The following is a 57,671-nucleotide window of genomic DNA, read 5'->3' as shown; positions in this document are numbered from 1 at the left end:
GATCTCGCTGTGGGCACTGCTGCACTCGGGCTACGGCAAGCGGATGCTGTTCGTGTCGGTGTTCTGGAGCTGCTCCGTGATTCCCGTGTTCGCCGTCTACTCGTTCGCGCCGCGCGTGCTCGAAGCGCTGCACCTGACCGGCAAGTGGGAATCGCTCGGCTCCGTGGCCATCACGTTGCTGTTCGTGGTCGGCTGCATCATCGCGACGTGGATCATCAACGAACTCGGTCGCCGCGCGATGGTGATCCACAGCTTCCTCTGGTCGGGCCTCGCGCTGCTGGGCCTCGGCGCGTGCTCCGGCGGCTCGGCGGTGCTGATCCTCGTGCTGTTCGGTGCGTATGCGGTGCTGATCGGCGGCGCGCAGGTGCTGCAGCTCGTGTACCCGAATGAAATCTTCCCGACCGACATCCGCGCATTCGCGGTCGGCATGGGTGCATCGCTGTCACGCATCGGCGCGGCTGTCGGCACCTGGCTCGTGCCGATCGCGCTGCAGACCGTCGGGATCGGCAACACCATGTACGCGGCGGCGGCCGTCTCGTTCGTCGGGCTGATCGCATCGCTCGCGCTGGCGCCCGAGACGCGCTCGCTCAGCCTGCAAGAAGCCGCATCACTCAACCACTGATACCCGTTACCGGTGCGCCGTTACGACGGTGCACCTTTCGTCAACCCGACCGTTTCCCTTTCCGCGGAAGAACATCATGAATTTCGAAGGCATCTACACCCCGGCCATCACGCCCCTGAACGCCGCCGGCCAGATCGACAAGACCGCATTCGCCGACGTGATCGAATCGCTGGTCGCGGCCGGCGTGCACGGCATCATCATCGGCGGCTCGACCGGCGAATACTATGCGCACACCGCGCAGGAGCGCTTCGACCTCGGCGCCTGGGCGCGTGAAGTGATCGGTTCGCGCGTGCCGCTCGTGATCGGCACCGGCGCGGTGCGCACCGAGGATTCCGTCGAATACGCGAAGGCGGCCAAGGCCGTGCGCGCCGACGCGATCCTGGTCGGCTCGCCGCCCTACGCGCTGCCCACGCAGCAGGAGAATGCCGCGCACGCGCTGGAGATCGATCGCGCGGCCGGCCTGCCGATCATGCTTTACAACTACCCGGGCCGGATGAGCGTGTCGATGGACCGTGAATTCTTCCGCACCGTCTGCGACGCGTCGAAGAACATCGTCGCGATCAAGGAAAGCTCGGGCCAGACGGGCCAGCTGCACATGCTGGTACGCGAGTTCCCGAACATCAGCGTGTCGTGCGGCTGGGACGACCAGGCGCTGGAATTCTTCGCGTGGGGCGCGCGCAGCTGGGTCTGCGCGGGCTCGAACTTCCTGCCGGCCGAGCATATCGCGCTGTACCAGGCGTGCGCGATCGAGAAGGACTTCGACAAGGGCCGCCGGATCATGTCCGCGATGATGCCGCTGATGGATTTCCTCGAAGGCGGCAAGTTCGTGCAGTCGATCAAGTACGGTTGCGAACTCGTGGGGCTGCGCGCGGGCGGCGTGCGCGCACCGCTGCGCGGGCTCGACGAACCGGAAAAGCAGGCGCTGGCCGCGATCGTGGCCGGCATCAAGCGCGAAGTCGCCGCCGTCACCGGAGGCCAAGCCTGATGACCGACCTGCTCAGCGCGTCCGAATACGCGGCGCTGGCCGCCGCGTTGCGCTTCCCGACCGGGCCGTTCATCGACGGCGCGTTCCGCGCGGCCCGCTCCGGCGATACGTTCGCGACCGTCAATCCGGCCACCGACGCCGTCCTCGCGCAGATTGGCGCATGCAATGCGGCCGACGTCGACATCGCGGTCGCCAATGCGCGGCAGGCGTTCGAGGACGGTCGCTGGCGCAAGCTGGCGCCGTCGCACCGCAAGGCCGTCCTGCTGAAGTTTGCCGACCTGCTCGAGCAGCACGCGCACGAACTCGCGACGATGGAAAGCCTCGACAGCGGCAAGCCGATCCGCGAATGCCAGAACACCGACGTGCCGGAGACGATTCATACGATCCGCTGGCACGCCGAGCTGATCGACAAGATCTACGACAACACGGCCCCCGTCGGCGGCAACGCGCTGGCGCTCGTCGTGCGCGAGCCGATCGGCGTCGTCGGCCTCGTGCTGCCGTGGAATTTTCCGCTGCTGATGCTCGCGTGGAAGATCGGCCCGTCGCTCGCGGCCGGCTGCTCGATCGTGGTCAAGCCGGCCAAGGAAACCACGCTCACGGCGCTGCGCGTCGCGGAACTTGCTCACGAAGCCGGCGTGCCGGCCGGCGTCTTCAACGTGTTGCCGGGCGGCGGCAAGGAAGTCGGCGAGCCGCTGGGCCGTCATGCGGACGTCGACATGGTGAGCTTCACCGGGTCGACGGATACCGGGCGGAAGTTCCTCACGTACGCAGCCGAATCCAACCTGAAGCGCATCGTGCTAGAGTGCGGCGGCAAGAATCCGGCGGTCGTGCTGCCCGATGCGCCCGATCTCGACGCGGTCGCGCAGCACATCGTCAACGGCGCGTTCTGGAACATGGGCGAAAACTGCTCGGCGTCGTCGCGGCTGATCGTCCATGCCGACATCAAGGACGAACTGCTGCTCCGTATCGGTACGCACATGCGCGAATGGTCGATGGGCAACCCGCTCGACCCGGCGCACCGGATCGGCGCGATGGTCAGCAAGGCCCACTTCGAGAAAGTGCGCTCGTACCTCGAGCAGGCCGGTGCGGAACGCTTGAAGGTTGCGTTCGGCGGCCAGACCGATGGCGGCATTTTCGTCGAGCCGACCGTCGTGGACGGCGTGAGCCCGCACAGCCGGCTGTTCCGCGAGGAGATCTTCGGCCCGGTCCTGTCGGTGACGACGTTCACCGACATCGGTGAGGCGATCACGCTGGCCAACGACTCGGTGTACGGGCTCGCCGCTTCGGTCTACACCGGCAGCCTGAACCAGGCGATCCGGCTGTCGCGCGAGATCCGCGCGGGCGTCGTGACCGTCAACTGCTTCGGCGAAGGCGACGTGACGACGCCGTTCGGCGGTTACAAGGCATCCGGGTTCGGCGGCCGCGACAAGTCGATCTGGGCGCACGACCAGTACACCGAGATCAAGACCATCTGGATCGACGTACCCGTGGACCCCGCGTAAGCGGGCTGCATGGGATTGCCGGTTGGCGCCGCCCCGCGGGACGGCGCCAACCGGCTCATTCCGTCCGCCATCGCGGTACGTGCGGGCGGAACCGAATCATCTGAAATCGAATTTGAATGTTGAAACAGGCAGGAAGCATGAAGCGCAAGAATAAGGCAACGCTCGCCGGGCTCGGCGCGGTGTTGTTGTGGGCCTCCGTCGTCGCTCTCGTTCGCGGCGTGAGCGAAAGTCTCGGCGCGACCGGCGGCGCCGCGATGATCTACACGGTGGCATCCGTGCTTCTGCTGTTTTCGGTCGGCTTCCCCGATCTGAGCCGGTTCCCGAAAAACTATCTGCTGTGGGGCGGGCTGCTGTTCGTCGCATACGAGCTGTGCCTGTCGCTGTCGATCGGCTATGCAAACAACGGCCAGCAGGCGATCGAAGTCGCGATGGTCAACTATCTGTGGCCGAGCTTCACGCTGGTCGCGGCGATCGTGTTCAACAAGCAGCGCGCCAACCTGCTGGTCGTGCCCGGCGTCCTGCTGTCGATGCTCGGCATCTGCCGGGTGCTCGGCGGCGACCAGGGCCTCGATCCGGCCGGCATGCTGCACAACGTCACGGACAATCCGCTGAGTTACGGCCTCGCGTTCGTCGGCGCGCTGATCTGGGCCGCCTATTGCACGGTGACGGCGCGCATCGCCGACGGCAAGAACGGTGTCACGCCGTTCTTCATGCTGGTTGCGCTGGTGCTCTGGATCAAGTTCGCGATCGAAGGCGGCGGCGGCATGACGTTCAGCCTGCATGCGGTCATTTACATCGTGCTGGCGGCATCGGCGCTGGGGTTCGGCTATGCGGCCTGGAACACCGGCATCATGCACGGCAACGTGACGGTCATCGTCGGCGCGTCGTACTTCACCCCGGTGCTCGCCGCCATGCTTGCCGCTACGCTGCTGCATGCGCCGCTGTCGATCGAATTCTGGCAAGGCGCATCGATGGTATGCGGCGGGTCGATCCTGTGCTGGCTCGCGACGCGCGGCCGGCGCCGTGAAAAAGCCGCGCCCGTTCGGGTCGGCAACGATGCGCAGGGCAATTGCCAGGGCTGACGGTACCGGGCGCTTTCGTCGCGCTGCAACGCGAACGCCCCCGGCGGTCCTGTAAGCCGTCCGTCACTCGCGCTAGCGCGACTCCAGCGCGATACGCACGGCCAGTCCGGCCAGCACCGTGCCCATCAACCAGCGCTGGGCCGACGCCCAGACCGGCCGCCCCGCCAGAAAGCCCGCGATGGCGCCGGCCATGCACACAATCAGCGCATTCACGCTGACGCTCACCGCGATCTGCACGCAACCGAGCGCCAGCGATTGCGCGAGTACGCTGCCGTGGCCCGGCGAAATGAATTGCGGCAGCAGCGACAGATACATCACCGCGATCTTCGGATTCGCGAGGCTCGTCACGAAACCCATCGTGAAGAGCCTGGCGCGACTGTCATTCGGCAACTGCCTGACCTGGAACGCCGAGCGACCGCCCGGCTTCAGCGCCTGCCACGCCAGGTACGCGAGATAAAGCGCGCCGGCAAAGCGCAACGCGTCGTACGCATACGGCACGGCCATCACCAGCGCGGTGATGCCCAACGCCGCGCACACCATGTAGAACACGAACCCCAGCGCGACGCCGCCGAGCGACACCAGCCCGGCACGGCGGCCCTGGCAGATCGAACGCGAAACCAGGTAGATCATGTTCGGCCCGGGCGTCAGCACCATGCCGAGCGACACGAGTCCGAAAGCAAGCAAGGTGGGCAAGGCCGGCACGGCAATCTCCTTCGGGGCAAAGCGGTCAGGGGCGAGTTCGAACAATGTACTGCATCTCGATCGACATCGTCATGAATAAACTGCAAGCGGCTCATGAACGCTGCTCATCGCACCGGCCGCACGCTACCTGCCCTTTTTCGCGCGCGTGTGAAGCGCCTTCCCTGCCTTCGCACGCTGTGCGTCGACGAGCCGCACGAACTCGTCTGCGACCGCATTACCCGCCGTATTCCACGACAACCGCACCGAACGATGCAGCCTCGGCGACAGCTCCAGCACGTGGCCACCGAATGGTGTGTACGTGAGCGTGATGCGCGGCACGATCGACACGCCCATGCCGGCCTCTGCCATCGACAGGATGGTGCGCATCTCGACCACGTTGAACGCGGCCCGCAGCGGCGCGTCGCTGCGCGCGAAGTAATCCGCGATCACCGGCCCGCATCCTGCCTTCGAGAAAATGAACGGGGCCGTGGACAACTGCTTTGCCGACACGCTCTTGCGGTTGGCGAACATGCCGTCCGCCGCCACCGCGACAAAGTCCTCGTCGAGCAGCGGCAGATTGTGCGCGAACGTCTTCGTGCCGGCCACCACGCCGATATCGGCCGTCCCGTCGTCGATCCACCCTTCGACTTCGCTGTCCGTGCCTTCGAGCAGCACCGCCGATACGCCCTGGTGCATCTCCTTCAACGCCTCGAGCGCGGGCACGACGAACGCCAGCGACACGCTCGGCAGCGACGCGACCACCAGCTTCCCTTCCAGCTTGCCGCGCGACAGGCTGAACTGCTGGCGCAACAGCTGCGCTTCGCGCACCACGTTCTGGATGGACGGCCACAGGCGTTCGCCCGCCGCCGTCAGGACGACCGGCTGCCGGTCGCGCCACAGCAGCTTGACCTCCGTGAGGTCTTCCAGCTCGGTCAGTGCATGACTGATCGCGGATTGACTGCGGTTCAACCGGTCGGCCGCGGCCGTGAGCGAACCGAGTTCGACCACGGCCGCCAGGGCCTGCAACTGGGCAAGGGTCATCGGGTCTCCTCATTCCGGGATATGTATGTTGTGCATGATGCGGCAAGCTATCGTGAATTATATTGAACCGCGAACCTGATCGGGCCGACGATACCGGTGGTGCGCCGCGACCCGCGTCGAATGTCCGCCGCGCCGCTCAGGTAAGATGCATCCTCGAACCGCGTGCCGATTGCCTGCGGCCCCGGCCGCACAACGGCGCGGCGCCATGCGATCGACTTCCGGTTCGAGCCCAACCAGAACAATTGCGTGCACCATGCACGCGACCGCAACAGGCTCCGTCGGCAGCGCTCGCTGCCGGATAGGCCGCGACATGCCATTCCATGATGCATTTCAATCTGACTGAAGGTGTGCTGGTCTCCAGCCTGCAGGGGCTCAGCGCGTTCGATCTGGCCGGCATCGCCGTCGCGCTGCTGCTGGGCGGCATGGCCAAGGGAATCACGGGCATCGGCGTGCCGCTGATCGCGATGCCGATTCTCAGCCAGTTCCTGCCGATCCGGCATGCGGTGCTGCTGCTGTCGATGCCGATCATCCTCGGCAACATCCCGCAGGCGCTGGAAGGCGGCCAGGTGCTGGCGACGGCACGCAAGATCGCCGCGCCGATCGCGGGCACCGTGATCGGCAATATCGTCGGTGTCGCAATCCTGCTCTCGCTCAACCCGGGTCATGCGCAAGCGGCGTCCGGCGCGCTGCTGATCGTGGCTGCGGCACTGATGCTCGCCGCGCCGAAACTCAACCTGCCGGACGCATGGCAAAAACCCGTCGGCTTCGCACTCGGCTTCGGCGCCGCGCTGATGGAAAGCATCGCGTCGGTGCCGGGCCCGCTGCTCGCCACGTACCTGATTTCATCCGGCGCGACCGGGCGTGTCTTCACGAAGCAGATCGCGATCATCCTGGTGGTGTCGATCGTCACGCTGATCACGACGTTCAGCGGCGCCGCGCACGCGAGCGGCGCCGACCTCGCGATCTCGGCGGCGGCCAGCCTGCCGGCCATTGCCGGCATGTGGCTCGTTCGCCCGCTGCGGGACAAGATGTCGCCCCGGATCTTCAGGATGGTCGTGCTGCTGTTCGTGCTCGCCGCGGCGTCGCAGATGATCTGGAAATCGGGCGTGCTCCGGCACGGCGGATCGCACGTTACCCAGATGAACAACGCGCAAACGGGCAAACACTAGGGCCTGTTCACGCCCTAGCCGGTGGCGCTCCGCCATCGATCGCGCATGCGTTCTGAAAGCTGCGAAGCGTAGTATTCGCGGACCCGGCGTATCGCCCCGCCCAACGGTTCGGACGAAACGTCACCGACTTTGCTGCTCGCACGCCGATATCCACATCGGCACTGCCGCGCTTTCAGAGGCATGAAATGGAAACCTACGTGTTGCTCGGCTGCGGATTCGGCCTTGGCCTGTTGATCGCCATCTGGGGTATCTGGCAGCTCAAGTAACGCTCGCCAGGCCCGTCCGCGCGCAAGCCATCCGTAGGGAGATGGACGGGAAATTGTAGTTGACGGCTGTACCCTCCGCCCAACTATTTCGCACTCCGACCCACCTGTCCGGCAGCATCGCCTACTCGTGCCGGCTTCCGTTCGACAGCAAGCGCGATCGGGCGGCACCGAAGCGCGCGCACTCGGCCTTGAGCCAGTCCGAAAAAACGGCGGTACGCGGATCGTCGGGATTGCGCGACAACAGCATGTAGCGCGCCGGCGCACGCACGTGTGTGCCGAAGACATCCACGAGCCGTCCGCTCGCGATTTCGTCGTGCACCAGCGCGGCGCGCCCCATCGCGACCCCCTGATGGTTCAGCGCAGCCGTGATGGCAAGGCTCGAGAAATTGAACTGCGGGCCGTCGAGATGCGCCGTCCACACCGGACGGGCCTCCTCCAGCCACGTGCGCCACTCCACGAACTCGGGTGCGCCGCCCCACGGTGCGGCGTCGTGCAGCAGAACGACGCCGTCCAGCGATTCCCCGCTCGCAAAGAACGGATGCTGCGCCAGATACGCGGGCGTGGCGACCGGAAACAGGATTTCGTCGAGAATCGCCTCGGCATGCAGCCGCGCGTAGTGCACCGGGTCGTAGCGCACGGCCACATCGATGTCGTCGGTCTCCATCGCCTGGCGATCCAGCACCTGAAACTCGGCCTTCACGCGAACCGGCACGTTCGGTTGTTGCCGGTGAAATTCGGACAGGCGCGGCATCAGCCATTGCAGCGCGAGCGACGGCAGGCAACTGACCTGCAGCGGAGCATCCGACATGCCAAGCGTCTGAAGCGTGCGATTGATGTCGACGAACGCGCCCGACATCGTCCCGAGCAGGATCCCGCCCTTCTCGGTCAACTTCAGGCCGCGCGCCTGGCGCACGAACAGCGGATAACCGAGCCGGTCCTCCAGGTTCCGGATCTGCTGGCTCACCGCGCTTTGCGTCAGGTTGAACGCCTGTGCCGTCTTCGTGAAGCTCAGCAACCGGCCCGCCGTTTCAAAGCAGAGCAACGCCCCCAGGAGCGAACCGTCGAGTCGCATAGATATCAGTCAGGCTAATGGATTCATTAGAAATCGGCGCTTTTGCGCAGGCTGCCGGAATCGTAGCATTCCCGCCATTCTCCCTGCTTACCCAATGCAAGACCGACCCATGACCGTCACGCTCCAACCCGCCGATCTATTAGCCCAACTGCAAGCCCGCCACCCGTTGCTGTGGCTGAATCCCCATGCCGGCAGCCCGCTGCCGCCCGACGCGCCGGCGCTCGACGCGATTGCGATGGCCGAAGCGCGGCTGGCGCGTTGCGAACCGCTGATGGCCGAGCTGTTTCCCGAACTCGCGGCGAGCGCGGGAAAAATCGAGTCGCCGCTGATGCCGGCCGACAGCCTGCAGCGCAGGTTGTCGCTCCTGGCAGACGCACACGGCGCCTGGTTCATCAAGCGCGACGACGCGTTGCCGGTCGCCGGCTCGATCAAGGCGCGCGGCGGCTTTCATGAAGTGCTCGCGCTCGCGGAGTCGATCGCGATCGAGCACGGACTGCTCGAATCCGCGGGCGACCGCCGGATCCTCGCATCGGCCGCCGCACGCGAACGGTTTGCCGCGCACACCGTCATCGTCGGCAGCACCGGCAATCTCGGCCTGAGCATCGGCGTGATGGCCGCCGCGCTGGGGTTCGCGTCGGTCGTCCACATGTCGACCGACGCGAAGCCGTGGAAGAAGGCGCGCCTGAGACAACGCGGCGTTCGCGTGATCGAGCATGACGGCGACTATGCGCAAGCCGTCGCGGCCGGACGCGCGCAGGCACGCAATCAGCCGCGCAGCCACTTCGTCGACGACGAAGGCTCGCTGCTGCTGTTCCTCGGCTACGCGGCCAGCGCCCGGCCTCTCGCCGCGCAGCTCGCCGCGGCGGGCCGCCGCGTGGACGCGGCGCACCCGCTCTTCGTCCATATCCCGTGCGGCGTCGGCGGCGCACCGGGCGGCATCGCGTACGGTCTCAAGGCACTGTTCGGCGAGCACGTGCATTGCTTCTTTGCCGAACCCGTTGCTTCGCCGTGCATGCTGGTCCAGCTGGCCGCCGGCCCTGGCAAGCCGGTGTCCGTCTACGACGCGGGGCTCGATAATCGGACCGAGGCCGATGGCCTCGCCGTCGCGCAGGCATCGCACCTCGTCAGTCCGCTGATGGCGTCGTTGCTGTCGGGCGTCTTCACCGTCAGCGACGCGCAGCTCTACGCCCAGTTGCTCGCGGTTCAGCACGCGACGGGCGTGGCACTCGAGCCGTCGGCCGCCGCTGCCGTCGGCGGTCCCGGCTGGCTGGCGCAGTCCCCGGCCGGTCGCGACTACGTGCATCGCCACGCGATCGACCTGCGCCGGTCGACGCACGTGATCTGGGCGACGGGCGGCTCGCTCGTGCCGCCGGAAGAGCACCGCCGCTTCCAGTCGCATGCGCAAGCGCTCGCCGCTACCGCACCCGGCGCGTGACACGTTGGGGCCGGCGCCCCGCCCCGTTCCCGAAGACGCGTTAGACTGTCCGGATGGAACAATGCCGTTATTGCCAGAGAATCCGCGATGAATGGGATTGCCACGGTGACGAATGCCGCCGGGCAATCGCCAAGGCGCTGCGTCGGCAGCGGGCGGGCCTGCCCATGGTGCCCGATCGCATCCGCAACGAACTGCCGTCCGGCGCGCCGACCCAGCAGGTGATCGCCGTGCTGTCGCGCCAGCGCCTGCGCGCGCGCCGCGGCAACGAGGAACGCCGGGAACGCAAGGAAATCGACGACGACGTCTGATCCGGCAGCATCGCAGCCCCGGCCTCGTCCTCTCCGCCCGCGCCTTCGCCGCCGGGCGCCCATCCGTGCACGCCCCCCGTGCCGCGCGCATCCACCCCCTCGCCCTTGCAAATCCGGCAACATCGAATAGGGACAGAAGGCGTTTGTCTTGGAATTATTGCCCCGGTTGCAACGATCTTTCACTAAAACCCACGTTTACCCTAGGTCACCCGACGCCTACGATGTAATCAACCGCTTACGACATGGTGTCGAACGCGGAAGCCAATAAACATCGGAGGTCATCATGAAATCGCTCGTTTCCGCAGTCGTTGCCGCTGTCGCCCTGTCCGCCTCGTTCGGCGCATTCGCCCAAAGCACCGTGACCCGCGCTCAAGTGCGCAACGAACTGGTCCAGCTTGAAAGCGTCGGTTACAAGCCGAGCCAGTCGAGCCCGCACTACCCGGCCGACATCCAGGCTGCACAAGCCCGCGTGCACGGCGCCGACAACAGCGGCTACGGTGCGCAACCGGCCGCAGCCGTCCAGGGCGGCGCACCGGCCGTGAAGGTGCAAAACCCGCGCGACTCGATCTACTTCGGCCACTAAGCCCGCCACTGCGCGCCTTCGCGCGCAGTCCGCACCGGCCACGAGCCCGTCCCGCGACGGGCTCGTCGCGTTTGCTTCGCGCGTATCAGCGGCCGGCCGTCACCGGCTGCCGCCCGACGCGACCCGGCCGGCCGCTTCGTCCGTCCCGCTGCCGGTGCCGCTCCCGCTGCCGACCAGTTCCTGATAACGCACGAACGCGCGCTGCGCGGACGCCTTCGCCGCGTACATCGCCGCGTCGGCCTTGACGAGCAGTTCCTCGGCCGACGCGCCATCGTCCGGAAACTCGCTGACGCCGATGCTCGCGCCGACGGCCATACGCCGGTCGCCGAATTCCAGTTCCTCGGCCATCACGAGCTGGATGCGCGACGCGACGTCGCCGATCACCGCCGGTGAACGCACGTCCGCAATCAACACGATGAATTCGTCGCCGCCGAGCCGCGCGACCATGTCGCCGCCGCGCAGTACGAGGCTCAGCCGCTTGGCGACCGCGACGAGCGCGCGGTCGCCCGCCGAATGCCCATGCTGGTCGTTGATCTGCTTGAAGCGGTCGAGATCGACGAACATCACGGCCAGCCCTTCGTGCATCGCGGCCGCGCGCCGGATCGCGGCGTCGAGATGCTCCATGAACAGCAGGCGGTTCGGCAGCGCGGTCAGCGCATCGTGGCCCGCGAGGTGCGTGAGCTCCAGCTGCTTCGCGCGCAGCATCGCGACCTGCGTGCGGATCTCGACGCGCATGCTGTCGAAACAGCGCGCGAGCACGCCGATCTCGTCGGCACGCCCGACCGGCAGCTGCTCGGCGGCCGGATCGTCGAACACGTGCGTCGCGGCGCGCGCGAGCGTCTGCAGCGGCCGCGTGATCGCACGCGCGAACAGGATCGCGAGGATCACCGCGAACAAGCTCGATACGAGCACCATCCGGACGATCCGTTCGCCGAGCATGCCGGCCGGCGCCAGCACGTCCCCCAGCGGGCGCGCCATCCCGAGCACGACGAAGCGGTTGCCCTCGTCGTGCCCGAACGGCGTGCGCGCGAAGGCGAACATCTGCCCCGGTGCCTCGGCCGGATTGGCAAGGCCATTGACCGTAGCGTTGACGCGCGTACTGTCGAACAGCGCGCGCGTGACGGCAAAGCGGTCCTGCATCAGCACGCGCCGGCCGCGATCGAAGCCGAACGTCTGCGACGGATCGGGATGCACGAGGAAATCGCCCCACTCGTTCGCGAGATACACCCCATAGTCTTCCGGCAGATCGCGCTCGAGCCGGTCGAACACGCGCGACAGCTCGACGTCGACGACCAGCGCGCCAACCGTCTGGCCCGACGTGTCGACGACCGGCGTGCCCACGCGCAGGATCGGCAGCCCTTCGGCTGCGTGCGACCCCGTCTCGTGGTTGATCACGATCGGCGACAGGTAGATATGGCCAGGCGCGGTCGCGAGCGTATCGAATACATAGGAAAACTGTCCTTTCTCCTGGAACACGCTGTCCGGCAGCACGACGATGCCGTGCGCGTCGCGATCGACGCGGATGCGTTCGAGCCCGAAATCCCCGCGCGCGATCAGCCGGATCTGCAGGTATTCGGGGTGATTCCTCATGAAGCTGTAGAACACCTGCTCGAGCCGTGCGCGTGGCGCGCCATCCCGGTTGTCGCCGTCCGAGACCAGCGCGCACGACGGCAACTGCGCGAGCACGAGCGCATCGTCCGCAACGTCGGACAGCGCAGTGGTAAAGCGCTGCCCGAGCAGTTGCGTCGACATCAGCAGGCTGTGCTGCGCTTCCTGCACGAGCATCGCGCGGTTCGCGCGATACGTGTAATAGCCGGTCGCGCCGGACGCGATCACGCCGATGCATGCGAACAGCACCGACAGTTTCGACGTGAGTCCGAGCCGGATCATTTTTCGAATCGCTCCGGACGGTCGCCCGACACGATGCGGCTCCACAACGATTCGCGTCGCGCGATGTCCTCGACGGGCTGGAGCCAGACGAGATGCTGGTGCCCGGTGTCGAGGCCCGGCGGCGGCGCAAGCGTGTTCGCGAGGCCCTGGCGCTCGGTCAGCAGCGCGCCGATCGCCGGTTCGAGCATGTAGTTGATCCACGCGAACGCGAGCTCGGGATGCTGCGCGCCGCGCGTGACGGCCCAGCAGTCGAGCCACGCGAGCGCGCCTTCGTCCGGGATCACGTAGCCGACGTCCGCGCCGGCGCGCCTGAGCAGTTCGACCTGCTGCGTGCCGTAGTTGCCGAACATCAGCGCCGCGCGATGCTGGACGAACAGCGCGGTCGCCTCTTCAGGAAGCGTGTAGTACGTCAGCAGGTTGCGGCGCAGGTCGATCAGCTTGTGCGCGACCACGAGCGTCTGCGCGGGCGACAGGCGAAACGGATCGGAATAGCCGAGCGCCAGCGCCGTGAACGAAAAATTGTGCTGCGCACTGTTGAAGTCGAGCACCTTGCCGCGGTAGCGAGGATTCCACAATTCCCGCATCGAGTGCGGCGCAACCGGCACCTGCTTGCGGTCGTAGATCAGCCCCATCGACGAATACGTGAACGGGATCGCGTACGTGGCGCCCTCTTCCACGAGCCCGCCGATCGTCGCGAGCTGCTGGAAGTTCGGCAACTGCCGCCGCCGGTTCGGGACGCGCGACAGGTCGATCGGCGCGAGCAGACGTTCGTGCGCGTAGCGCTGGATCTCGGCCGTGTTCGCGGCCAACACGTCGTACGGCGGTGGCGCGGCGCTGTGCATCCGCGTCCACAGTGCCTCGTCGGAATCGACGAACGTCACTTCGACGCGTACGTGAAATTGCACCTCGAACGCGCTGACGACGTCGCTGTCCGCATAGCCCGGCCATGCAAGCACGCGCAGCACGTTGTCGTTGACGGCTTCGGGAGGGGCGGCGAACGCCGCAAGCGCAGCGGCAACCAAGCCCGCGGTCAAAATGATGAGCAGCCCGAACACGGCGATACGTACGCGCGTACGTGCGCCGATTCCCCTGATCAATCGGTCCCCGTGTGAATCGCCCGGCTGCATTCGACTGTCCTTTTTCGAGTCGATGCGATATCCCGCAACAAGACCATAAAACCTACGGTCGCGCAATCGGAAGAAGCCGTATACGGCGGCGACGGCGCCGCCTCACCGGCTTCGTTGCACGTGCATCAAAGGCCGTCGGGCAAGCGGCCAATCATCAGTCGAAAGTACGCCATCACCGCGTCGCCCGTTCGGGAACGGACCCGTCACGCCTGCGCGTCGCGATGCCCGTCGATGGTGCGCGGCACGCCCTGCGGATTCGCGTCGCGCAGCGCATCGGGCAGCAGCGCGTCGGGCACGTCCTGATAGCAGACCGGGCGCAGGAAACGACCGATCGCGAGGCTGCCCACCGACGTCGAGCGTCCGTCCGACGTCGCCGGATACGGACCGCCGTGCACCATCGCATGCCCGACCTCCACGCCCGTGCCGAAGCCGTTCACGAGAATGCGCCCTGCGCGCCGCTCGAGCAGCGGCATGAAGGCGCGCGCCGCGGCGTGATCGCCGTCGTCGACATGCAGCGCCGTCGTGAGCTGCCCGTCGAGCCGCTCAACGAGCGCATGCATCGTGTCGAGATCCGGGCAGCGCACGACGAGCGAGGCGGGGCCGAACACTTCGTCGTGCAACTCGGGCTGACGAGCGAACCGGTCGGCCTGCGTGGCGAACAGCGCGGCGCGGCCCGCATGACGGATCCCGTCACCGGCCGCCGCGCCGCGCGCAAGCAGTTCGACACCGGCCTGCGCGCCCAGCCGCGCGACCGCCTCGTCGTACACGCGGTGAATGCCAGGCGTGAGCATCGCGGCCGCGGGCAGATCGGTCAGCGCGGCGGCCGCCGCGGCCTCGAAGCGTCGCAGCGCGGGGCCGTCGACGCCGAGAATCAGCCCCGGATTCGTGCAGAACTGACCGACGCCGAGCGTCAGCGCCGCCGCGAACGCGCGGCCGATCGCCTCCGCACGCGCGTCGAGTGCATGCGCAAACAGCAACACCGGATTCACACTGCTCATCTCCGAGTAGACGGGTATCGGCTGCGGTCGCGCAGCCGCGAGCGCCATCAGCGCAACGCCGCCGTGGCGCGAGCCCGTGAAGCCCACCGCCTGGATGCGCGGATCGCGCACGAGCGCGGCGCCCACGTCGTAACCGTCGTCGAACAGCAGCGAGAACGTGCCATCCGGCATCGCACATGCGTCCATGGCATCCCGAATCGCACGGCCGACGAGTGCCGACGTACCCGGATGCGCGGGATGCGCCTTCACGATCACCGGGCAGCCGGCCGCCAGCGCCGACACCGTGTCTCCGCCAGCGACGGAGAACGCCAGCGGGAAATTGCTCGCACCGAACACGGCGACCGGGCCCAGCGCGACGTGCTGCATGCGCAGGTCGACGCGCGGCAGCGGCTGACGCGCCGGCTGCGCGGGATCGATGCGCACGCCGAGGAAATCGCCCGCCCGCACGACCTGCGCGAACATTCGAAGCTGCGCGACGGTGCGTGCGCGCTCGCCCTCGATGCGCGCGCGCGGCAGGCCGCTTTCCGCGACGCAGCGCTCGATCAGTAAATCGCCGAGCGCAAGCAGCCCCTCGGCGATCGTGTCGAGCAACGCCGCGCGCGCGTGCAGCGACGTATGTCGATACGCATCGAATGCCTGTGCCGCCAGCGCACAGGCCGCGTCGACGTCTTGCGCCGACGCGCGGCCGAACACGGGGGCGAGCGCCGCGCCGGTTGCCGGGTCGATCGCCTGGAATCCCGCGGCGCCGACCACGCTGCGCCGACCGATCAGGGAAGCGCCAGAAATCTGCATGAATCGTCCTCGTTGAACATCATTGAACATCGTTGAATCGTGAAAGCGTCGAACCGTGCCGTCGCGCGCCGCGCTCAGCGGCCCCAGCGCAGCACGAGCGGATCGAGCGAGCGGGCGATCCGCAGCAGGCTCGCCCGCGTGTCCGGGTGCATCGTCGGCAGCGGATGACGCACGGCGTCCGACGCGATCACGCCGCCCGCCTTCATCAGCGCCTTCGCGGTCGCGATGCCGCCCTGGCGGTTCTCGTGATTGATCAGCGGCAGCCAGTGCGCGTACTCGCGCTCGGCTTCGTCCGCACGGCCGGCAGCCCACGCGTCGACGATCCGGCGGATCCCGTCCGGATACGCGCCGCCCGTCATGGCGCCCGTCGCGCCCGCTTCGAGATCGGCCATCAGCGTGATCGCCTCTTCGCCGTCCCACGGCCCGACGATCGCGTCGCCGCCGAGCCGGATCAACTCGCGCAGCTTCGCGGCCGCCTGCGGCACCTCGATCTTGAAGTACGACACGTTCGGAATCTCGATCGCCATCCGCGCGAGCAGCGCGGCCGGCAGATACGTGCCGCTCGCCGGCGCATCCTGGATCATGATCGGGATGTCGATCGCATCGGAGACGCTGCGGAAGAACTCGACGATCGCCGCCTCGCCCGCGCGAAACGTCGCGCCGTGATACGGCGGCATCACCATCACCATCGCGGCGCCCGCGTCCTGCGCACGGCGGCTGCGCTGCGCGCACACGGTCGTGCCGAAATGCGACGTCGTGACGATCACCGGCACGCGACCGGCCACGTGCTCGAGCACGCAGTGCATCACCGCGTCTCGCTCGTCGTCGGCCAGCGAAAACTGTTCGGAGAAGTTCGCGAGCACGCACAGGCCGTTCGATCCCGCATCGATCATGAAGTCGACGCAGCGGCGTTGTCCGTCGAGGTCGAGACGGCCATCGTCGGTGAAGATCGTCGGTACGACGGGAAACACGCCCCGATAGCGCGTGGATGAGTTGTTCGATTGCATCAATGGCACTCCTTGCCGCAGGGAATTCAAATCAGGTGATCGCGCCGATCTGCCACGGCACGAATTCGTTCTGCCCGTAGCCATGCAACTCGCTGCGCGTCGCGTGGCCGGACGCCGCATCGAGCATCATCCGAAACAGCGTCGCACCGAGTGCGTCGATGCGCACACCGCCGTCGAGCACGTCGCCGCAGTTCAGGTCGATGTCGTCGGCCTGCCGCCGCCACAGCGCACTGTTGGTCGCCAGCTTCAGCGATGGCGTCGGCGCGCAGCCGTATGCGGAGCCGCGCCCCGTCGTGAAGCAGATCAGGTTCGCGCCGCCCGCGACCTGCCCGGTCGCGGAGATCGGGTCGTAGCCTGGCGTATCCATGAACACCAGCCCTTTCGAGCGAACCGGCATCGCGTATTCGTAGACGTCGACGAGATTCGTGCTGCCGGCCTTCGCGATGCCGCCGAGCGATTTCTCCAGGACGGTCGTGAGGCCGCCGGCCTTGTTGCCGGCCGACGGGTTGTTGTTCATCGCCGCGTGATGCCGCGCGCAATAGTCCTCCCACCAACGGATGCGCTCGACCAGCTTCTCGCCCACGTCGCGCGACACCGCGCGACGCGTGAGCAAATGCTCGGCGCCGTAGATCTCCGGCGTTTCGGACAGGATCGCGGTCCCGCCGTGCTTCACCAACAGGTCGACCGCCGCGCCGAGCACAGGGTTCGCGGTAATGCCCGAATAGCCGTCGGAGCCGCCGCATTGCAGGCCGACCGTCAGGTGGCTCGCGTCGACGGGCTCGCGCCGCACGTCGTTCGCGGCGGCGAGCATCGACTCGACGAGCGCGATGCCCTTCTCGATCGTCTTGCGCGTGCCGCCGCTGTCCTGGATCGTGAACGTGCGCAGTCGCGCGTGCTCCGTCAGCCCCTGGGTTTCGAGCAGGCGCGGAATCTGGTTGGTTTCGCAACCCAGCCCGATCACCAGCACCGCCGCGAAATTCGGATGGCACGCATAGCCGCCGAGCGTGCGCTGCAGGATCGCGAGCGCATCGCCGTCGGGATCGACCGCGCAGCCGACGCCGTGCGTCAGCGCCACCACGCCGTCGACGTTCGGATACGCGGCAAGCGCGTCGGGGTGGATGTCGCGGCGGAAATGATCGGCGATGGCACGCGCGACCGTCGCCGAGCAGTTCACCGACGTCAGGATGCCGATGTAGTTGCGCGTCGCCACCCGGCCGTCGGCGCGCACGATGCCGTCGAACGTCGCGCGCTGCGCGTCGGGCACGAACGCGGTGTCGCGCGTGCCTTCGCCGAACGCGTAATCGCGCGCGAACTCGCCCATGTCGAGGTTGTGCGTGTGGACGTGCTGGCCGGGCCGGATCGGCTGGCTCGCGAAGCCGATGATCTGGCCGTAGCGGCGCACGGGCGCGCCGGCGTCGATCGCGCGCGTTGCGACCTTGTGACCGGGTGGGATCAGCCCCGCGACGCTCACGCCTTCGTCATCGAGGCGCGTGCCGCTGACGAGCTGCTCGACGGCGATGACGACGTCGTCGGCGGGATCGAGCCGGATCGTGCGTGCGCGCGACGCGGCCGGCGCCTGACGGGTTTCGGTGGGAAATGACGACATGATTCGGTTCCGGTTGAATCGGGCGACGGGCTTCAGTCGAGGCCCCGGTCGCGGTAATCGATGAGGCTCGCGCAGACGGCCAGGCCGAACGCCGCGACGACGAAAAACATCAGCGCAAGGAAATAGGTGCCGGTGAACTGCACGATGAGGCCGATCAGGATCGGCACGATGACGCCGACGATATTGCCGCCGAAGTTCATCGCGCCCGCGAGCAGGCCCGCACGGGACTGGCCGCCGAGCGTCGCGGGCACGCCCCAGAACATCCCGCACCAGCGGATGAAGAACAACGCGATCGACAGCAGCACGACGACGCTGACGAGCCCCGTCGCGAAGCTCACCGCGAGGATCGCCGCGGCAGACGCGAGGCCCGCGACCGAGAACATCACGCGCATCACGCGATTCGGCGCGCCGCCGGCCGCGCGCCACTTGTCGGCCAGCCAGCCGCCGAACAGCTCGCCGACGAAGCCGCACATGAAGATGATGAAAGTCGCGCCGCCCATCTGCTTGAGGTCGAAGCCGTGCGCCTTGTGCAGGTAGCTGGGCATCCACGTCATCAGCCCGTAGAACACGCTGTTGTAGCAGGCCCAGCTCGCGAACATGAACAGCACGGAACGGTCGCGCAGCAGCTCGCGAAACGGCACGCTCGCCTTCGGCTCGCCGGCGCGGGCCGCGGCCGCATGCACGGTCACGTGCTCGAGCTCGGCCGCGTTCACGCCGGCATGCTCGGACGGATGGTTGCGGATGTACCACCACGCGAAGATGCCGACCACGATCGTGCCCGCCCCCGCGACGACGAACGCGAGCCGCCACGAGCCGAGGCCCGCGATCAGCGCCGTGATGATGATCGCGCCGCATGCCGAGCCGAGCGGTGCCCCGCCATCGAGCAGCGCGGCGCCGCGGCCGCGCTCGGCCGGCGTAAGCCACGAACCCGCGAGCTTCGCGCCGGCGGGCATGATCGGCGATTCGGCGATGCCGAGTCCGAGCCGCGTCAGCAGCAGCGGCACCCAGCTGAAGCACACGGCCGCGACGGCCTGACAGGCGCCCCAGCCGATCGTCGCGAGGCCGACGATGGTGCGCGCCTTGTAGCGGTCGACCAGCAGCCCGCTCGGGATCTGCATCAGTGCATACGTCCAGAAGAATGCGCTGAGCAGCACCCCTTCCATCGCGGGCGACAGACTGAATTCGGTCGAGATGATCGGCAGCGCGACGGACAGCGACGCGCGGTCGATGTAGTTGATCGACGACAGCAACAACAGCAGCCAGAAAATCCGCCAGCGCACGGCGGTCGGCGCGGCGGTCGAGGCCCGGGCCGTCGGGCGGGGGCCTGCTGAGTCTTCGAGGTGCATACGTGTCTCCTGTGGGGATGAGTCGCCGGTCACGCCTTCTTCGAAGCGTTGGCCAACTAATATATTAGTTGGCAATTATAGAGATGCCTCCCGGTGTCGATACGGGGGTAAACCCGGAAATCAGTCGACCGGCGATCCCCGCCGATCCGCCGATATCGAGATGCGCATTAATATATTGGTCGACCGGCATCCATCGATGCATGCCGGCCCGCCTGCCACCCTCTAGCCTATTCATGAAGTCAGAACGCACCACCCAGGACACCTTCATCGCCCGTCTGATCCCCGCCGATTTCACACTGGACCGCTCGCAGGCCCTGTCCGTGCAGATTCACGCGCTGTTGCGCGACGCGATCGTGACGATGACGCTGCTTCCGAACGACGTCATCTACGAGCGCGCCATCGCGGAGGCGCTCGGCGTGTCGCGCACGCCCGTGCGCGAGGCGCTGCTGCAGCTCGCACGCGAGGAGCTCGTGCTGATCGCCGCGCAATCGGGTACCTTCGTCGCGCCCGTGAAGCGCGAGCAGTTCGTCGAGAGCGCGCTGATCCGCAAGGTGCTGGAGACGGCCGCGATCCGCCGCGCGGCCGAAGTCATCAGCGCGCGCGAGCTCGAACAGCTCCACGACATCCAGGACGCGCACCGGCGCGCGATCGAACGCGGCAACGCGGTCGCGGCGATCGCATGCGACAACGCGTTTCATGCCACCGTCAGCGCGGCCGCGCGGCTACCGCGCGTGCAGCAGCTCGTCGAAATCGTGCGCGCGCCGATCGACCGTGTGCGGCACGTCACCGTCCGCGATCCGATCGTCGGCGAGGTCACGCTTGCGCAGCACCAGAAAGTGCTCGACGCGCTCGAGCGGCACGACCCCGATGCGGCCGAGCGCGCACTGCACGAGCATCTCGACGATGCGTACGCACGGCAGCAGCGCGCGTACGACCAGCATGTCGGGTTGTTCGAAGGGATTTGAAGGTGGTCTAGCGGCGGCCGGCGGCCAGCAGCCGGCGCGTCAGCGCCACGCCTGAGTGAATTCCGCGATCACGCGCGACAGGTGCGCAGCCATCGAATCGCGTGCGGCGGCCGCGTCGCGCGCCATGATCGCCGCGAAGATCCGCTGGTGATCGTCCTGCGACGCCTCGCGCAGCGCGGTCGAGTGAAAATGCTCCTCGATCTTGTCCCACAGCGGATCGCTGCGCGCGCAGTCCCACATCGCCGTGACCATGTGCAGCAGCACCGTGTTGCCGGTCGCTTCCGCGATACGCAGGTGGAACTGGCGATCGGCCGCGTCGTAGGCGGCCTTGTCGTCCATCTGCTCGCGCATCGTCGTCAACGAGAAGAACAGCCGGTCGAGATCCGCATCCTTGCGTTCGGTCGCCGCGAGCGCCGCGACTTCCGCCTCGATCAGCCCGCGTGCGCGCAGCGTCTCGATCGGCCCCGGGCCGCGCGGCACCTCGAACGTCACCGGCCGCGCGGCATCGGCCGCGGACACATAGATACCCGAACCGACCCGCACCTCGACGATCCCCTGCACTTCGAGCGCAATGATCGCCTCGCGCACCTGCGTGCGGCTCACGCCGAACTGGTCGGCCAGGCTGCGCTCGGACGGCAGCCGCGCGCCGGCCTCGAACGCGCCGGCGGCCACCATCGCGTGAATCTGACGCGCCAGGCCGATATAGGAGCGGTCTGCGGCATCGGTATCGCGGCTGGCGGGCAGGCTGGAAAGATCGGTCATCGAAAGGCTCGCAACGGGCTGGCCGGCGCCGTCGCGGCGCCGGATCGCCAAAATGGTACACCAATTCCGGCCCGCATCCGGATTGCCGTGTTGGCTGGCGTGCCTGGGTCTTTCCTGTAGCGGGAGGCCAGCCGGTTCAGACCCCGACAACTGGTAAACCACTATCCCGTCAAACTGGCATACCAATCATAATCCGCTCACCGGAGACGGGCCGGCCGCTGCCGCCCGCCCGCCCGATGCAACAACCGCCAGCCAGGAGCCGCTCCAGTGAAGATGTCATTCCGTTGGTACGGCGAGTCCGATCCGGTCTCGCTGCAATACATCCGCCAGATCCCGGGCGTCACGCATATCGTGTCCGCGATCTACGACGAACCGGTGGGCGAAGTCTGGCCCGCGCACAAGATCGATGCGCTGAAGGCGACGATCGAGCGCGCCGGCCTGCAGTTCGAAGTCGTCGAATCGGTGCCCGTCCACGAGGACATCAAGCTCGGCAAGCCGGGCCGCGACCGCCTGATCGACCACTACCGTCAGACGATTCGTCATCTCGGCGCGGCCGGCGTGCGCGTCATCTGCTACAACTTCATGCCCGTGTTCGACTGGACGCGCACCGAGCTGTCGAAGACGCTCGACGACGGCTCGACCTGCCTCGCGTTCAGCACCGACGCGGTCGACCGGATCGATCCGGACGACGGCATCGCGCTGCCGGGCTGGGATTCGAGCTACCAGCCCGACCAGTTGAAGGCGCTGCTCGCCGAGTATCGTGACGTCGACGAGGCGGCGCTGTGGGCGAACCTCGAATACTTCCTGAAGGCGATCGTCCCCGTCGCCGAGGAAGCCGGCGTGAAGATGGCGATCCACCCCGACGATCCGCCGCGCCCGATCTTCGGGCTGCCGCGCATCGTGAAGAACCGCGACGATCTCGCGCGGATCCTGCGCATCGTCGACACGCCCGCGAACGGGCTGACGCTGTGCTCGGGCTCGCTCGGCGCGGGCCCGCAGAACGATGTCGAGGCACTCGTGCGCGAATTCGGCGCGATGGGCCGGATCCACTTCGCGCACATCCGCAACGTGAAAGTCGACGCGAACGGCGATTTCGAGGAAACCGCGCATCTGTCGAGCTGCGGTTCGCTCGACATCGCCGCGATCGTGAAGGCCTACCACGACACCGGCTTCACCGGCTACGTCCGCCCCGACCACGGCCGCATGATCTGGGGCGAGACGGGCAAGCCCGGCTACGGCCTCTACGACCGCGCGCTCGGCGCGGTCTACCTGAACGGCCTGTGGGAAGCGCTCGCGAAGTTCGACCGCACGCCGCCGCACACCCCCCGATAACCCGCCCATCGAGGCGCCCGGCGCAGCGGATCGCCGGCCGCCCGTCACGACATTCCGCGCGGAGACACCACATGCCACGCATCCGATGGGCCATGATCCTGATGTGCTTCCTGGCCAACGTCATTAACTTCATCGACCGCGCGAACCTCGCGATCGCGGCGCCCAGCATCCGCGCCGATCTCGGCCTCGACGCGGTCGGCATGGGGCTCGTGCTGAGCGCGTTCTTCTGGACCTACGCGTTCCTGCAACTGCCGGCCGGCTGGTTCATCGACAAGGTCGGCGTGCGCGTGAGCCTCGCGCTCGCGGTCGGCTGGTGGTCGGTGTTCACCGTCGCGACGGGCGCCGCGCGCGGCCTCGCACAACTCGTCGGCGTGCGGCTGATGCTCGGCGTCGGCGAAGCGGCCGCGATCCCGTCGTTCGCGAAGGTCGCGTTCAACTGGTTCCCGCGCAGCGAACGCGGGCTCGCGAGCAGCATCTTCGACAGCGGCTCGCGCGTCGGCTCCGCGCTGTCGCTGCCGCTCGTCGCGTGGCTGATCTCGATCGTCGGCTGGCGCGGGTCGTTCGCGATCACGGGCGGCATCGGCATCGTGTGGGCACTGGCATGGTGGTTCGTCTATCGCGACCCGGAACGCTATCGCGCGATTGCGCCCGACGCAGTCGATGCGCTGCTCGCGCAACGCGGCGCCCCAACCGTTGCGGCCGCAACCGACGGCCCGAAGGTGTCGTGGCTCGACCTGTTCCGCTACCGCACCGTGTGGGGGATGATGATCGGCCTGTTCTGCCTGAACTTCGCGATCTACTTCTTCATCACGTGGTTCCCGAGCTACCTGCTGCAATCGCGCGGCTTCTCGCTCGCGTCGCTCGGCACGTGGGGGATGCTGCCCGCGCTGCTCGCGATTCCGGGCGGCTGGCTCGGCGGCTATGTGTCGGACAGCCTGTTCCGCCGCGGCTGGAGCGCGACCGCCGCGCGCAAGACCTGCCTCGTGATCGGGATGCTGCTGTCTTCGTCGATCGCGCTGTCGGCGTTCGTCGAAAACGTGTGGGCCTGCCTCGGCCTGTTTGCGCTGGCTTATGCGAGCCTGTCGTTCGCGGGCGCCAACGTGTGGACGCTCGTCGGCGAAGTCGCACCGACGCCCGCGCATGTCGCGTCGCTCGGCGGCATCCAGAACTTCGCGGGCAACCTCGCGGGGATCTTCATCACGACGTTCACGGGCGTGATGCTGTCGATCACGAAGGGCTCGTTCGTCGTGCCGCTCGCGGTGGCCGGCGCGTTGTGCGTGGTCGGCGCGCTGTCGTACCTGTTCATCGTCGGCAAGGTCGAGCCGTTGCCGCCGCTGCGCGGCGCGGCGAACGGGCAGACCGTCGAGCCGAACGCGGCCTGACACAACGGGAAAGCGCGGCCGACGCGCCTGCGCTTTCCTTTTCGGGCCGCGCATCGGACAATGAGCCGCGCCCGCCGGCGCGGCGCCGCTCCGGCCCGCGCGCGGCGACGGCGCGCGCCACCCTCGCCGATGAAACGCTACGAAACCCTCGCCCACACGATCGCCGACGACATCCGCAACGGCAACCTCGCCGTCGGCACGCGCCTGCCGTCGTTACGGCAGATCATTGCGCAGCACGGCGTGAGCCAGTCGACGGTATTTCGCGCGTACTACCTGCTCGAACAGTGGGGGCTGATCCGCGCGCGCGAACGCTCGGGCTACTACGTCGCGCCGGGCGCCACGCCGGCAGCGAGCCCGGCTGCCAAGCGCCGCGCAAGCCGTGCCGGCGCCACGCGCAAGGTCGACATCAGCAGCCTCGTGTTCTCCGTCCTCGACGCGGCCACGCAACCCGGCATCGTGCCGCTCGGCTCCGCCTTCCCGGCGCCGCAACTGTTTCCGCTGCCGCGTCTCGCGAAATCGCTCGCGCAAGCCACGCGGCTCGTCAGCCCGTGGAGCACGGTCGTCGACCTGCCGCCCGGCAACGAGGCGCTGCGCCAGCAGATCGCACGGCGCTATCTCGCGACGGGCATCTCGCAGCCGATCGACGAGATCGTCGTCACGAACGGCGCGCTCGAAGCGCTGAACCTGTGCCTGATGGCCGTCACGCGGCCCGGCGACGTCGTGGCCGTCGAAGCGCCCGGCTTCTATGCGGCACTGCAGGCGATCGAGCGGCTCGACCTGCGCGCGGTCGAGATTCCCGTCGATCCGCGCACGGGCCTCGACCTCGAAGCGCTCGCGAACGCGCTCGACCGGCACGACATCCGCGCGTGCTGGTTCATGACCAATTTCCAGAATCCGACCGGCGTCACGCTGTCCGCCGAGAAAAAGCGCGCGCTCGTCGAGTTGCTCGCCGCGCGCGAGGTGCCGCTGATCGAGGACGACGTGTACGGCGAGCTGCACTTCGGCCCCGACTATCCGCTGCCCGCGCGCGCATTCGATCGGCACGGCCTCGTGATGCACTGCAGTTCGTTCTCGAAGACGCTCGCACCCGGCTACCGGATCGGCTGGGCCGCCGCCGGCCGGTTCGCGGAGAAGGTGCAGCGGCTCAAGCTGATGACGACGCTGTCGGCGAGCATTCCCGCGCAGGTCGGCATCGCGAACTATCTCGAGCATGGCGGCTACGACCGGCACCTGCGCAAGCTGCGCGGCGCGCTGCACACGCAGCTCGACCGGATGGACGACGCGCTGCGGCGCTGGCTGCCGGCCGGCGTCGAGTGGGTACGGCCCGAAGGCGGCTATTTTCTGTGGCTCGCGTTTCCCGACGCGATCGACGCGATGGAACTGCATCGCCAGGCGATCGCACGCGGGATCAGCTTCGCGCCGGGGCCGCTGTTTTCAGCCGCGCATGGCTTCGAGCGTTGCGTGCGCGTGAACTTCGGCCATCCGTGGAGCCGCGACATCGAACATGCGATCCGCGTGCTCGGCGAGCTCGTCGCGCAGCCTTCGGTGCGCAAGGGCGGTTGAATCGCACACGGTGCGCATGGTGATGCACGCAATCCACCCGCGGGTTACAGTGCTGATCCCGCCGTCCTTCATGAATTCCCATGAGTCAACTGCCCTACCTCGATCACGACGCGCTGTTGAAACTGACGGCTGAAGCCGCGCACGTCACGCAATCGTGCACCTGCACGAAAACGCCGCTCGCCGGCTGGACGACCCTGCCGCTGTCGCTGCAGGACGCGCAACTGATCGAAGTCGCCACGCTCGCGCCGCCCGGCGAGACGGAGCCGACCTACGCCGAATATCATCCGGGCGGCACGCACTACGCGTCGGACGACGCGCCGATCGCCCTGCGCCATTTCCCGTACAACCGCTGCACCGTCAATCGCTGCCGCTCGTGCGCACGCCTGTTCCTGCGCTACCAGGAAGGCGGCGGCTACTTCATCGACCAGCGCATCCGCGCGCTCGATCCGGCACGCGTCGTCGACGCCGACGCATAACCACCCGCCACGGGCATGCACGTGCCCGCCCCGCGCCGGCGCCACGCCGGCCATCTGCTGCGCCCTTTTCGTCCCGATCTGCTGCTTGTCCCACCGCACCGCGTTCCCTACGCTGTCTCCGGTTGCCTGACACCCGTCGCAACGTCTGTCCCAAGCCGCGCGCTTCGCGCCGCGGCGCCTCTCGCGTATCACGTCATGTATCGATATACCGTTTTCGACCGGGCGCTCGTACACAGCCGCGCCGCCCAGTTTCGCGACCAGCTCGAACGCTGGCAGCACGGCACGCTGAGCGAAGACGCGTTCCGGCCGCTGCGCCTGCAGAACGGCTGGTACGTGCAGCGCCACGCGCCGATGCTGCGCGTCGCCGTGCCGTACGGCGAACTGTCGAGCGCGCAGCTGCGCGTGCTCGCGCGGATCGCGCGCGACTACGACGTGCCCGACGACGCCACCTACCGCGCCGCATGCGACGCGCAGGCGTTGCTCGGCACGCTGCGCCTGCCGACCCGCAGCGCGCACTTCACGACGCGCACCAACGTGCAGTTCAACTGGATTCCGCTCGCGAAAGCAGCCGACGTGATGGACCTGCTCGCGACCGTCGACATGCACGGCATCCAGACGAGCGGCAACTGCATCCGCAACATCTCGTGCGACGAGCGCGCCGGCGTCGCGCCGGACGAGATCGCCGATCCGCGCCCGTTCGCCGAGGTGATGCGCCAGTGGACGACGCTGCACCCCGAATTCGCGTTCCTGCCGCGCAAGTTCAAGATCGCGATCACGGGCGCGGCCGAAGATCGCGCGGCCACCGACTGGCACGACGTCGGGCTGAAGCTCGTGCGCGACGACGCGGGCGCGCTCGGCTTCCGCGTGAGCGTCGGCGGCGGGATGGGCCGCACGCCGACGATCGCGACGCTGCTGCGCGCGTTCCTGCCGTGGCAACACGTGATGAACTACATCGAGGCGATCGTCCGCGTGTACAACCGCTACGGACGGCGTGACAACAAGTACAAGGCGCGCATCAAGATCCTCGTCAAGACCGAGGGGCAGCGCTACATCGATGACGTCGAGGAGGAGTTCCGCCAGATCGTCGATCACGACGGCGCGCCGCACACGATTCCGCAGGTCGAGTTCGACCGCGTCGCCGCGTCGTTCGTCCCGCCGCGGCTCAAGCCGCGCACGGCCAGCCTGCGCGACGCGAACCTGCGCGTGTCCGCCCAGGCGGCACGCCATCCGGCCTTCGCGCGCTGGCTCGCCCGCAATGTCGCCGGCCACCGCGACCCGGCGCTGCGCATCGTCACGCTGTCGTTCAAGCGCCGCCTGCAGGCGCCGGGCGACGCGTCGCCCGACCAGCTCGATGCGCTCGCCGATCTCGCCGACCGCTTCTCGGCCGGCGAGGCCCGCGTCACGCACACGCAAAACGTCGTGCTGCCGTGGGTGCATGTCGACGATCTGTTCCTGCTGTGGGAAAACGCGCGCGCGATCGGGCTCGCCAGCGCGAACGTCGGACTCCTGACGGACATGATCGCGTGCCCGGGCGGCGACTTCTGCGCGCTCGCGAATGCACGCTCGATCCCGATTGCCGATGCGATAGCCGAGCGCTTCCAGGATCTCGACATGCTGCACGACGTCGGCGACATCGACCTGCACATCAGCGGCTGCATCAACTCGTGCGGCCATCATCACAGCGGCCACCTCGGCATCCTCGGCGTCGACAAGGACGGCGCCGAGTGGTACCAGGTCACGCTCGGCGGTTCGGACGGCTCGACCGCGAGCGGCCCCGCGCGGCCGGGCAAGGTGATCGGCCCGTCGTTTTCGGCGGACGAGATCGTCGATGTCGTCGATGCGATCGTCAACGCATATCTCGACGCGCGGATCGATGAGGACGGCCGCAGCGAACGATTCATCGACACGGTGCGCCGCATCGGCGCGGAACCCTTCAAGGCCGCCGCGAACGACGCGCGCCACCAGGCGGAGCACGCATGAAGCAAGCACACCCGACCGCACGCATCCGGCTGCTGACGCCGGCCGAACACACCGGCGACACGCAGCAGCACGACGCCGCGACGCTGACGATCGGCAACGACGAGGAACTGCCGCCGCTCGCCGCGCAAATCGCGCAGGCTGCGCGTATCGACCTGCAGTTTCCGTCGTTCACCGATGGCCGCGCGTACAGCCAGGCGTACCTGCTGCGCAAGCGCTACGGCTTCGCCGGCGACCTGCGCGCGACCGGCGACGTACTGGTCGACCAGGTGCTGCTGATGGAGCGCACGGGGTTTTCGAGCGCGGTGCTCGGCGACGGTACGGACATCACGGCCGCGCGGCGGCAGCTCGACCGGTTCCCGGGCTTCTATCAGCGCGATGCGAGAACGGCACTGCCGCAGCAGGACGCGGCCACGCCCGCCGGAAAATGAAACGGGCGGCCCGCAGGCCGCCCGTACGATGCACCGGACGCTACCGGCCGGTGCCCGCCGCGAAGCGGGCGCCGGCGTTCAGCGCGCCGCCACCGGCTTGCCGAACGCGCCGAGGATCTTCTTCTCGAGCGCGATGTAGTCGCGGCCGAAGTGGTGATCGCCCTGCGTCTTGATCACGTCGACGCCCGTGTTCACCAGCGCCGGGCACATCGTGTCCTTCTCTTCCGCGCCATAGAAGCACTGCACGAGCTGCGGCGGCACCTTCGCCATTTCCGGCGCGACCTTCAGCGCCTTGTCGCTCGCGGGCATGCCGAGCCAGCCCGTCACGCGGATCTGGAAATCGGCGGCCGGCGCGAAGCCGAGCAGCGACATCACGGCGACCTTGTCGCGCAGGTCGGCCGGCAGCCGGTTGTACGCGAACGGCATCACGTCGGCGCCGAACGAATAGCCGACCAGCGCCACGCGATTCGCATGCCAGCGCGCCGTGTAGGTACGCATCACGCGTGCGAGATCGCGGCTCACCTGTGCCGGCGGCTTCTCGCTCCAGAAATAGCGCAGGCTGTCGATGCCGACCACCGACACGCCGTCGCGCTGCAGCGCCTCGGCGATCGTCTTGTCGAGATCGCGCCAGCCGCCGTCGCCCGAGATCACGATCGCGAGCCGGTCGCTGCCGCCCTTGGCCGGCAGCTCGACGAGCGGCAGGTCCGACACGTCGAGCTCGTCGCCGCTGGTGGTGTCCCGCAGATGCGACGTGACCAGCGACACGAGCTTCGTGCTATCGCCCGCGGCAGCCGTTTCGACGAAACCCGGCATCGCGCGGCGCACGATCGTCGGATCGGGCGGACACGGCTTGAAGCGCGGATCGAGCTTGGCAGCCGGATCAACCGATACGACGCCGGCGATCGTGTTCTCCGGCGCCATCGACAGGATCTGCTTCGCGATCGCGCCGCCCTGGCCCACGCCCGCGACGATCGGCGTGAAGTAGCGCGACGATTGCGCAAGGCGTTCGAGCTGGTGGCTGACCGCTTCGGCGTCGCCGTCGAGGTGGTGGCAGGTCTCCTGCTTCGCAGCGAGATTCATCGCATACCGCTCGGAATCGACGCCGACCGTCATCGCACCGGCCTTCGCCAGCGCATCGGCGGCCTGCTGGTCGGCCGCATTCCAGCCGGCCTCGCGCGAGAACAGCACGACGAAGCCGCGCAACGGCCCGCTGGGTTTGGTGACGGTAACGGGCCCATAGCGGCCGCCCGATACGGTTTCGGCCTTCACTGCGGCTGGCTGCGTGGCGCACGCGGCGCCGGCCAGCATCATTCCCGCGCAGGCGGCTGCCGCCCGCGCGATTCCCTTCTTCAACATCATGAGCGCCGACCTCCAGCCAGCAATGACAGATCCGCCAGCGTGACGAACACGCCGACCGTGCCCGAGGCCGCGAGATAACGCGGCTCCCAGTGCGGTTCGAACTTGCTCTTGAATGCGCGCAAGCCGCGGAAGTTGTAGAAGCGGCCGCCGAAGCGCCAGACCATCAGGCCGATCCGGTGCAACGGCGACGGCATCTTCGCCGCCCCCATCCCCGAGAACGGCGCGATGCCAAGGCTCAGCTTGCGGAAGCCCGCTTCCTTCAGATGCAGCGCGAGCTGCGTAAACAGATATTCCATCGCATACGGCGACGCGTCCGGCAGATGGCGCATCACGCCGACCGTTGCCTCGGTGTTGAGGTCGGTCGTCATGAACGTGACGAACGCGATCGGCTTGTCGGCCTGACGCACGAGCATCACCGACTGGGTCGCCAGATAGCCGTCGTGGAACGCGGCGACCGAGAAGCTCTTCTCGCGCGCGTCGCGGCTGTCGAGCCAGCCGTCCGAGATGTCGCGCAGCGCCGGCAGCGCGGCCGGCACGTCGCACGGCGCGATCACCTCGACCGTCAGCGCGTCCTTGTCGCCGCGGCGCAGCGCGTAGCGCAGGTGCGACCGGTTCGAGCCCTTCAGGTCGAACTGGTCGAGCGCGATATGCGCTTCCTCGCCGAGCTTCATCAGCGTGAGCCCCGCGTCGAGATACAGCGGCAGCGCGTTCGCACGCACCTGGTAGAACGCCGCACGGCCGCTATGCGCATGCGCGAGCGCGATGAACTTGCTGATCAGTGCCGGCCATTCCTCGCGCGGCCCGACCGGGTCGTGGAGCGCGGCCCACGTGCGGCCGTTCTTCGCATACATCAGGAATGCCTGGCGCGACTCCGAGAACAGGAACGACTTGTCGCCCATCAGCGCGAGGCCCGCATCGCTGCATTCCTGCGCGCGGATGATCCGTTCGGCATCCGACAGATCCTGCGCCACGGGCTTCACGAAACGGCCGGGGGCCGGGCGCAGCAGTTGCCACAGCGCGAACAGCGCGACGAACACGCCGGCCGCGAGCGTCGCGCGCAGTGCCCGCGGCGCACGCGCGTCGAACGAGAAATGCGACCACAGCTCGCGCGTGTACGGCACGTCGCGGAACGCGAAGAACAGCACCCACACGGCCAGCATCAGCACCATCGCCACCGACACGAACCAGCTTACGGTAAAGCGCTCGGCCAGTAGCGACGAATGGCGGTTGAAACGGCGACGGCTGACGAGCAGCAGCACCAGCAGCGTGCCGAGCACGCCGGCCTCGACGAATGCGAGGCCCTTCACCAGCGACAGCCCGAGGCTGGCGAGCGTCAGCGCGAAGGTCATCCACCATGCGCCGTCGAGACGGCGCAGCAGCCCGCGCGCGACGAACAGCAGCGCGACGCCGAGCACGCTGCAGATCACCTGCGAACCTTCGAGCACCCACAGCGGCACGAGGTGGCGCAGGATCGCGATCCGGTGCCAGAACGCGGGCGTCGCGCTCGAGATCACCAGCATCCCGCCGACCGCGAACGTCACGAGGCTCAGGAACACCGGGGCGAGCTGCGACACGCGCACGGCCTGCCGCGTCACGAGCCGGCGCCGCAGCGCGCGGCCTTCGAAACCGGCCAGCAGGCCGGCCGACAGCACGAGCGGCACGCCGAAATAGATCGCGCGGTACGCGATCAGCGCGGCGACCATCGCGTGCGGCGGCACTTCGCGGCCGAGCGTGAAGACCATCGCGGCTTCGAACACGCCGATCCCGCCCGGCGTGTGGCCGATCATCCCGAGCAGCAACGCGGCGGCGTAAACAGTAATGAAGGTCGGGAAGCCGACCGGCGCGGCCGGCAGCAGCACCCACAGCGTCAGGCCCGCCGCGACGACGTCGAGGACCGCATAGACGACCTGCGCGACGAGATCGCGCCGCGCCGGCACGTCGAACGACAGCCACTTGAAGCGCGTGACGACCGGGCGCGCGGTGTTGCCGCACATCACGACCATCGCGGCCAGCCCCACCAGCAGCACCGCGCCGGTCCACGTCAGCACGCCGGGCGCGACGTGCAGCATCGCGGCGAGCGCCTCCGGCACGCAGACCATGCCGATCGCCGTCATCCACACCATCGCGAGCGCCAGCGTGCCGCTCGTGAACACCGTCATCCGGCCGATCTGCGCGGGCGTGACGCCCGACACGCCGTACACGCGGGCGCGCACCGCGCCGCCCGTCAGCGCGCCGAAGCCGGTCGCGTTACCGAGTGCGGACCCGGCGATCGCGCCGATCCACAACGCGACGCGCGGCACCTTCGCGGCGACATAGCGCAGGCCGACCGCGTCGCGGGCGACAAGCGCGAGATAACTGAGAGCCGTCGCGGCCAGCGATGCGCCCCACTCGCCGACGGACATGTGACGCAATTCGCGGATCACCGACCGGTAGTCGACGGATTCCGACAGGTGCTGGAAAACCACGATCAGCAGCAGGCCGATGCCGAGCGCGAGCAGCGGCGACAGCAGACGCTCGTTGCGGATCAGCGCCCGGACACGGGCGATCACCGCCGCGGCGCGGCCGGGCGAACCAGAGTGGCGGGAAGACATAGCGTGTTCAGTGGTGGTGCATAGCGAGTCGCGGCGCAAGGCGGCCAGGCGGCGACGTATCTGGTTGTTCTGCGTGGGCGGTCGGCCGAAGGAATGGGCAGGTGACGCCTGGATCAGAACTTACGAGTATACGGAATTTATATTACAGAATCTTTCAGGTTCGGATTGTGCGGATTTGTCGTGCCGCGTGCGTAAAAATCGCATCAAAAATAGTGCGTCCGACAAACGCAAGGTGCGCATCATACCGGGAACCGGACACGATTTTTCATCGGATGAATGGCCGGTGGCGGATTGGGGAGAAATTCTCCCGGCCGGACGGCACGGGCGAGGACGGATTCACCTGCTGGCGCGGCCCTTCGGAAATGGGGACGGGGTAGCCTGCGTGACCGGCGCTTGCCCTGTTCCGCCCCGGGAACACTCGGCCCCCGTTACTGCGGCTACGCGTCGTCCGCACCGTTGCGTTCACGCAGCACGTCGATGAACGCACGCAGCTTGGCCGGCACGTGCTTGCGATTGACGTAGTACAGCCACATCGGCGGCAGCGTGCGGCATGCCCCGGGCAGCACCTCGACGAGCGTGCCGTCGCGCACGTCCTGCTCGATCCGCTCGCGCATGAACGCGAACGCGATGCCGACGCCCGCGCGCGCCGCATCGATCACCGCGTCGGCATCGTTCGTCACGAACACGCCGTCCGGATCGAGATCGACGTCGCGCTGCCCGTCGCGCAACAGCCATTTGTGCAGGCGTCCGCTCTCCGAGAACCGGAAACGGATGCACGCATGCCGCTCGAGCGCCGCAATCGACTCAGGCGCGCCATACCGTGCCAGATAACCGGGCGACGCAACCAGCGCACACGTCAACGCCGGCGCGATCCGCACGCCGATCATGCCCGGCTGCAGCCGGTCGGCCAGGCGAATCCCCGCGTCGAACCCGTCCTTCGCGATATCGACCAGTTCGTTCTCGTAGCGGATCTCGAGCCGGACTTTCGGGTAGCGTTCGCGGAACGTGGCGAGCACCGGCGCGATCACGAGCGCTCGCGCCAGCGGCAGCGCGGTCACACGCAACAACCCGTTTGGCTCGCTGCGTGCATCCTTCAGTTCGTCGCGGGCCTGCATGACCTGCCGGTAAGCAGGCTCCGTCTGCCGCCAGTAGCGCTGGCCGGCTTCCGTCAGGCTCACGCCGCGCGTGCTGCGGTTGAACAGCTTCACGTTCAGCTCGCCCTCGAGCTGCCCGATCGCGAGGCTGACGGCCGCCGGCGTCAGGCCCAGCGCGGCGGCGGCACGCGTGAAGTTGCCGGCCGTCGCGACGGTCATGAACACGTGCAGCCCGGCCATCGGATCGCGTCTGCTCATCATTAAAAAAACTTGAAACTCCTTCGAGCGGAATGCGGATTCTCCCATATACCGCAACTGCCTACACTGGCACTGTCGTCCTACCGGAGCCTTGCATGAACCCGCTCACCGCCGCGCTGCCGCTCGCAGCCGCCCGCCGCACGATCGACGCGGCACTTGCGCATGCCGCATCGCTGCAGGTCGCCGGCATCGCCGTCGCGATCGTCGATGCCGGCGCGAACCTGCTCGCGTTCGCGCGCACCGACGACTGCTTTCTCGGCGCGATCGATCTCGCGCAGCGCAAGGCGCTGACGGCGGTCCGCTTCCGCGCATCGACCGACGCGCTCGGTGCGATGTCGGGCGACGGTCCGCTGCGCGGCATCGAACACAGCCACGGCGGGCTCGTCACGTTCGGCGGCGGCGAACCGCTCGTCGACGGCGACGGGCGCTGCGTCGGCGCGATCGGCATCTCGGGCGGCAGCGTCGACGAAGACACCGCGATCGCGCAGCACTGCCGCGACCGCTTTCCGGCAACGTTCCACTCCACAAGGTAAGCACATGGCACAGAAACGCATCCTCATCACCGGCGCGGGCACCGGCTTCGGCCACGAAGTCGCGCTGCGCCTCGCCGAACGCGGTCACGACGTGACGGCCGGCGTACGCGTCACCGCCGAAATCGACGCACTGACGGCCGCCGCCACGCAGCGCGGCACGGCGCTGCGCGCGATCAAGCTCGACGTGACGTCGCCTCACGATCGCGCCCGCGCGGCCGATCTCGATATCGACGTGCTCGTGAACAACGCGGGCGTCGGCGAAGCCGGCGCGCTGGTGGACCTGCCGGTCGAGATCGTCCGCGAGCTGTTCGACGTCAACGTGTTCGGGCCGCTCGAACTCACGCAGCAGATCGCGCGCGGCATGCTCGCGCGCCGGCACGGCAAGATCGTGTTCGTGTCGTCGATCGCAGGCCTGATCACGGGGCCGTTCACGGGCGCCTATTGCGCGTCGAAGCACGCGATCGAATCGGTCGCCGAGGCGATGCACGCGGAACTCGCCCCGCACGGAATCAAGGTCGCGGTCGTGAACCCCGGCCCGTACAGCACGGGCTTCAACGACCGGATGATGGAAACGGCGCGACGCTGGCGCGATCCGGCCGCGCACACCGTGACGCCCGAGCGGCTGACGTTCCCGCTCGAACAGCACGATCCGGAGGAAATGATCGCGAAGATGGTCGACGTGATCGACAGCGACGGCGGCGCGTTCCGCAACCTGCTGCCGAAATCGTCGGAAGCGTTCGTGCGCGCCGAACAGGCACGCGCGTGGGAGCGGCAGCAGTAACCCGCCGGCGGAGCGGCGGACGGCACGCCGCCGCTCGCGCGTTCAGTACACGTCCCGCATGTAGCGGCGCGCCTTCGAGAGCCGCGCAACGTAGTCGTTCGCGGCCTCGTCCGACATGCCGCCGTGCTCGGCGACCACCGCCTTCAGCGCCGTGTCGACGTCCTTCGCCATCCGCGCGGCATCGCCGCACACGTAGAAGTGCGCGCCTTCCTCCAGCCACGCGAACAGCTCCGCGCCCTGCTCTCGCATCCGGTCCTGTACGTAAATCTTGTCGGCCTGGTCGCGCGAGAACGCCAGGTCGAGCCGCGTCAGGAAGCCGCTGTCGTGCATCGCGCCCAGTTCGTCGCCGTAGTAGAAATCGGTCTGTGCGTGCTGCTCGCCGAAGAACAGCCAGTTGCGCCCACGCGCGCCGCGCGCCTGCCGTTCGTGCAGGAAGCCGCGAAACGGCGCGACGCCGGTACCGGGGCCGACCATCACGATCGGCACGTCGCCGTTCACCGGCGGCCGGAAATGCGCGGACTTCTGCACGAACACCGGCACGCGGCCGTCGTCCGCGCGATCCGCGAGGAACGTCGACGCAACGCCTTTGCGCGCGCGCCGGCCGTTGTGATAGCGCACGGCCGACACGGTCAGGTGGATCTCGCCGTGGTGCGCGCTCGGGCTCGACGCGATCGAATAGAGGCGCGGTTGCATGCGCTTCAGCATCCCGACCAGTTCCGTGCCCGACAGCTCGACCGGAAATTCGTGCAGCACATCCGCGAGCTGCTGCCCCCACAGCCATTGCTTCAGGTCGCCCTTGCGGTCGTCGCCGAGCAGCGACTTCAGCGCGCCGTTCGCGCTGCGCGACGCGATCAAGGCGAGCGTGTCCGGATGCGGGCGCGTGATGTCGAAGTGACGCGCGAGCGCGTCGCCGAGGCGCACGTCGCCGACGCCCGCCACCGACACGGGTGCATCGGCCTTCAGCGCGGTGACGGACAGCAGTTCGTCGACCAGTTCCGGGCAGTTGGTCGGCCACACGCCGAGCGCGTCGCCGGTTTCGTATTCGAGGTTCGCGCCTTCGGTCGACAGCGACACGTAGCGCGTGTCCTTCGCCGCGCCCGGACGGTTGAGCCGCAGGTTCGCGACGAGCTTCGACGGCGCCGGATGCGCCTTCGTCGGCAGCAGTCCCGACGGGCTCATCCCGCCGGACGGCACCGCGTGCAGCGCGGCATCGGCCTCCTTGATCCGCGCGACGACGCGTTCGAGCCACTGGTCGGCGTCGCGCTGGAATTCGACGTCGCAATCGACGCGCGCGCAGAGACGCGCCGCGCCGAGTTCCGCGAGCCGCGCGTCGAGCCGGCGGCCGTGGCCGCAAAACTGGTCGTAGTTGCGATCGCCGAATGCGAGCACCGCGAAGTGCACGCCGTCGAGGCGCGCGGCGCTGCCGGCCTGCAGCGCTTCCCAGAATTCGCTGCCGTTGTCGGGTGCATCGCCGTCACCGAACGTGCTCGTCATCAACAGCACGTATTGCGCACCGGCGAGCGAAGCGAGCGGATAGTCGGACATGCACGCGGTACGGATCTCGAAGCCCGCGTTCATCAGCTGCGTCGCGTAATCCTCGGTCAGCGATTCGATGTTGCCGGTCTGCGACGCCCACAACAGCACGACCTTCGGCCGCGTGCGCACGATCCGCACGCCACCGGACGCGCCGGCATCGGCCGGCAGCGCGGGCGCCGCGGCACCCGGCAAGCTCGCCGGCAGCGCGCGGCTGAACAGCCCCGCGAGCATCCCGTCGAGCCAGAACCGCACCGGCGGCGTGAGCGGCGCGCCAGCCGGCAGCACCGGCACGCTGCCCTCGCGCCGGCCGGCGCTCGCCTTCAGCCCGCTGACGAGCCCGGCCACGTACAGCCGTTCGGTGTCCGTCAACGGCGGCGGCGCGAGATCGGCCACGCCGAGCGCGGCCGCGAAAGTGTCGATATCTGCCATGTCGGATTCCTGTGAAGCAGTCGCCTGCGCCAGCACCGGCGCGGGCCGCGCGTCGTCGGCGCGTGCATCGGGTTGCGTCGTCTCGTCGTCGGCGGATGCGAACGCATCGGTCTCGACGCGTCGCAGCGCGACCGCGCAATATTTCAATTCGGGTTGCTGCGATTCGGGATCGATCGCGTCATTCGTCACCGCGTTGATGCACAGGTCGTCGCCGTACACATCGTTCCAGTGCATCGGCGCGAAGCAGTTACCGCGCTGCACGCGCTCGGTCACGACAGCCGGCAGCACCGCGCGGCCGCGCGCCGAGCGGATCTCGACGCTGTCCTTCGCGGCGATGCCGAGCGCGCTCGCATCGTCCGGGTGCAGTTCGACGAACGGGCGCGGGTTGAGCTTGTTCAGCATCGCGACCTTGCCCGTCTTCGTCATCGTGTGCCATTGATGCTGCAGCCGCCCGGTGTTCAGCACGATCGGGAACGTGTCGTCGGGCAGCTCGGCCGGATTGACATGCGGCCGCGCGAAGAAGCGCGCCTTGCCCGACGGTGTCGGGAACGCGAGGCGCGGTGCATCGTCGCCGTCGGCGGCCGGACGCAGCGTTTGGCTCACGCCGTCGTTCAGATAGCGGATCGGGTGCCGCTCGCGCGCGGTGCCCGGCGCAACCGGCCATTGCACGGGCCCGTCGCGCAGCGCCGCGTGGCTCGCGCCGCGCAGGTCGTAGCCGGTCGCCGGATTCGAGAAGCGGACGATCTCGTCGAACACGTCGGCCGCCGACGCATAGTCGAACGCATCGCCAAAACCCATCGCGCGCGCGACTTCCGCGACGATGCGCCAGTCGGGCAGCGCGTCGCCCGGCGGCGCGACCGCCGCGCGCATCAGCGTCATGTTGCGCTCGGAGTTGATCATCACGCCGTCGCCCTCGGCCCACAGCCCGCCCGGCAGCAGGATGTCCGCGTAGCGGTTGGTCTCGGTATCGAGGAACGCGTCCTGCGCGATCACGAGCTCGGCGGCCTGCAAGCCGGCGATCACGTTCTGCCGGTTCGGCACCGTGGCGACCGGGTTCGTGCAGATGATCCAGCATGCCTTGATGTCGCCCGCAGCCATCCGCGCGAACATGTCGACCGTGCCTTGCCCCGTCTCCTTGCGCAGCGTGCCGGCCGGCACGCGCCACAGGTTCTCGACGAAACGGCGATCATCGTCCGACGCCACCGAGCGCTGGCCGGGCAGCCCGGGCCCCATGTAGCCCATCTCGCGCCCGCCCATCGCGTTCGGCTGGCCGGTCAGCGAGAACGGCCCGCTGCCGGTGCGGCAAATCTTGCCCGTCGCGAGGTGCAGGTTGCAGATCGCGTTGGTGTTCCACACGCCGTGCGTGCTCTGGTTGAGCCCCATCGTCCAGCAGCTCATCCACTCCTGCGCGTCGCCGATCCACTGCGCGGCCGTGCGCAGGTCGGCTTCCGCGAGCCCGGTGATCGCCGCGACACGCTCGGGCGTGTAGTCGGCGAGGAACGCGGGCATCGCGTCCCAGCCTTCGGTGTACGCGTCGATGAACGCGGCATCAGTCCGCCCGTTCGCGTGCAGCAGGTGCAGCAGCCCGTTGGTCAGTGCGAGATCGGTGCCCGGCCGGATCTGCAGGAACAGGTCGGCCTTGTCGGCCGTGCCGGTGCGGCGCGGATCGACGACGATCAGCTTCGCGCCGGCCTTCACGCGATCCATCATCCGCAGGAACAGGATCGGATGGCAGTCGGCCATGTTCGCGCCGATTACGAAGAACAGGTTCGCGCGGTCGAAGTCCTGGTACGACCCGGGCGGGCCGTCCGCGCCGAGCGACTGCTTGTAGCCGGTGCCCGCGCTCGCCATGCACAGGCGCGAGTTCGACTCGATGTTGTTGGTGCCGACGAAGCCCTTCGCAAGCTTGTTGACGAGGTACTGCGCCTCGATCGACATCTGCCCCGATACGTAGAACGACAGCGCGTCGGGCCCGTGCGTATCGAGCACCGCGCGCAGGCGGCGCGCGGTGTCGGCGATCGCGTCGCGGGCCGGCAGCGGCACCAGGTCGTCCTCGCGCGCGCGGCGCACGAACGCGCGGTCGAGCCGCCCCGAGCGGCGCAGCGCAACGTGCGCCGACGAGCCCTTCGTGCACAGCCGCCCGAAGTTGGTCGGATGGTCGGAGTCGCCGGACACCTTGACGACTTCGCCTTCCTCGACGTGCAGCACCATCCCGCAGCCGACGCCGCAGTACGGGCACACGCTCTTGACGGGGGTGGCGGTCATGCGCGCTCCGGGGCGGTCAGGCTGCGATCCACACGAAGCCGTCCTCGACCCGCGACGGATACGCGCTCACCGACTGCTCGGGCGCCTCGAGGCATTCGCCGGTGCGCAGGTCGAAATGCTGCTTGTACAGCGGCGACGCGACGACGACACGCTCGCCGAGGCTGCCGATCAGCCCGCGCGACATCACGGCCGCCTGCGATACCGGATCGACGTTGTCGATCGCAAACACGCCGCCTTCTTCAGCATGTGCGACGTGAAAAACCGCGACCTGCTCGCCGTTGACGAGTGCACACACGCCGGTGTTCGGCACGATGTCGTCGAGCGGGCACACGCGGGTCCAGGACAGCGGAAGACGATCGTTCATGATGGGCTCCTTGGAAAAGACGCTGGTGTCGGTCAGGGTCAAACGGTTGCGGGTTCGGTTGCGGCTTGCGTCACGCCTTCAGCCACGACGGGAATCGACACGGGCTTGCCGCCCGCGCGTTCGCCGGGCGTCGCAGGCCGGATCTGGCCGCGCGTCTCGACGAATTCGATGGTCGTGTCCGGCGCGTCGCTGTTCACGAAGTGGCGGAAGCGCTTGCGCGTGTCGGGATCCGTCACGGCCTTCTTCCATTCGCACTCGTAGGTGTCGACCACGTGCTGCATGTCGGCTTCGAGTTCGGCGCCGATCCCGAGCCGGTCGTGCACGACGACGTCGATCAGGTAGTCGAGCCCGCCTTCGAGGTTGTCGCGCCACACGCTCGTGCGCTGCAGCCGGTCGGCGGTGCGCACGTAGAACATCAGGAGGCGGTCGATGTAGCGGATCAGCGTGGCACGGTCGAGATCGGACGCGAGCAGTTCCGCGTGGCGCGGCTTCATCCCGCCATTGCCGCACACGTACAGGTTCCAGCCCTTCTCGGTCGCGATGATGCCGACGTCCTTGCCCTGCGCTTCCGCACACTCGCGCGTGCAGCCGGACACGCCGAACTTGATCTTGTGCGGTGCGCGCAGCCCCTTGTAGCGGTTCTCCAGGTCGATCGCGAGACCGACCGAATCGTCGACGCCGTAGCGGCACCACGTCGACCCGACGCACGACTTCACGGTGCGCAGCGCCTTGCCGTACGCGTGGCCCGATTCAAAACCGGCCGCGATCAGTTCTTCCCAGATCGACGGCAATTGCTCGACGCGCGCGCCGAACAGGTCGACGCGCTGGCCGCCGGTGATCTTCGTGTAGAGCCCGTACTTCTGCGCGACCTGGCCCACCGCGATCAGCCCTTCCGGCGTGACTTCGCCGCCCGGCATGCGCGGCACGACCGAGTACGTGCCGTCGCGCTGGATGTTCGCGAGGTAGTAGTCGTTCGAATCCTGCAGTCCGGCGTGCTCCTTCTTCAGCACGAATTCGTTGAAGCAGGACGCGAGAATGCCCGCCACCGCCGGCTTGCACACGTCGCAGCCGAGGCCGTGGCCATGCTTCGCGAGCAGTTCGTCGAAAGTCGTGATGCGCTCGACGCGGATCAGGTGGAACAGCTCCTGGCGCGAATGCGGGAAGTGCTCGCACAGATGGTTGTTGACCGCGAGGCCCTGCTTCTTCATCTCGGCCTTCATGATCTGCGTGACGAGCGGCACGCAGCCGCCGCACGACGTGCCGGCGCCCGTGCACGTCTTCAGCGCGCCGAGGCTCGTCGCGCCGTCGGCGACCGCCGTGCAGATCTGCGACTTCGACACGTTGTTGCACGAGCAGATCTGGGCGGCCGCGGGCAGCGCTTCGACACCGATCGCCGGCTTCGCGACGCCGTCCGACGACGGCAGGATCAGGAATTCCGGCGACTCCGGCAGCTCGATGCGGTTCAGCATCATCTGCAGCAGCGTGCCGTATTCGGCAGCATCGCCGACCATCACCGCGCCGTGCAGGAACTTGCCGCAGTCGGACACCACGAGCTTCTTGTAGACCTGGCGGCGCTCGTCCGCGTACTGGTAGGTGCGGCTGCCGGCCGTCGTGCCGTGCGCGTCGCCGATGCTCGCGACGTCGACGCCCATCAGCTTCAGCTTCGTGCTCATGTCGGCGCCCGCGAACGCGGCCTCGACCTCGCCGTTCGCATCGCCGCCGAGCTGCTTCGCGACCACGCGCGCCATGTCGTAGCCGGGGGCGACGAGGCCGTACACCATGCCGTTCCAGGCCGCGCATTCGCCGATCGCGTAGATGTCGGCGTCGCTCGTGCGGCACGCGTCGTCGATCGCGACGCCGCCGCGCGGGCCGATGTCGAGCCCGCATGCGCGGGCCAGTTCGTCGCGTGCGCGGATGCCGGCCGAGAACACGATCATGTCGGCGTCGAGGTGCGAGCCGTCGGCGAACGCCATCCGGTGCGTGCCTTCCTCGCCATCGACGATCTCGAGCGTGTTCTTGCCCGTATGCACGGTCACGCCGAGCGCCTCGATCTTCGCGCGCAGCATCCGGCCGCCGCCGTCGTCGACCTGCACGGCCATCAGCCGCGGTGCGAATTCGACGACGTGCGTGTCGAGCCCCATGTCGCGCAGCGCCTTCGCGCATTCGAGGCCGAGCAGCCCGCCGCCGACCACGACGCCGCGCTTCGCGTGCGTGCCGCACGCCTGCATCGCTTCGAGATCCTCGATCGTCCGGTACACGAAGCAGCCGTCACGATCGTGCCCCGGCATCGGCGGCACGAACGGGCGCGAACCTGTCGCGAGCACCAGCTTGTCGTACGCGAGCGTTTCGCCGGACGCGAGCGTGACCGTATGCGCGGCCCGGTCGACCGACGCGACTTGCGCGTTCAGGCGCAGGTCGAACTGCGGATGACGTTCGAAGAAGCCGGGTTCGACGAGCGACAGGTCGTCCGCCGACTTGCCCGCGAAGAATTCGGACAGGTGCACGCGGTCGTAGGCCGGGCGCGGTTCCTCGCCGAGCACGGTGACCTGCAGCGCGCCCGCTTCCGCTGCGATGCATTCGAGGAGCTTGTAGCCGACCATGCCGTGGCCGATGACGATGAGTTTCATGGTGACGTTTCCTTCGGTCGATCAGTTCGCGGCGCTGCTGGCAGCCAGTGCGCGGTCGCGCAACTCGGCTTCGCGTGCCTTGTGTTCTTCGCTGAAGCGCACGGCCATCGCGCACAGTGCGGTCGCGGTGACGGCGAGGCCGAGCAGGCTAAGCGTGTGCTGCACATCGCCGACGCCCTTCAGCAGGAAGGCCGCGGCCACCGCGCCGACGTTGCCGCCCGCGCCGACGATCCCCGCGACGCCGCCGAGCGCCTTGCGGTCGATGAACGGCACCAGCGCGTAGGTCGCGCCGCAGGCCATGTGCGTGAAGAGGCCGAACGTGAGCATCGCGACAAGCGCGACGCCGATGCTTTGCGCATGCGAGAACCAGATCAGCCCGAGCCCTTCGCCGACGATCAGCGCGCACAGCAGCGCGGCGCGCACGTCGAGGCTACGGCGCGCAGCGATCTTGTCGGACAGCCAGCCGCCGAGCGCACGGGCAAACAGCGCGAGCAGCCCGAACAGGCCGACCGCGAAACCGGCGTCCTTCAGCGACAGGCTGAAGTGATCGACGTAGTACAGCGCGGCGATGTTGTGGATGAACACCTCGACGCCGAAGCACGCGCCGTACGTGACGAACAGCATCCACACGCGATAGTTGCCGCAGGCCGCGACGAAGCTCGCCCAGCCGCCCTTCTTGCCGCTGTCGACCGTCACGCCTTCCTTGCGCAGCGCGACGAAGTCGCCTTGCGGGCAATCCTGCGTGAAGCGCCAGTACGCCCAGGCCATCGCCAGCATCGCGACGCCCGGCACGACCAGCGCGATGCGCCACGACGAATCCTCGCCGACACCGAGCATCAGGCCGGCGGCGACCAGCAGCGGCATCAGCGCCTGCGTGGCACCTGCACCGGCGTTGCCCCAGCCGGCCGTCGTCGCGTTCGCGGTGCCGACCACGTTCGGCGCGAACATCACCGACGTGTGGTACTGCGTGATCACGAAGCCCGCGCCGATCGCGCCGATGCCGAGCCGGCAGATCAGGAACGACAGGTAGTCGTGCGTGAACGACACCGCGAACACCGGGATCGCGCCGAGCAGCAACAGGCCGACGTACACTCGGCGCGGGCCGAAGCGGTCGCACAGCGGGCCGACCAGCAGCCGCACGGCGATCGTCGCGGCCACCGCGGCGATGTTGATGTTGGCGACCTGGGCCGCCGTCAGATGAAATTCGCGTGCGATCAGCGGCATCAGCGGCGCGCACGCGAACCACGCGAAGAAGCACACGAAGAACGCCATCCACGTCAGGTGGAACGCGCGCATCGGCGCGGTGCGGAAGCTGAAGAGATCGATACGGGTAGCTTTGTCGGTCATGTCATCCGCCAAACGAAAAACGGCGTCCTGCGCACCCGGTCTCGTCGAGACCCGATGCGTAGGACGCCGTTGCCCATGAAGCCCGTTGCCGGGCGCGTCTAGTAATCGGTACTGCCGGACGAATCGCCGTTGATCCGCCCGAACCTCCTAACGCAAACGCCGTGCCATGTTGATGCGAATCAAGCCCGCAGCCCCGTCGAGCAAGGCTCGCCGGCTGTCGTGCGGCGCGCGGCGACACGTGGCGCGCGATGCGCCGTGATGCAGCGAGGCACAGATGTGGTGCGCTGCAGCACTGTCGCCGTGCGACATCGCGGTGCGCGCTGACGGGGCACGATGCACGCCGATGCGGCATTGCGGTTGCCCGCGCGCGGCGGCTGCATGCACGCGCGGGGCCCTCGTGCGGCGCGGTGCGCGCCGTTCCCGCCGTGCCGGCACGACGTGCCATGCCGGTTGGCCCGGATATTGCTGAACTCGATGCATGACACCGGCAACGGCGCCGGTGGGCAGTCCCCGCAAACCATGCCCGTCTTACCGGCGGGCCGATCAGGACAACGGTGTCCCTCCGTGCGCGGCACGGCTGGATGCCGGTGCGTTTCGACCGCCCGCCGCCGCCGCCGCGCAGACAACGCGCTATCGACCGCCGCATGCAGGCGGCACAGGAACACGACATGACGACAGGCAAAGTCACGCTGCTGGGCGCCGGCCCCGGCGATCCCGATCTCCTCACGCTGAAGGCCGCGAAGGCGCTGGCCGCTGCCGACGTGCTGCTGCTCGACGATCTGGTCGCGCCCGGCATCGTCGAACTCGCGCCGCAGGCACGCGTGATCCGCGTCGGCAAGCGCGGCGGCTGCCGCTCCACGCCGCAGGCATTCATCGAGAAGCTGATGTGCCGCTACGCGCTGCGCGGTGCGCACGTGGTACGCGTGAAAGGCGGCGATGCGCTGCTGTTCGGGCGTGCCGGCGAAGAACTCGCGACGCTGCGCGCCGCCGCGATTCCGGTCGAGATCGTCAACGGCATCTCGTCGGGCTTCGCCGCCGCCGCGAGCCTCGGCATCTCGCTCACGCATCGCGAGCATTGCCACGGGGTCACGTTCGTCACCGCGCACCGTCAGGACCACGGCGAGCCCGACTGGGCACGTCTCGCTGCGACCGGCACCACGCTCGCGATCTACATGGGGATGAGCCGCGTCGACAGCATCGCCGCCGGCCTGCTCGCCGCGCTGCCGCCCTCGACGCCGGCCGCAGCCGTGCAATGGGCCGGCACGCCCGACGAACGCCGCTGGACCGGCACGCTCGGCCATCTCGCGCGCGGCATCGACGAAGCGCGGCTCGGCAGCCCGGCCGTGATCCTCGTCGGCGGCGCGATCGGCGAAGCGGCCGTGCAGCACGTGCCGGACGCGGGCGCCGCGCTCGAAACGGCCTTGTCCCGGGCCGCATAGCATGCGCGACACCACGCGGCACCGGCCGCCCACCTATCATGAAGACAGCGGCACCGGCCGCCGGGCCATCGCGCCCGGCACTGACCCGATGCGCGCGCGGGGCCACCGCCCCCGATCCGGGCATCGCGCCACGATTTCGCCGCCGCCGTTCGCGTCATGAGTACGCCTGCTTCCTCCGCCCGCCTGCGCGTGCTGCTCGTCACCGATACCGACAAGCCGATCGGCGAGCTCGGCGACGCGCTCGCGCACCTCGGCTACGAAATGCTGAACGACGTCGCGACGCCCGCGCGCCTGCCGGCCGCCGTCGAGGAGCAGCATCCCGACGTCGTGATCATCGATACCGATTCGCCGTCGCGCGACACGCTCGAGCAGCTCGCGGTCATGCACGCCACCGCGCCGCGCCCCGTGCTGATGTTCAGCCACGACGCGAACCAGTCGCTGATTCGCGCGGCGGTCGGCGCGGGCGTCAGCGCGTATCTCGTCGAAGGATTGTCGGCCGAGCGCCTCGCGCCGATCCTCGAAGTCGCGCTCGCCCGCTTTTCCCACGACGATGCGCTGCGCCGCCGGCTGGCCGACGTCGAGCGCGAACTCGCGGAGCGCAAGCTGATCGACCGAGCGAAGCGCCTGCTGATGGACCAGCGCAAGCTGTCCGAACACGACGCGTATGCGGCGCTGCGCAAGCGTGCGATGGATCATGGCCTGCGCATCGTCGACGTCGCGCGACAACTGCTCGACGCGTCACCCCAGTCATGACCGCTATGGATACTTCACTTCCCGTCGCGCCGGAACGCGCGCATCTTCGCCTCGGGTTCGTCGCGCTGAGCGACGCGGCCCCGCTGATCGTCGCGCAGCGCCTGAACCTCGGCGCGCGGCACGGTCTCACGCTCGAACTCAGCCGCCAGCCCTCGTGGGCCGCCGTGCGCGACAAGCTGCTGAGCGGCGAGCTCGACGCCGCGCATGCGCTGTACGGACTCGTCTGCGGGCTGCAGCTCGGCATCGGCGGCCCGCAGGCCGACATGGCCGCGCTGATGGTGTTGAACCGCAACGGCCAGGCGATCTCGCTGTCGCGCGGTCTCGCCGACGCGTATCGCGCCGGCGGCAGCGTGCGCAACGCGTTCGCGACGCTCGGCCGCAAGCCGCTCCTCGCGCAGACGTTCCCGACCGGCACGCACGCGATGTGGCTGAACCACTGGCTCGCGTCGCACGACGTCGATCCGCTGCGCGACGTGCGCAGCGTCGTGATCCCGCCGCCCGAAATGGTGGCCGCGCTGGCCGGCGGCGAGCTCGACGGCTTCTGTGCCGGCGAGCCGTGGCATGCGGTGGCCGACGCCTGCGGCGCGGGGCGAACCGTCGCCGTCACGAGCGAGATCTGGCCCGATCATCCGGAGAAAGTGCTCGCGACCCGGCGCGATTTCGTCGCGCTGTACCCGGCCACGGCCCGCGCGCTGATCCGCACGCTCGTCGATGCCTGCGCGTGGCTCGACAGCGCCGCGCACCGTCGCGACGTGGCCGACTGGCTCGCGTCGCCCGACGCGCTCGGCGTGCCGGCCCGGTTGATCGCGCCGCGCCTGCTCGGCGACTACGGCTCGGGGCCATTCGCCGTACCGCCGCTGCCGATTCGCTTCCACGACGGCGGCGCCGTGAACCGCCCCGATCCGCGCGAAGGCGAGTGGTTCCTGTCCCAGTACCGGCGCTGGGGCATGCTCGACGGTTCGCACGACGACGCGGGGATCGCCCGCGCGATCGCGCAAACTGCGTTGTATGATGCTGCGGTCGCCGAAAGCGGCGCAGCGGGCCCGTCGCGGGCGTGATGCGGGCCGCGTGATGCCGGCGGCGCGCGCGCCCGCGCCATGCTTGTCCGGGTCGCCTGTCGGCGACCGGCACGCGCCCCCGGGCGACGCCGCATGACCACTCCGTCCCCGCTCAGAATCGATGCCGAAACCCTCGCGCGCGCCGCTCGACGTGCTGCTCACTGAAATCCGCGCGTGCCGTGTCTGCGAAGCCGACCTGCCGCTCGGCCCGCGCCCGGTCGTGCGTGCCCATCGCGACGCGCGGATCCTGATCGTCGGGCAGGCGCCGGGCGCACGTGTCCATGCGAGCGGGATCCCGTGGGACGATGCAAGCGGCAAGCGGCTGCGCGGCTGGCTCGACGTCGACGCCGACACGTTCTACGACGAGACGCGCTTCGCGATCGTGCCGATGGGCTTCTGCTACCCGGGCCGCGGCGCAAGCGGCGACAACCCGCCACGCCCCGAATGCGCGCCACTGTGGATCGACCGGTTGCTCGCCGAGTTGCCGTCGATCCGGCTCACGCTGCTGATCGGCCAGTACGCGCAGCGGCATTTCCTGCGCGACACGCGCAAGGCCACGCTGACCGACACCGTGCACGCATGGCGCGACTACGGCCCCGACGTGCTGCCGCTGCCGCATCCGTCGCCGCGCAACCAGGCGTGGTTCAAGCACCACCCGTGGTTCGACGCCGAGGTCGTGCCCGAGCTGCGGCGCCGGGTCGCGCCGCTGGTTGCCCGGTAGGATCCGGGCGCGCCGGCGCCAGCCAGCGCCATCGCCCGATCACTGATATCGAACCGCGCGACGAAGGTGGAGACGCTCGCGCCGGTCGGCACGGCAAGCGGGCTGGGCGGCGGCGGCAGTCCGCGTGCCCGTTATCCCGGCTTCCCCCGAAAGCACGACCGACGCGCGGCACGCCGCGACCGACCCCGGGCCAAGCCGCACGGCCGCACAGATCGCCGTCGCGCCCGGTTCGCTGTACCATCGCGGCTCAACCGCGTCACGAACAGCAGAATCCTTCATGCCCTCCACCGCCCCGCCGCGCCTGTACGGGATGCCCGAACGCAGCGACCGGCTCGACTTCTACATCCGCGACCAGGCGTCGCGCCAGGCGATCACCGAGCCGCACCGGCACGCGTACTTCCAGATCCAGTTCAATCTCGGCGGCGACACCGAGCAGCGGATCGGCGGTGTCACGCGGCCGTTTCCGCGCGGCGCGCTCGCGTTCGTGCTGCCGCACCGCGAGCACCTGATCCCGCATCCGGAAGGTGCGCACTTCATCGTGATCAACTTCAGCCAGGCGTTCCTGCGCGCCGATCTCGACGTCGACCCGCTCGATCTCGAGGACGTGCCCGCGCACCGCTTTCCCGAGTTGACGCCGTTCCGCTTTCAGGAACACCTCGACTTCATCCTGACCGGCGACACCTACGACGAAGCGCGCCGCCTCGCGCTGTGCATGCTCGACACCGATCGCGTGCGCACGTTCGGCTCGACCACGTTGCTGCGCGGCTACCTGCTGCAACTGATCGGGCTCGTCTGCACGCAGTACGCGGGTGCGCTCGACAAGCTCGCGCAGCGCGGCGCCCAGCGCGCTGGCCGGCGCGACGCGCTCGCGCGCGTGCTGCGGCATGTACGCGCCAACCTGACCCGCGAGGACCTGACGCTCGCCGCGACCGCCGAGGCCGCGTTCCTGTCGCCCAACTACCTCGCGCACCTGGTCCGCAAGGAAACCGGCAGCACCTTCACCGATCTCGTGACCGAGCGCCGGATCGCGCTCGCGCAGTCGCTGCTGGCACACACGAGCCGGCGCATCGCGGACATCGCACGCTCGGTCGGCTTCCGCGACGAAGGGTATTTCGCGCGACGCTTCCGCGCGCGGGTCGGCGTATCGCCGAAGGCGTATCGCGACGCGAATGCCGCGCTGCCGGACGGCGACGACGCACCGGCAGCCGCCGACGCGTAGTTTTGTCCCGGTAAAACGCAGTTGCGTCGCATCCGGCCGGACGGGCGTCGGGTATCGTTGCACGCATGCCGGCCCGTGCGCCGCACGGGCGCCGCATCCGTCTTCCCACCGAACGAGGCCATCCGATGTCCGAATATGTCATCGACGCTGCCGAGCGTCCTTCCATCGAAGTCGAACAGTCGTCCGCGCGCTTTCCGGTGCGCCGCGTCTTCTGCGTCGGCCGCAACTACGCCGACCACGCGCGCGAAATGGGCGCCGATCCCGACCGTGAGCCGCCGTTCTTCTTCACGAAGCCGGCCGACGCGATCGTCCCGGCCAGCGGCACCGTCGCCTATCCGCCGCTGACGAACGACCTTCATCACGAAATCGAGCTAGTCGTCGCGATCGGCAAGGACGGCCGGTCGATCGACCCGGCCGACGCGCTGTCGCACGTATGGGGCTACGGCGTCGGCGTCGACCTCACGCGCCGCGACCTGCAGGCCGAAGCGAAGAAGCTGAGCCGTCCGTGGGACTGGGCGAAGGGCTTCGACGCATCGGGCCCCGTGACCGCGCTGCGCGCGGCGTCAGCCACCGGCCACCCGGCGACGGGCCGCATCTGGCTCGCGGTCAACGGTGAAACGCGCCAGCAAGGCGACCTGGCCGACATGATCTGGGCCGTTCCCGACGTCATCGCGTATGTGTCGCGCTCGGTCGCGCTGAAGGCCGGCGACCTGATCTTCACCGGCACGCCGGCCGGCGTCGGCGCGCTGCAGCCCGGTGACCGCGTCACGGGCGGCGTCGACGGCGTCGCGACGTTCGAGTTCGTCGTGGGCGCGAAGCCGTAAGCCGTAACTCACGCTGTACGCATGGCGGCCGCCCGCCTCGGGCCGCCGTGCGATATCCCGATCGCCGTCAGTCGTAGCGGCGCAGGAATGCGTCGACGACGGCCGGCGGATTCAGCGCTTTCGCCGATTCGTTTTCGAGTGCCTCGGCAGCGTCGTCGTCGCTGATCGACACGAACAGCGTGATCGCCGCCCTTTCGTCGCCCGTGCCGAACAGGCCTTCGCGGTCGAGCAGGCGCAATGCTCCGATCATCTCCGCGTGCAGTTGTCGCGAAAATTCCGAGAACCTCGACCGGACAAACTGCGGGCTCAGCAGGTCATCGGCGAGCTTGCCGCAGATCGCATTGAACGGCGACGCTTCCGCCGCCGCATACGCCCATTCGGAAAAGCCCCACGCATACCACGGGTCGTCGTCCGGAACGGCCTGTTGCTCGCGGATCCGGCGCAGCCCCTCGACCGAATTGGCCGCCGGCACCACCGTCATCGCGCCGCTGTCGGTGTACAGCGCGAACGCGTAGAAATGCTCGTCCGGGTGCTGCGCCCGCAGCGCCCGGAATGTCGCTCGCGCGGCGTCGGCAATTTCCCGCTGGAAATCAGAAAAGTCGCTCATCCCATCCTCGTCCAGTCGCCCTTCGCGCGCCGGGGAGCACTCGGTGCGCGGCGGGTTCGTCGTCTCCCGGTGTCCGGCCGATTGTCCGCCAATCGCCCGCGACACGGTAGCGGTGCCCACACCAGCCCCCGGTTCCACGCGGCGCGATACCACGCCTGCGTTCACCGCCCAACGTCCCGCGCGTCGAACACCCGCACGCAGACGGCCGCCGCCAGCGCGATCGCGGCCGACAGCAGCATCATCGCCAGCGGCGCATAGCCCGCGTTGCCGGCCGTCAGCACCGCGCCCGTCAACGACGAAAGCGCGGCGCCACCGGCGATCGTCATCGCGCCGGCCAGCCCGGACGCGCTGCCAGCCAGTTCCGGGCGCACCGACACCGCGCCGGCATGCGCACCCGGATTGGTCAGCCCGTTGCCGATGCCGACCAGCACGCACGGCCCGAACCATGCGATCGCCTGCGTCGCGCCGCCGAACATCAGCGCGAGGCCGATCAACGGCCCTGCGCACGCGACGACCCGTCCGCACAGGATCGTCGTGGCCAGTGCGTAGCGACGCGCGTAACGCGCGGCCAGGAAGCTGCCGCACACGAAGCCGGCCGTGATGGTTCCCATGTAGAAGCCGATCTCCGCGGGCGCGATACCGAACACCGTTTGCGCGGCGAGCGGCGCGCCGGCCAGGAACGCGTAGAACGAGCCGGTCGAAAACGCCATGCAGAGCGCATAGGCCCAGAAGCGGCGCGCACGAAGCAGCGCCGGATACGCGCGAAGCTGCTGCCCGAGGCTCGACGACCGGTTCGCGTGGGTTTCGACGAGATCGAACGCACACCAGACGAACAGCGCGATGCCCGCCGCGCCGAGCAGCCAGAAGCTCGCACGCCAGCCCAAGGTCTGATCGAGCGCGCCGCCCAGCGTCGGGCCGAGCATCGGCGCGAACGCGGCCGCCATCGCCGCATAGCCGATCCGGCTCGCCGCGCGCGTACCGCCACCGGTGTCCCGGATCGTCGCCATCGACACGGGATAGACCGACGTGATCGCCGCCTGCATCAGCCTGCATGCCAGAAACGCGCGAATATCGGTCGCCATCGCGCAGCCGAGCGAGCCGAGCGCGAACATGCCGACGCTCGCCAGCACGACCGGCCGCCGCCCGAACCGGTCCGACAGCGGTCCCATTACAAACTCGAGCGACGCGGCCACCGCCGCGTAACCGCCGAGCGACAGCGCGACGAGCGCGTAGTCGGCGCGCAGGTCGCGCGCGATCGCCGGCAGCGACGGCAGGAACAGACTCAGCGGCAATACCGAGCACGCGCACAGCAGGATCAGCGTCGCGTATCTCGGCGACGCCCGTTCGGAAGCGATCGGCAGGTTCGATTGCAAGCGGATGCCCTCCGCGCACGTGCCGCACGGCCGTGCGCAATGCAAAAAAAAGCCCCCGAACGAGTCGGGGGCGCATGGGTGCCGGCGCGGTGCCGCTACCGGACCCTGCGCCTGCTGACTACGACGATGAAGCGTGCTGTTTTCATGCCGGATGGCTCCTGAATGCCTGGCTGACTACGTGCAATATCGGATGATCGTAGACGGACGATGGCGGACGCGTCAACGCCCTAACGCGCACGCACCGACACGAACTTCCGTGCGTTGTTACGCTGGATCAGCACCGCGATCACGCTGCCGCCGGTCGCTTCGAGCGACTGCACGTCGTCGGGCGTCTCGAGCAGCTTGTCGTTGAGTTCCAGCACGACATCGCCCGGCTGGATCCCCGCGCTGGCTGCCGGGCCGTGCACCGCATCCACCATCATCCCGACCGCGAGCCCCGTCGAACGGCGTTCGTCGTCGCTCAGCGCATGCATCGTCAGCCCGAGACGGTCGCCGCCGTCGCCCGCCCCGGCTCCCGGCCCCGGTCGTGCGGCCGCCTTCGGCGCGGCCGTGCCGACGGCCGGGCCCTCGTTGCCGGCGGCCTCGTCGGCGCCCGTGATCGTCAGCATCACCGGCGCGCGGTTGCGGATCAGCCGCAGCGGCGCCTTCTGGCCCGGCGGCAGTGCGGCGGCCAGGTCGTTCAGTTCGGCCGAGCGGCCGATCGTCTTGTCGCCCAGCTTCACGATCACGTCGCCGGGCTTCACGCCGGCCGCGGCAGCCGGCGAACCGGGCGCGACGCCGTTGACGAGCGCGCCCGCCGGCCGCGGCAGCCCGAACGCCGCGGCCAGCCCGATGCCGACATCCTGCACGTCGACGCCGAGCGCGTTGCCGGACGACGCGTCCGGCGCCTGGGGCTGTTGCGCCTGCATCTGCTTCTGCAGTTGCGCACGCACCTTGGCGGCAAACGCGATCGGGATCGCGAACGTCGTGCTCGCGTAGCGGTCCGCGCCCGTATAGACCTGTACCGCGATGCCGATCACGTCGCCCGCGCGATTGAATACGGGGCCGCCCGAGTTGTCGGGGTTCGGCGCGATGTCGGTTTCGAAGAACGGAAACGCGCTGCCGTCCGGCATCCGGTGCGACGTGGCGCTGACGATGCCGGCCGTGACCGTGTTGCCCGATCCGTCCGGCGCGCCGATCGTCATCACCGGTTCGCCCGCGCGCACCTTCGACGAATCGCCGACACGGACGAACGGCAGCTTCGTCGCGTTGACGCGCAGCACGGCGACGTCGCTTTGCGGATCGACGGCCAGCACCGTCGCCTTGAATTCGCGGCGGTCGGTGAGCCGTACCGTCACGTCGGTCGCATCGTCGACCACGTGCGCCGACGTGAGGATCAGGCCGTCGGCGCTGACGATGAAACCCGAGCCGCTGCCCGATACCGCGCGCGGCGACGTGTCGGGTGCAGGCGCCGGTGCCGGCGCCTGCGAGCCTTGCGCGGGCGGCGGCGCGTCGTGCCGGAAAAACGCGGCGAGCGGATCGTCGGGATCGAGGATTGCGAAGGACGGGCCGCCGGCCTGCTGGTCGGGCGCGGCGGTCATGATGGTCACGACCGCCGGGCCGTAGCGGTCGACGATCGCCGGAAAATCGACCGGCATCGCGTAAGGCGCAGCAGCCGGCCGCTGCTTCATCGGGTGTGGCGTGACAGGCGGCGAGACCGTTCCGGCGAGGACGGCCGGCGGGGGCAGCAAACACCCGGCAAACACGCCCCCGATCAACGCGGTGCGAAGCACGGCGCGAGCAAGCGTCTGGCGAACCACGGTGCACCTCCCCCGGGAAGTCACGGCGCCGACATGCGCGAGACGCGCAGGCGCCCGACAAGCCCCGGTACACGCATCCATTTATAGTCCAAGCGGCCTGTTCGAACATACGAATCGAAACCCGAATACGGGGCGGCGCATCACGCGCGGAGCCGCGACGGCGTTCGTTTCGAACAAAGTGCGCGGTTCGTCAATCCGCACAAGTCCGATTGTCGTGCATGGCGATGGGCGGTGCGTGTCAGGCGGCGCCATGGATGCGCGCGACGTCGAGCTTCGCTCGCCGTGGAGGCCGACGATCTCCGGGAGGCGAGCGATCGCCCGCCATCACATCGAATCGATCGTGTGGGCTTCCGCCAGCGTTTGCAGGCGTCGACTCAGATCCCGGACCGCGCCGGCGGGCGCCCCTGACACGACCAGGCACAGGTTCTTGTAGATCCACACGAGTCCGAGTCCGGGACCGGGGATCGAACTCTGGACCGACACGCTTCCGAGCGGATCGGGATTCGTCTCGAACGGCACGTACGAGATCGTCGGCGAAGTTGTCTCGTTGAGAAAGTAATCCGCCGCCTTGAAGCGATCCTTGGCCTGCGCAACCGTGATCGACACGCGTGCTCCGTTGAACCGGCCGTTGAAGACAAACATCCGGAAATCCTTGAGCGGCCCGGTTTCGTCGACAGGCTGTTCGAAATGCTCGATCTTCAGCGCCTTCAAACCCGGGACGCGCTGGGTCGCGAGCTTGCCCCAGTCGAACGCGACGATCTTCCGGCCATCGTCGGTCGCGAACTTCCGGTCGAAATCGATGTGCGACTTGAATGCGTCGACACGCGCGGTCGGGCTGAAGGCACGCCGAATGGCTGCGGCTCTTTCATCCGCGCTCGTGACGCTTCCCGATACCGGCGCCTGCGCATGGCTCGCGCCGACAAGAATGGAACATAGCAACAGACCGATGACCTGCACTTTCATTTCACCGCTCCCGCGCCGGGCAGCATTTTTGTCGTCGTCATGAAGCCCGCGAGGCATCGCATCCTGCACGCCGGGAATCGCTACGCCGGCATCGGGCCGCCCGGCGGCCGCAACACGAACATTCATCTCGCCGCCCCCGCCATTCCCTTGTCCGGTGTCGGACAGTCACGGCTGCTGTTCAATACCGTGAAGTGGCCCGGACACGCCTTGCCCGGGACCTGCAATCCTTCGGGAAATTCCGGTGCGCCCGGCAGCCACGGAGACGCGTATGCCTTGATCCTGTCCCCCGGGAAAAACACGATCCACAGATAACCGTCCGAGAACGAACCATACGGCTCGATCGGCACGACCCGGCTAGCCAGTGCATGCGGATCGCGCTTGAACATCTCGTCGTTGCGCCATTCGACATCGACCGTCAATCCCTGGCGCCATTGTTCCGGAACGGACACACAGCATGTGATGCCGCCGCCGGCGCTGCCGATACGGGCGGCCACATTCCCGCCCCAGGTACCGTCGACATAGAAGGTACCGATCGGCACGTCCGTGTAGTTCAGCGCGTTCAGCTTCAGCCCGATCCCGGCCTCATCGGCCGCCGTAGCGGCTTGCGGATCCGCATGATCCGTCGCGCGAGAGCACCCGGCTCCCGTCACGCAGGCAGCCAGGAAAACGGCCAGACGAACGACGGCTATCACCGAGCCAGTTCGCACATTCATGACGCAATTCTCTTGTCGGAATCCCGAAGTGAAATCGAAAGGGATACGGTAGCGGAAATCACCGGCAACGGGTAAGGTTACCCGCGCATCAATCCCCGCCCACCTTCGCCGCCATCGCCGTCAGCATCCGCAACATCGGCTCGAACGCGACAACGCAAGGTGATGCGCGTGCTGCGGGTCGCATGGCTTCATCCGCGCAGGGCCGTACCGGGAGCCGGGCTCCGGGCCCCGGTTGTCGCGTCTGGCCGCTGTACGAAAAACGGGCTCGTTGACGGCTGCCGGCTTGCCGCTACCGGCCTTCCAGAAGCGGGCCGCGCAGCGAGACAACGCAGCGTCAACCCGGAACAGTGAATGCCGACCGACAGGATCCCCGTGCATGCCGCATGACGACCGCACCCTCCTCATTCCCCGACGAACGCCCGAATCGGCGACGATGCTCGCGAACGTCAAACGCGCGATGGCACTCACCGCCCGCCTCAACCGCCTGTCGTTCGACGATGCGGACGAAGTCCGCGCGTTGTTCGGCGAACTGATCGGCAAGCCGGTCGACGACAGCTTTCTGCTGCTTCCGCCGTTCTATACGACCGGCGGGCCCGACATCACGGTCGGCCGCAACGTATTCGTCAACCAGAACTGCACGTTCTACGATCTCGGCGGGCTCGACATCGCCGACGACGTGATGATCGGGCCGAACGTGAGCCTCATCACGTCCGGCCATCCGCTGGAACCGTCGAAGCGGCGTGCCGCCGTCGTCGCGAAGCCGATCGCGATCGGGCGCAACGTGTGGATCGGTGCCGGCGCAACGGTCATCGGTGGCGTGACGGTGGGCGAAAACGCGGTGATCGGCGCAGGGGCCGTAGTCACGCGGGACGTGCCGCCGAATACGCTGGTGGGCGGCAATCCGGCGAAGGTCATTCGGTCGATTGGTGATTGAGGTCGCGTAGCGCGACGCCTACTTGATGCACCAGTAGCGCGCCGCAAATTCCTTGTTGATCGACACGACGACCATCCCGTTCGCATTGCGCGGCGGCTTGCCTTCCGAGCAGCGAGCGTTGTCCGACACGAAATACTCGACATTGCCGCGCTTGAACGTCCAGTCGGTATTGACGCACGGGTCGGTGCCGACCGTTTCCTCCGTGCCGCCGTGCAACTCGACGTCCGGCTTGCGATCGACCGAGTGCGGCTTGTTCCAGGCCCGGTAGTTCAGCGTGCCGTTCGCGGCGCGGTCGATCACGATGTGATGCTTGTCGGTATCGCAGATGAATCCGTCCTGGGTGGACTGCGCATGGGCGGCAGCGGTCGCCAGCAACGCGCATGCGGTACCGGCGAGCGCAAAGAATCTGTAAGGCGTGAGCACGTTCGATCAGGAAAAGAAGGGGAAATCGGAGGCAATACGGTAGCGAAAATCACCGGCGACGGGTTGGTTTTCCAGTGCCCGCCCCGCCCTCAATCTCCGCCCACCCGCTCCGCGATCGCCGACAGCAACCGCAACATCGGCTCGAACGCGTCGGCCGACGTGTTGCCGAAGCCGAGCACGAGCCCGTTGCCCGCCGATGCCGCATCGATCGAAAATCCCGACAGCGGAAACGGCCCGATGCCGTGCTCGCGCGCCGCGTCGACGATCGCGCGATCGCGGTAGCGCGCGGGCAGCCGCAGCGCGAGATGCAGCCCGCACGGCCCGCCCTCGATCTCATGCGGCACGCTCAGGTTGCCGTCGAGCGCGGCCAGCAGCAACCGCCGCCGGTCGCGATACAGCCGGCGCATCCGGCCGAGATGGCGGCCGTACTCGCCCGTCTCGATGAAATCGGCCAGCGCGAGCTGCACGTGGCGCGTCCCGCCGCGCAGCATCTCCGGCAGCACCGGCCGCACCGCGGCCAGCAGCGCATCGGGCAGCACGAGAAAACCGATCCGCAGCGCCGGAAACATCGTCTTGCTGAACGAGCCGAGATAGACGACGGGCGAATCGGGTGCGAGCCCGTGCATCGCACCGATCGGCTCTCCGGTGTGACGGAATTCGCTGTCGTAGTCGTCCTCGATGATCCACGCGCGATGCCGGCGCGCGGCATCGATCAGCGCGAGCCGGCGCGAGATCGACAGCACCGCGCCGGTCGGGAACTGGTTCGACGGCGTCGTGTAGACGAGGCGCGGCGTCCGCTCGCGCCAGTCGTCCGCATCCGCGCGCAACCCTTCCGCGTCGACCGGCATCGGCACGACGTCGAGGTCGGCCGCCTGCATCGCGGTGCGCGCGCCGCGATAGCCGGGCTCCTCGACCCACACCGTATCGCCCGGGTTCGTCAGCAACTGCGCGCACAGCGCGATCGCACCCTGTGCACCTTCCGTGATCACGATCTGCTCGGGATCGCAGCGCACGCCGCGCGTCACGGCCAGGTGGCGCGCGATCGATTCGCGCAGCGCGCGCTCGCCGAGCGGGTCGCCATAGCCGAGCAGGTCGCGGCCGGCGCGGCGCAGCGCGCGGTCGATCGCGTGGCGCCATGCGTCGGCCGGGAAATGCGTCAACGCGGGCACGCCCGGCCGGAAGCCCTCCGATTCGCCGGTGCCGATGCGGCTCGGGCGAATCCGGCCGAGCCGCTGCGCGACGGCCGGCGGCGCGGCACGCC

General features: G+C 68.4%; 48 protein-coding genes (1 of these 48 running past the window's edge). 24 read left to right on the top strand and 24 right to left on the bottom strand.

The window, feature by feature from the left end; genetic code table 11:
* The 4 genes from BDO18943_RS30300 to yddG all read left to right on the top strand — a co-directional run.
* Nucleotides 1-622: the final stretch of an MFS transporter gene (locus tag BDO18943_RS30300; protein ID WP_175025171.1), read on the top strand. The gene continues 710 nt to the left of window position 1, outside the view; the window shows 622 of its 1,332 coding nt (coding positions 711-1,332); the start codon falls outside the window, past its left edge; the stop codon is at nucleotides 620-622.
* 76 nt (nucleotides 623-698) lie between these two features.
* Nucleotides 699-1,607, top strand: coding sequence for a dihydrodipicolinate synthase family protein (locus tag BDO18943_RS30295; protein ID WP_175025170.1), 909 nt, complete (start codon nucleotides 699-701; stop codon nucleotides 1,605-1,607).
* Nucleotides 1,607-3,109, top strand: coding sequence for an aldehyde dehydrogenase (locus tag BDO18943_RS30290; protein ID WP_175025169.1), 1,503 nt, complete (start codon nucleotides 1,607-1,609; stop codon nucleotides 3,107-3,109). Before BDO18943_RS30295 ends, BDO18943_RS30290 begins: the two co-directional genes overlap by 1 nt.
* A 137-nt stretch (nucleotides 3,110-3,246) precedes the next feature.
* Entirely contained in the window at nucleotides 3,247-4,191 is a 945-nt protein-coding gene (gene yddG, locus BDO18943_RS30285; protein ID WP_175025168.1) for an aromatic amino acid DMT transporter YddG, read from the top strand.
* 72 nt (nucleotides 4,192-4,263) lie between these two features.
* Here the strand turns inward: yddG and BDO18943_RS30280 are convergent, their stop codons facing one another.
* A complete protein-coding gene (locus tag BDO18943_RS30280) occupies nucleotides 4,264-4,893 on the bottom strand; it encodes a LysE family translocator (RefSeq protein WP_175025167.1) in 630 nt (209 codons plus the stop codon).
* A gap of 123 nt (nucleotides 4,894-5,016) precedes the next feature.
* A complete protein-coding gene (locus BDO18943_RS30275; RefSeq protein WP_175025166.1) occupies nucleotides 5,017-5,913 on the bottom strand; it encodes a LysR family transcriptional regulator in 897 nt (298 codons plus the stop codon).
* Between the two features lie 320 nt (nucleotides 5,914-6,233).
* Here BDO18943_RS30275 and BDO18943_RS30270 point away from each other — a divergent pair, with 320 nt between their 5' ends.
* Complete coding sequence (locus BDO18943_RS30270) at nucleotides 6,234-7,082, top strand: sulfite exporter TauE/SafE family protein (RefSeq protein ID WP_089452786.1); 849 nt, start codon at nucleotides 6,234-6,236, stop codon at nucleotides 7,080-7,082.
* Nucleotides 7,083-7,469: 387 nt separating this feature from the next.
* On the opposite strand, the gene BDO18943_RS30265 is transcribed toward BDO18943_RS30270, so the two are convergent.
* Nucleotides 7,470-8,420 (bottom strand): LysR substrate-binding domain-containing protein, encoded by a 951-nt coding sequence (locus BDO18943_RS30265; protein WP_175025165.1) that lies wholly within the window; start codon nucleotides 8,418-8,420, stop codon nucleotides 7,470-7,472.
* 109 nt (nucleotides 8,421-8,529) lie between these two features.
* On the opposite strand from BDO18943_RS30265, the gene BDO18943_RS30260 reads away from it, so the two are divergent.
* From BDO18943_RS30260 to BDO18943_RS30250, 3 genes are all read left to right on the top strand, one after another.
* Nucleotides 8,530-9,855 carry a D-serine ammonia-lyase gene (locus BDO18943_RS30260; protein WP_407649910.1) on the top strand — a complete coding sequence of 442 codons (1,326 nt, stop codon included), beginning with the start codon at nucleotides 8,530-8,532 and terminating at the stop codon, nucleotides 9,853-9,855.
* A 53-nt stretch (nucleotides 9,856-9,908) separates the two neighbouring features.
* A complete protein-coding gene (locus BDO18943_RS30255; protein WP_027791787.1) occupies nucleotides 9,909-10,163 on the top strand; it encodes a hypothetical protein in 255 nt (84 codons plus the stop codon).
* 283 nt (nucleotides 10,164-10,446) lie between these two features.
* Complete coding sequence (locus tag BDO18943_RS30250) at nucleotides 10,447-10,746, top strand: DUF4148 domain-containing protein (RefSeq protein WP_175025163.1); 300 nt, start codon at nucleotides 10,447-10,449, stop codon at nucleotides 10,744-10,746.
* Between the two features lie 99 nt (nucleotides 10,747-10,845).
* On the opposite strand, the gene BDO18943_RS30245 is transcribed toward BDO18943_RS30250, so the two are convergent.
* The 6 genes from BDO18943_RS30245 to BDO18943_RS30220 form a co-directional block, all read right to left on the bottom strand.
* Complete coding sequence (locus BDO18943_RS30245; protein ID WP_175025162.1) at nucleotides 10,846-12,636, bottom strand: GGDEF domain-containing protein; 1,791 nt, start codon at nucleotides 12,634-12,636, stop codon at nucleotides 10,846-10,848.
* Nucleotides 12,633-13,763: an extracellular solute-binding protein gene (locus BDO18943_RS30240; protein WP_175025161.1), complete on the bottom strand. Its 1,131-nt coding sequence runs from the start codon at nucleotides 13,761-13,763 to the stop codon at nucleotides 12,633-12,635. Before BDO18943_RS30240 ends, BDO18943_RS30245 begins: the two co-directional genes overlap by 4 nt.
* Before the next feature lie 203 nt (nucleotides 13,764-13,966).
* Nucleotides 13,967-15,553 carry an aldehyde dehydrogenase (NADP(+)) gene (locus tag BDO18943_RS30235; RefSeq protein ID WP_175025160.1) on the bottom strand — a complete coding sequence of 529 codons (1,587 nt, stop codon included), beginning with the start codon at nucleotides 15,551-15,553 and terminating at the stop codon, nucleotides 13,967-13,969.
* Nucleotides 15,554-15,627: 74 nt separating this feature from the next.
* A complete protein-coding gene (locus BDO18943_RS30230) occupies nucleotides 15,628-16,560 on the bottom strand; it encodes a dihydrodipicolinate synthase family protein (protein ID WP_175025159.1) in 933 nt (310 codons plus the stop codon).
* A gap of 31 nt (nucleotides 16,561-16,591) precedes the next feature.
* Nucleotides 16,592-18,166, bottom strand: a complete 1,575-nt coding sequence (locus BDO18943_RS30225; RefSeq protein ID WP_175025158.1) for a UxaA family hydrolase — start codon at nucleotides 18,164-18,166, stop codon at nucleotides 16,592-16,594.
* A gap of 32 nt (nucleotides 18,167-18,198) precedes the next feature.
* The gene (locus BDO18943_RS30220; RefSeq protein ID WP_175025157.1) at nucleotides 18,199-19,512 is read right to left on the bottom strand and encodes an MFS transporter; all 1,314 of its coding nucleotides are present in this window, start codon (nucleotides 19,510-19,512) and stop codon (nucleotides 18,199-18,201) included.
* Between the two features lie 233 nt (nucleotides 19,513-19,745).
* Here BDO18943_RS30220 and BDO18943_RS30215 point away from each other — a divergent pair, with 233 nt between their 5' ends.
* Entirely contained in the window at nucleotides 19,746-20,477 is a 732-nt protein-coding gene (locus BDO18943_RS30215; RefSeq protein WP_051890403.1) for a GntR family transcriptional regulator, read from the top strand.
* Nucleotides 20,478-20,516: 39 nt separating this feature from the next.
* Here the strand turns inward: BDO18943_RS30215 and BDO18943_RS30210 are convergent, their stop codons facing one another.
* The gene (locus tag BDO18943_RS30210; protein WP_175025156.1) at nucleotides 20,517-21,239 is read right to left on the bottom strand and encodes a FadR/GntR family transcriptional regulator; all 723 of its coding nucleotides are present in this window, start codon (nucleotides 21,237-21,239) and stop codon (nucleotides 20,517-20,519) included.
* Between the two features lie 267 nt (nucleotides 21,240-21,506).
* On the opposite strand from BDO18943_RS30210, the gene uxuA reads away from it, so the two are divergent.
* From uxuA to BDO18943_RS30180, 6 genes are all read left to right on the top strand, one after another.
* Nucleotides 21,507-22,571 (top strand): mannonate dehydratase, encoded by a 1,065-nt coding sequence (gene uxuA, locus BDO18943_RS30205; protein WP_175025155.1) that lies wholly within the window; start codon nucleotides 21,507-21,509, stop codon nucleotides 22,569-22,571.
* A gap of 71 nt (nucleotides 22,572-22,642) precedes the next feature.
* A complete protein-coding gene (locus tag BDO18943_RS30200) occupies nucleotides 22,643-23,953 on the top strand; it encodes an MFS transporter (protein WP_175025154.1) in 1,311 nt (436 codons plus the stop codon).
* 129 nt (nucleotides 23,954-24,082) lie between these two features.
* Complete coding sequence (locus tag BDO18943_RS30195) at nucleotides 24,083-25,516, top strand: aminotransferase-like domain-containing protein (RefSeq protein ID WP_175025153.1); 1,434 nt, start codon at nucleotides 24,083-24,085, stop codon at nucleotides 25,514-25,516.
* 80 nt (nucleotides 25,517-25,596) lie between these two features.
* Nucleotides 25,597-25,992 carry a hypothetical protein gene (locus tag BDO18943_RS30190; protein ID WP_175025152.1) on the top strand — a complete coding sequence of 132 codons (396 nt, stop codon included), beginning with the start codon at nucleotides 25,597-25,599 and terminating at the stop codon, nucleotides 25,990-25,992.
* Nucleotides 25,993-26,187: 195 nt separating this feature from the next.
* Nucleotides 26,188-27,972 (top strand): nitrite/sulfite reductase, encoded by a 1,785-nt coding sequence (locus BDO18943_RS30185; protein WP_043191054.1) that lies wholly within the window; start codon nucleotides 26,188-26,190, stop codon nucleotides 27,970-27,972.
* A complete protein-coding gene (locus BDO18943_RS30180; RefSeq protein WP_175025151.1) occupies nucleotides 27,969-28,400 on the top strand; it encodes a DUF934 domain-containing protein in 432 nt (143 codons plus the stop codon). The genes BDO18943_RS30185 and BDO18943_RS30180 overlap by 4 nt, the downstream gene beginning before the upstream one ends.
* 78 nt (nucleotides 28,401-28,478) lie before the next feature.
* Here BDO18943_RS30180 and BDO18943_RS30175 read toward each other — a convergent pair whose 3' ends face one another.
* The 3 genes from BDO18943_RS30175 to BDO18943_RS30165 all read right to left on the bottom strand — a co-directional run bounded on the left by BDO18943_RS30175 (nucleotide 28,479) and on the right by BDO18943_RS30165 (nucleotide 33,702).
* Nucleotides 28,479-29,759 carry a virulence factor family protein gene (locus BDO18943_RS30175; RefSeq protein ID WP_043191059.1) on the bottom strand — a complete coding sequence of 427 codons (1,281 nt, stop codon included), beginning with the start codon at nucleotides 29,757-29,759 and terminating at the stop codon, nucleotides 28,479-28,481.
* A complete protein-coding gene (gene mprF / locus BDO18943_RS30170) occupies nucleotides 29,756-32,350 on the bottom strand; it encodes a bifunctional lysylphosphatidylglycerol flippase/synthetase MprF (RefSeq protein WP_175025150.1) in 2,595 nt (864 codons plus the stop codon). Before mprF ends, BDO18943_RS30175 begins: the two co-directional genes overlap by 4 nt.
* Before the next feature lie 437 nt (nucleotides 32,351-32,787).
* Nucleotides 32,788-33,702 carry a LysR family transcriptional regulator gene (locus tag BDO18943_RS30165; RefSeq protein WP_175025179.1) on the bottom strand — a complete coding sequence of 305 codons (915 nt, stop codon included), beginning with the start codon at nucleotides 33,700-33,702 and terminating at the stop codon, nucleotides 32,788-32,790.
* Between the two features lie 95 nt (nucleotides 33,703-33,797).
* On the opposite strand from BDO18943_RS30165, the gene BDO18943_RS30160 reads away from it, so the two are divergent.
* Nucleotides 33,798-34,235, top strand: coding sequence for a GlcG/HbpS family heme-binding protein (locus BDO18943_RS30160; protein ID WP_175025149.1), 438 nt, complete (start codon nucleotides 33,798-33,800; stop codon nucleotides 34,233-34,235).
* A gap of 4 nt (nucleotides 34,236-34,239) precedes the next feature.
* The gene (locus tag BDO18943_RS30155) at nucleotides 34,240-35,016 is read left to right on the top strand and encodes an SDR family oxidoreductase (protein ID WP_175025148.1); all 777 of its coding nucleotides are present in this window, start codon (nucleotides 34,240-34,242) and stop codon (nucleotides 35,014-35,016) included.
* Nucleotides 35,017-35,058: 42 nt separating this feature from the next.
* On the opposite strand, the gene BDO18943_RS30150 is transcribed toward BDO18943_RS30155, so the two are convergent.
* The 4 genes from BDO18943_RS30150 to BDO18943_RS30135 are packed head-to-tail and all read right to left on the bottom strand — an operon-like array spanning nucleotide 35,059 to nucleotide 43,584.
* A complete protein-coding gene (locus tag BDO18943_RS30150; RefSeq protein ID WP_175025147.1) occupies nucleotides 35,059-39,246 on the bottom strand; it encodes a bifunctional nitrate reductase/sulfite reductase flavoprotein subunit alpha in 4,188 nt (1,395 codons plus the stop codon).
* 16 nt (nucleotides 39,247-39,262) lie between these two features.
* Nucleotides 39,263-39,610, bottom strand: a complete 348-nt coding sequence (gene nirD, locus BDO18943_RS30145) for a nitrite reductase small subunit NirD (protein WP_011354949.1) — start codon at nucleotides 39,608-39,610, stop codon at nucleotides 39,263-39,265.
* A 38-nt stretch (nucleotides 39,611-39,648) separates the two neighbouring features.
* Complete coding sequence (gene nirB / locus BDO18943_RS30140; RefSeq protein ID WP_175025146.1) at nucleotides 39,649-42,237, bottom strand: nitrite reductase large subunit NirB; 2,589 nt, start codon at nucleotides 42,235-42,237, stop codon at nucleotides 39,649-39,651.
* Nucleotides 42,238-42,258: 21 nt separating this feature from the next.
* Nucleotides 42,259-43,584 (bottom strand): MFS transporter, encoded by a 1,326-nt coding sequence (locus BDO18943_RS30135; RefSeq protein WP_175025145.1) that lies wholly within the window; start codon nucleotides 43,582-43,584, stop codon nucleotides 42,259-42,261.
* Nucleotides 43,585-44,252: 668 nt separating this feature from the next.
* Here BDO18943_RS30135 and cobA point away from each other — a divergent pair.
* From cobA to BDO18943_RS30105, 6 genes are all read left to right on the top strand, one after another.
* A complete protein-coding gene (gene cobA, locus BDO18943_RS30130; RefSeq protein ID WP_175025144.1) occupies nucleotides 44,253-45,023 on the top strand; it encodes a uroporphyrinogen-III C-methyltransferase in 771 nt (256 codons plus the stop codon).
* A 156-nt stretch (nucleotides 45,024-45,179) separates the two neighbouring features.
* Complete coding sequence (locus BDO18943_RS30125) at nucleotides 45,180-45,776, top strand: ANTAR domain-containing response regulator (protein ID WP_175025143.1); 597 nt, start codon at nucleotides 45,180-45,182, stop codon at nucleotides 45,774-45,776.
* Nucleotides 45,777-45,781: 5 nt separating this feature from the next.
* Complete coding sequence (locus BDO18943_RS30120) at nucleotides 45,782-46,834, top strand: CmpA/NrtA family ABC transporter substrate-binding protein (RefSeq protein ID WP_175025142.1); 1,053 nt, start codon at nucleotides 45,782-45,784, stop codon at nucleotides 46,832-46,834.
* 121 nt (nucleotides 46,835-46,955) lie between these two features.
* Nucleotides 46,956-47,555: a uracil-DNA glycosylase family protein gene (locus BDO18943_RS30115; RefSeq protein ID WP_175025141.1), complete on the top strand. Its 600-nt coding sequence runs from the start codon at nucleotides 46,956-46,958 to the stop codon at nucleotides 47,553-47,555.
* 277 nt (nucleotides 47,556-47,832) lie between these two features.
* Entirely contained in the window at nucleotides 47,833-48,774 is a 942-nt protein-coding gene (locus BDO18943_RS30110) for a helix-turn-helix transcriptional regulator (protein ID WP_043191084.1), read from the top strand.
* Between the two features lie 125 nt (nucleotides 48,775-48,899).
* A complete protein-coding gene (locus BDO18943_RS30105) occupies nucleotides 48,900-49,598 on the top strand; it encodes a fumarylacetoacetate hydrolase family protein (protein WP_175025140.1) in 699 nt (232 codons plus the stop codon).
* A 67-nt stretch (nucleotides 49,599-49,665) separates the two neighbouring features.
* Here the strand turns inward: BDO18943_RS30105 and BDO18943_RS30100 are convergent, their stop codons facing one another.
* The 5 genes from BDO18943_RS30100 to BDO18943_RS30080 form a co-directional block, all read right to left on the bottom strand.
* Nucleotides 49,666-50,205 carry a DUF4303 domain-containing protein gene (locus BDO18943_RS30100; protein ID WP_175025139.1) on the bottom strand — a complete coding sequence of 180 codons (540 nt, stop codon included), beginning with the start codon at nucleotides 50,203-50,205 and terminating at the stop codon, nucleotides 49,666-49,668.
* A 161-nt stretch (nucleotides 50,206-50,366) separates the two neighbouring features.
* Nucleotides 50,367-51,578 carry an MFS transporter gene (locus tag BDO18943_RS30095; protein WP_175025138.1) on the bottom strand — a complete coding sequence of 404 codons (1,212 nt, stop codon included), beginning with the start codon at nucleotides 51,576-51,578 and terminating at the stop codon, nucleotides 50,367-50,369.
* Between the two features lie 227 nt (nucleotides 51,579-51,805).
* A complete protein-coding gene (locus tag BDO18943_RS30090) occupies nucleotides 51,806-53,377 on the bottom strand; it encodes a trypsin-like peptidase domain-containing protein (RefSeq protein ID WP_175025137.1) in 1,572 nt (523 codons plus the stop codon).
* Nucleotides 53,378-53,701: 324 nt separating this feature from the next.
* Nucleotides 53,702-54,340 carry a hypothetical protein gene (locus BDO18943_RS30085; RefSeq protein ID WP_175025136.1) on the bottom strand — a complete coding sequence of 213 codons (639 nt, stop codon included), beginning with the start codon at nucleotides 54,338-54,340 and terminating at the stop codon, nucleotides 53,702-53,704.
* A 122-nt stretch (nucleotides 54,341-54,462) separates the two neighbouring features.
* Nucleotides 54,463-55,053: a DUF3304 domain-containing protein gene (locus BDO18943_RS30080; protein WP_175025135.1), complete on the bottom strand. Its 591-nt coding sequence runs from the start codon at nucleotides 55,051-55,053 to the stop codon at nucleotides 54,463-54,465.
* Nucleotides 55,054-55,429: 376 nt separating this feature from the next.
* Between BDO18943_RS30080 and BDO18943_RS30075 the strand changes: the two genes are divergently transcribed.
* Nucleotides 55,430-55,987: a sugar O-acetyltransferase gene (locus tag BDO18943_RS30075; protein ID WP_043191096.1), complete on the top strand. Its 558-nt coding sequence runs from the start codon at nucleotides 55,430-55,432 to the stop codon at nucleotides 55,985-55,987.
* 18 nt (nucleotides 55,988-56,005) lie between these two features.
* Here the strand turns inward: BDO18943_RS30075 and BDO18943_RS30070 are convergent, their stop codons facing one another.
* Together BDO18943_RS30070 and pdxR are read right to left on the bottom strand one after the other, a co-directional pair.
* Nucleotides 56,006-56,410 (bottom strand): hypothetical protein, encoded by a 405-nt coding sequence (locus BDO18943_RS30070; RefSeq protein WP_235996226.1) that lies wholly within the window; start codon nucleotides 56,408-56,410, stop codon nucleotides 56,006-56,008.
* A gap of 89 nt (nucleotides 56,411-56,499) precedes the next feature.
* Nucleotides 56,500-57,671 (bottom strand): MocR-like pyridoxine biosynthesis transcription factor PdxR (gene pdxR, locus BDO18943_RS30065; protein WP_175025134.1); only part of this gene is annotated, 1,172 nt, incomplete at its 5' end.

Origin of the sequence: Burkholderia aenigmatica, assembly GCF_902499175.1 — a bacterium.
Lineage (GTDB): Bacteria > Pseudomonadota > Gammaproteobacteria > Burkholderiales > Burkholderiaceae > Burkholderia > Burkholderia aenigmatica.
Note: the sequence above shows the minus strand (reverse complement) of the source record. Positions and strands in the feature narration are given on the sequence as shown.

Coding starts and splice junctions, on each gene's coding strand:
- BDO18943_RS30225 (WP_175025158.1), bottom strand. CDS start 18,166: ATGTCGTCATTTCCCACCGAAACCCGTCAGGCGCCGGCCGCGTCGCGC.
- BDO18943_RS30115 (WP_175025141.1), top strand. CDS start 46,956: ATGCCGAAACCCTCGCGCGCGCCGCTCGACGTGCTGCTCACTGAAATC.
- nirD (WP_011354949.1), bottom strand. CDS start 39,610: ATGAACGATCGTCTTCCGCTGTCCTGGACCCGCGTGTGCCCGCTCGAC.
- BDO18943_RS30250 (WP_175025163.1), top strand. CDS start 10,447: ATGAAATCGCTCGTTTCCGCAGTCGTTGCCGCTGTCGCCCTGTCCGCC.
- BDO18943_RS30180 (WP_175025151.1), top strand. CDS start 27,969: ATGAAGCAAGCACACCCGACCGCACGCATCCGGCTGCTGACGCCGGCC.
- BDO18943_RS30165 (WP_175025179.1), bottom strand. CDS start 33,702: ATGAGCAGACGCGATCCGATGGCCGGGCTGCACGTGTTCATGACCGTC.
- BDO18943_RS30155 (WP_175025148.1), top strand. CDS start 34,240: ATGGCACAGAAACGCATCCTCATCACCGGCGCGGGCACCGGCTTCGGC.
- BDO18943_RS30265 (WP_175025165.1), bottom strand. CDS start 8,420: ATGCGACTCGACGGTTCGCTCCTGGGGGCGTTGCTCTGCTTTGAAACG.
- BDO18943_RS30085 (WP_175025136.1), bottom strand. CDS start 54,340: ATGAAAGTGCAGGTCATCGGTCTGTTGCTATGTTCCATTCTTGTCGGC.
- cobA (WP_175025144.1), top strand. CDS start 44,253: ATGACGACAGGCAAAGTCACGCTGCTGGGCGCCGGCCCCGGCGATCCC.
- BDO18943_RS30275 (WP_175025166.1), bottom strand. CDS start 5,913: ATGACCCTTGCCCAGTTGCAGGCCCTGGCGGCCGTGGTCGAACTCGGT.
- BDO18943_RS30210 (WP_175025156.1), bottom strand. CDS start 21,239: ATGACCGATCTTTCCAGCCTGCCCGCCAGCCGCGATACCGATGCCGCA.
- BDO18943_RS30075 (WP_043191096.1), top strand. CDS start 55,430: ATGCCGCATGACGACCGCACCCTCCTCATTCCCCGACGAACGCCCGAA.
- BDO18943_RS30230 (WP_175025159.1), bottom strand. CDS start 16,560: ATGCAATCGAACAACTCATCCACGCGCTATCGGGGCGTGTTTCCCGTC.
- BDO18943_RS30190 (WP_175025152.1), top strand. CDS start 25,597: ATGAGTCAACTGCCCTACCTCGATCACGACGCGCTGTTGAAACTGACG.
- BDO18943_RS30295 (WP_175025170.1), top strand. CDS start 699: ATGAATTTCGAAGGCATCTACACCCCGGCCATCACGCCCCTGAACGCC.
- BDO18943_RS30080 (WP_175025135.1), bottom strand. CDS start 55,053: ATGAATGTGCGAACTGGCTCGGTGATAGCCGTCGTTCGTCTGGCCGTT.
- BDO18943_RS30175 (WP_043191059.1), bottom strand. CDS start 29,759: ATGATGTTGAAGAAGGGAATCGCGCGGGCGGCAGCCGCCTGCGCGGGA.
- BDO18943_RS30240 (WP_175025161.1), bottom strand. CDS start 13,763: ATGCAGCCGGGCGATTCACACGGGGACCGATTGATCAGGGGAATCGGC.
- BDO18943_RS30150 (WP_175025147.1), bottom strand. CDS start 39,246: ATGACCGCCACCCCCGTCAAGAGCGTGTGCCCGTACTGCGGCGTCGGC.
- BDO18943_RS30215 (WP_051890403.1), top strand. CDS start 19,746: ATGAAGTCAGAACGCACCACCCAGGACACCTTCATCGCCCGTCTGATC.
- BDO18943_RS30160 (WP_175025149.1), top strand. CDS start 33,798: ATGAACCCGCTCACCGCCGCGCTGCCGCTCGCAGCCGCCCGCCGCACG.
- BDO18943_RS30270 (WP_089452786.1), top strand. CDS start 6,234: ATGATGCATTTCAATCTGACTGAAGGTGTGCTGGTCTCCAGCCTGCAG.
- BDO18943_RS30125 (WP_175025143.1), top strand. CDS start 45,180: ATGAGTACGCCTGCTTCCTCCGCCCGCCTGCGCGTGCTGCTCGTCACC.
- BDO18943_RS30235 (WP_175025160.1), bottom strand. CDS start 15,553: ATGCAGATTTCTGGCGCTTCCCTGATCGGTCGGCGCAGCGTGGTCGGC.
- BDO18943_RS30120 (WP_175025142.1), top strand. CDS start 45,782: ATGGATACTTCACTTCCCGTCGCGCCGGAACGCGCGCATCTTCGCCTC.
- nirB (WP_175025146.1), bottom strand. CDS start 42,237: ATGAAACTCATCGTCATCGGCCACGGCATGGTCGGCTACAAGCTCCTC.
- BDO18943_RS30220 (WP_175025157.1), bottom strand. CDS start 19,512: ATGCACCTCGAAGACTCAGCAGGCCCCCGCCCGACGGCCCGGGCCTCG.
- BDO18943_RS30185 (WP_043191054.1), top strand. CDS start 26,188: ATGTATCGATATACCGTTTTCGACCGGGCGCTCGTACACAGCCGCGCC.
- yddG (WP_175025168.1), top strand. CDS start 3,247: ATGAAGCGCAAGAATAAGGCAACGCTCGCCGGGCTCGGCGCGGTGTTG.
- BDO18943_RS30255 (WP_027791787.1), top strand. CDS start 9,909: ATGGAACAATGCCGTTATTGCCAGAGAATCCGCGATGAATGGGATTGC.
- BDO18943_RS30200 (WP_175025154.1), top strand. CDS start 22,643: ATGCCACGCATCCGATGGGCCATGATCCTGATGTGCTTCCTGGCCAAC.
- BDO18943_RS30110 (WP_043191084.1), top strand. CDS start 47,833: ATGCCCTCCACCGCCCCGCCGCGCCTGTACGGGATGCCCGAACGCAGC.
- BDO18943_RS30245 (WP_175025162.1), bottom strand. CDS start 12,636: ATGATCCGGCTCGGACTCACGTCGAAACTGTCGGTGCTGTTCGCATGC.
- BDO18943_RS30290 (WP_175025169.1), top strand. CDS start 1,607: ATGACCGACCTGCTCAGCGCGTCCGAATACGCGGCGCTGGCCGCCGCG.
- BDO18943_RS30260 (WP_407649910.1), top strand. CDS start 8,530: ATGACCGTCACGCTCCAACCCGCCGATCTATTAGCCCAACTGCAAGCC.
- mprF (WP_175025150.1), bottom strand. CDS start 32,350: ATGTCTTCCCGCCACTCTGGTTCGCCCGGCCGCGCCGCGGCGGTGATC.
- BDO18943_RS30135 (WP_175025145.1), bottom strand. CDS start 43,584: ATGACCGACAAAGCTACCCGTATCGATCTCTTCAGCTTCCGCACCGCG.
- BDO18943_RS30195 (WP_175025153.1), top strand. CDS start 24,083: ATGAAACGCTACGAAACCCTCGCCCACACGATCGCCGACGACATCCGC.
- BDO18943_RS30105 (WP_175025140.1), top strand. CDS start 48,900: ATGTCCGAATATGTCATCGACGCTGCCGAGCGTCCTTCCATCGAAGTC.
- BDO18943_RS30100 (WP_175025139.1), bottom strand. CDS start 50,205: ATGAGCGACTTTTCTGATTTCCAGCGGGAAATTGCCGACGCCGCGCGA.